Source organism: Kitasatospora sp. NPDC001132, from assembly GCF_053598415.1.
Map to the genome: position 1 here is coordinate 1 of NZ_JBSFKF010000035.1, position 56,288 is coordinate 56,288.

Sequence of the window (56,288 nt, forward strand, 5' to 3'; positions counted from 1 at the left end):
GTCCTTTCCGCCGGGCCGGTGGGTGTTGGGCGGCCGCCTGCGGGCGCCGGGGTGGGGGCACACAGCGCCCCCGCCCCCGCCGGTTCCCCCGGGGGCCGGGGGCCCCCCCCCGGCGCGGGGGGCCCCCCCCGCCGCGTCCGGCCCCTGACCCGCCGCCGCGTCCGCCCGGGGCCGCCGCCGCGTCCGGCCCGGCCGGTTCCGGCCGTCCTACACTGGCCCGCTGTGAGCGAAACACTCGGGGACGCCGCGCTCGTCCTCGTCTTCATCCTGCTGGGCGGGCTGTTCAACGTCGCCGAGATCTCGCTGATCTCGCTGCGCGAGGGCCAGATCCGGACGCTGGAAGCGCGCGGGACCCGGCGCGCGGCCCGCGCCGCGCACCTGGCGGCCGACCCCAACCGCTTCCTGGCCGCCGTCCAGGTCGGGGTGACCTGCATGGGCTTCCTGTCCGCCGCCTTCGGCGCGGACACCCTGTCCGGCAAGGTCGCCCCGCTGTTTGTCCGGGCCGGGCTGTCCGAGGGCGTGGCCGACGCGGTGGCCCTGGTCGGCCTCACCCTGGCGATCAGCTACGCCTCGCTGGTGCTGGGAGAGCTGACCCCCAAGCGGATCGGCCTGCAGCGCGCCGAGTCCATCTCGGTCGTCGCCGCCCCGGTGGTGGACGTGATGTCGGTGGTGCTGCGGCCGGTGATCTGGCTGCTCGGCCACTCCACCAACCTGATGGTCCGGCTGCTCGGCGGGGACCCGACGGCGGGCCGCGGTTCGATGAGCTCCGAGGAACTGCGCGGCCTGGTCGCCGCCAACACCGAACTCGGGAGCGACGAACGGGCGTTGATCGCCGACGTGTTCTCCGCCGGAGAGCGCCAGCTGCGCGAGGTGATGGTCCCGCGCACCGAGGTGACCTTCCTGGACGCCGAGCGCCCGCTGGCCGCCGTCCGGCACCAGGCCGACACCTCCCCGCACTCGCGCTACCCGGTGGTCGAGGGCAGCGCCGACGCGGTGGTCGGCTTCGTCCACGTCCGCGACCTGTACGGCGCGCGCGGCGAGCAGGCCGTCAAGGTCCGCGACCTGGCCCGCCCGGTCAAGCTGCTGCCCGGCACCAAGCTGGTGCTGGAGGCGATGGGCGAGATGCGCCGGGAGGGCCACCACCTGGCCATCGTGGTGGACGAGTACGGCGGCACCGCCGGGATCGTCACCCTGGAGGACCTGGTCGAGGAGGTGATCGGCGAGATCCGGGACGAGTACGACCGCCCGGAGTCCGCCCCCACCCGCCGGCTGGCCGGCGGCGGCATGGAGCTGGACGGCCTGCTCAACCTCGGCGACTTCGCCGAGGAGACCGGCGTCGTCCTGCCCGAGGGCCCGTACGAGACGGTGGCGGGCTGCCTGGTGGCCGCGCTCGGCCGGCTGCCCAGGGACGGCGACCAGGTGCGCGTCCCGGTCGAGGGCGGCGGCGGGGTGCTGCTGACGGTGGCCAAGGTCGAGGGCCGGCGGATCGCCCGGGTGGGGGTGAGTGCGGTCACACTGGCCGAGCCTCCGGGGTCGGAGGTTTCCTGAGCGAGCGGTGGAACTGGAACAATGGCGCGCATGGTCAACGCAGCGGTCACTGGTCCGGTCAAGGACCGTCCCCGGGTGCTCTCCGGCATCCAGCCCACCTCCGGCTCGTTCCACCTCGGCAACTACCTGGGCGCGGTGCGCCAGTGGGTGGACCTCCAGAAGGCCAACGACGCCTTCTACATGGTCGTCGACCTGCACGCGATCACGGTGCCGCAGGACCCGGTGACGCTGCGCGAGAATACCCGGGTCTCCGCCGCCCAGCTGCTCGGCGCGGGCCTGGACCCGGACAACTGCACCCTGTTCGTCCAGTCGCACGTGCCCGAGCACGCGCAGCTCGCCTGGGTGATGAACTGCCTCACCGGCTTCGGCGAGGCCTCCCGGATGACCCAGTTCAAGGACAAGTCCTCCCGCTACGGTGCCGAGGGCACCACGGTCGGCCTGTTCACCTACCCGATCCTCCAGATCGCGGACATCCTGCTCTACCAGGCGGACGCCGTCCCGGTCGGCGAGGACCAGCGCCAGCACGTGGAGATCACCCGCGACATCGCCGAGCGCTTCAACACCCGCTACAGCCCGACCTTCACGGTCCCGAAGCCGTACATCCTCAAGGAGACGGCGAAGATCCAGGACCTCCAGGACCCGGCCGTCAAGATGAGCAAGTCGGCCTCCTCGCCCAAGGGCCTGGTGAGCCTGCTGGACGAGCCGAAGGCCAGCGCCAAGAAGTTCAAGAGCGCCGTCACCGACACCGGCACCGTCGTCTCGTACGACGAGGAGGGCAAGCCGGGCGTCTCCAACCTGCTGCGCATCCACTCCGCGCTCAGCGGCCAGTCGGTGGACCAGCTGGTCGAGCACTTCGAGGGCAAGATGTACGGCGCCCTGAAGACCGAGCTGGCCGAGCTGTTCACCGAGTGGGTGACCCCGTTCCAGGAGCGCACCCGCAGCTTCCTGGACGACCCGGCGGAGCTGGACCGGGTGCTGGCGATCGGCGCCGAGAAGGCCCGTGAGGTGGCGTCGGTGACGCTGGAGACGGTGTACGACCGGATCGGCTTCCTCCCGGCCGCCAAGCGGTGACTCCCCTCACACGTCTGCCCGATGGTGGCGACCTCCCCGAGGTCGTCACCATCGGCGTGTCCGTGAGCGTCCCGGACCCGTACGGCACGGCGATCCAGGACGCCCGGGCCGGGCACGGCGACCCGCTGGCGCGGTCGATACCCACGCACGTCACCCTGCTGCCGCCGACCGAGGTGCCCGCCGAGCTGCTGCCGAAGATCGAGGAGCACCTGGCGGCGGTGGCGGCCGCGCACCGGCCGTTCCGGATGCTGCTGCACGGCAGCGGGACCTTCCGCCCGGTCTCCCCGGTGGTGTACGTCCGGGTCGAGGAGGGCGCGCAGGAGTGCCGGCTGCTGGAGGCGGACATCCGCTCCGGCCCGCTGGCCCGCGAGCTGGCCTTCCCGTACCACCCGCACGTGACGGTCGCCCACGGTCTGCCGGACGACGTGCTGGACCAGGCGTACGAGCAGGCGCGCGACTTCCGGGCGGACTTCCGGGTGCCGGGCTTCGGCCTCTCCCGCTTCGGTGCGGACGAGGTCTGGCGGCCCTGGCGGAGCTACCCGTTCGGGTGAACCGGGGCGTGCGCCGCAGCACGGACCGGAGTGTGGGCCGGCGGGTGAACCGGCCTCCCCGCCCGCCGAGTTCGACCGTCCGGCGGGCCGCGCCGCCGTAGTCCTGCGTACGGTGCCCGGCCCGACGCCCGGCACCGTCCGGTGCCGGGCGCCCGCCGGAGCGCACGCGGAGGACTACTCCTTGCGGAGCATCGCGTCGACCACCCGGGCGGCGGCCTTGCCGTCGTCCAGGTCGCAGTACGCCTCGCGGAACGCGGTGGCCCGGTCGGCGTACTCCGCCGCGACCTCGTCCAACCGGCCGAGCACGGAGACGAGCTCCTCGGAGGTGGCCGGCATCGGGCCGGGCGCCTCGGCCTCGAAGTTCAGGCTGAAGCCGCGCAGGTTGTCCCGGTAGTGCTCCAGGTCGTAGGTGAAGAGCACGATCGGCTTGCCGGTCGACGCGAAGTCGAAGATGCTCGCCGAGTAGTCGGTCACCAGGACGTCGGCGATCAGCAGCAGCTCCGCCATGTCGGGGTAGCTGCCGACGTCCCAGACGTAGCCGTTGCCGGCTCCCGGGATCTGGCCGCACATCAGGTGGTGCCGGCGCACCAGCAGCACCTGGTCGTCGCCGAGCGCGGCCCTGGCCGCCGCCAGGTCGATCCGCAGGTCGATCTGGTAGCCGTCGTCGGGCCGGCGCCGGTCCTCGCGCCAGGTCGGCGCGTAGAGCACGACCTTCTTGCCCTCGGGCAGGCCGAGCCGCTCCCGGACCTGCTCGGCGGTCTTCTCCCGGTCGGCCGCGAACAGCAGGTCGTTCCGGGGCAGACCGCTCTCCAGGATCTCGCCCTTGAAGTCGAAGGCGCGCCGCAGCACCGGGGCGGACCAGCGGTTGCCGGCCACCAGCAGGCTCCAGTTCGGGACCTCCCGGGCCAGGCTCTTCAGGTACTTGGAGTCGGTGAACCAGACCTTCTCGAAGTCGAAGCCGATCTGCTTCAGCGGGCTGCCGTGCCAGGTCTGGACGACCACCTGGTCGGGGCGGCGGACGAAGAAGTCGGGCAGGTGGGTGCCGGCCACGATGTACTTGGCGGTGGCCAGCGCCTCGTACCACTCCGGGCCGCGGTACCGCAGCGCGCTCGCGGTCCGCGGCAGCTCGGCCTGCATGTCGTCGGTGCCCCACAGGTGCTCCAGCGGCAGGCCGCGGCGGACCAGCTCCTCGTGGACGGCCCGGGGTGAGTCGGCGTACGCGCCGTACTTGCCGGTGTGGTACACCACCGCGTCGCGCAGCGGCAGCCGGCGGGCGGCCGGGTAGTCCACGCTCTGCAGCCGGCGCTGGCGGTAGCGGGCCCGCTCCTCGGGCAGCAGCACCGAGTCCGACAGCAGCGACAGGCCGTCGTGGCGGCGGCGCTCCAGCAGTATCCGCTTGCCGCGGGACTCCACCGCGACCGGCAGGGCGTCGAAGCAGTCCGGGGTGACCAGCGCGGCGGCGTCCGGCAGTTCGGGCACCGGGACCCCGACCGGACGGAACACGACGTGCCAGATGCCCCGGGAGAGCGGCACCCGGCCGGCGAAGGAGGCCGTCGGCACGGCGGGCAGCGCGGTGCGGAACCGGCCGTCCGAGATCTCCACCGGGTAGGTGTGCTCCTCCTCGCGCCACTTGTGACGGACCACCAGCTCCCAGCGGTGCGCGCCGGGCAGCGGGAACGAGCCGCTCAGCAGGAAGCCGTCGGCGCCGCGCGAGGAGACCTCGTCCACCAGCGGCTGGAGCACCTGGTCGGCGAACTGGAGGCGCCCCTCGGGGGAGGGCTTGGAGTAGAGGGCCCGGCGCTCGGCGACCGGGGCCTGCGGGTTCAGCGCCAGGTGCAGCCGCTCGGGGGCGTTGCGGTCGTCCCAGGCCAGCGGGACGGTGCTGCCGTCGGCCAGCAGCAGCGCGCCGGTCCAGTGGTCGCGGCTGCGCTCGGCGGCCACCGGGTCCAGCTCGGCCCAGGCCTCGCGGACGGCGGTCAGCTCGGCGACCGGGAAGACCGCGGTGAACGGCTGGAGCGAGCCGACCGGAGCGCCCAGCTCCAGCGGGAAGGTCAGCTGGCGGTCCGACTCGGCGTGGGTGAGCCGCAGCCGCGCCCCGGCGAAGCTCGGGCCGGAGCGGGCCGCGCCCGAGACCTCCACCCGGTCGCCCTGCGCGGCCAGGCCGGTCACCCGGGCCTTGACCGTCTCCACCCGGAGGTAGACGAAGTTGTCCCGGACCCACGGCACGATCCGCACGTCCGGTTCGACCCAGTGCCACGGCAGGAACAGCGCGCTGTCGTTCTCGCCCGCCGAGATGCGGCCCTTGTAGACCCCGCCCTTGCCCGCGCCGGCCACCAGGACGCGCCAGTTGCCGTCCTTCCACTGGCCGCGGTGCCGGAGCTTCCTCGGGTCGACGGACACGGTGAAGCCGGACCAGTCGCAGCTGTACAGGTCGTGCCGGCAGCTCGCGGTGGCCTGGGGGGCGTACGTGGTCTTCATCGGCACCGCGATGACCCGGCGGCCCTTGGCCTCGCGCAGCACCAGGGTGCGGACCATGTCGTGCTTGCCGGCCGCGCCCAGCTGCTCCGGGTACGCGTGCCCGGTCAGCCGGAGCTTGCCGTCCACCCAGGAGCTGTCGTACAGCCGGCTGCGGATGACCAGCGAGTTGTCCAGCTTGAGCACCCCGGCCGGTACGCTCTTGCGTCCGCCGCGCAGGAACGGGTAGTCGGCGTACGGGCGCAGCAGACCGCGGGCCTGGACGCCGCCGCCGCTCTCGCGCTCGTAGGTGATCTGCTCGACCAGCTCGTCCATCCGGCCCGAAAGGGTCAGGTGGTACTTCAGCCGCACCGGCGCGCGCAGCTTGGCGACCTGCTCGGCGCCGATCGCCCGGAGCAGCCGGCCGACGTGCTGGACGTAGGCGTCCCGGTACTCCTTGTCGCCCTCCACGAGGGACCAGAAGAACATCGGGATCTCCTCGACGAGGGTGTTCTCGTCGTAGGAGCGCAGGTACTCGGCGAAGCGCGGCTCGGTCTGCTTCAGCAGCCAGGCGCGGACCAGCTCGACCGAGGCGACCCGGTCGATCAGGCCCTTCGGGTTGGTGCGCATCTGCGTGATCGACATCTCGCCGACCTCGCGCTCGCGCCAGTGGTAGATCGGCTCGGAGAGCACGTCCACGCTCTTCGCCAGGTAGTGGTGCGGCACGCTGACCGGGGCGTCCTCGTACAGGATGCCCTCGGGGTAGAGCAGGCCGGCCGCGTCGAAGAACGAACGGCGGTACACCTTGTTCCACGCGGTGCGGTCGGTGACCAGCGCCGGGATCTCGGTGATGTGGGTCTTGAGCCTGGTCTCCTTGAACGGCTTCAGGTGGCCGGTGGACGGGTAGTAGCCGACGGCGCGGAAGCGCAGCACGTTGCCGGTGCAGAAGTCCGAGCCGGTCTCGTCCAGCGTGTTGATCATCAGCTCGTACGCGCTCGGCGGCATCGAGTCGTCGCTGTCCACGAAGCACAGGAACTCGGAGTCCGGGTCGATGTGCCGGATGCCGGTGTTGCGGGCCGCGCCGAGGCCCTTGTTCACCTGTCGGACCAGCCGGAACCGGGAGTCCTTGGCCGCGTACGCCTCGGCGAGCGCCGCGCTGCCGTCCTTCGAACCGTCGTCGACCATGACGCACTCGAAGTCCGTGAAGGTCTGGGCGGCGATCGAGTCGAGGCATTCCACGAGGTAGCGCTCGACGTTGTAGATCGGGACGACGATGGAGAGGCGGGGAGCCATCGGCTACGCAGGCCTTTCTCTGGAGGAGCGTGGCAGCCCGTACGGGGCCTGGCCGCACTTGGATCGGTGCGTACGTGCGCCCCCGATCCTACCTCCGGGGACCTCGCCCACCGGGGGACCACTACGCTGGGCCCGTGGCCCGTTTCAGCGTGATCGTCCCCGTGTACCAGGTGCAGGACTACCTCGGCGAATGCCTCGATTCGGTGCTCTCCCAGGACGGCCCGGACTTCGAACTGATCGCGGTGGACGACCGCTCCCCGGACCGCTGCGGCGCCATGCTGGACGAGGCGGCCGCCGCGGACGCCCGGATCCGGGTGCTGCACCTGCCGGAGAACGTCGGCCTCGGCCGGGCCCGCAACGCCGGCCTGGAGGTCGCCACCGGGGACTACGTGATCTTCCTCGACAGCGACGACACCCTGACCCCCGGACTGCTGAAGCACGTCGACGAGCGGCTCACCGCCACGGGTGACCCGGACGTCCTGGTCTACGACTACGCCCGCACCTACGCCGACGGCCGGATCACCCGGGCCGCCTCCGCCCACGTCTTCGGCGCCGCCTCCCCGGACGTCTTCGACCTCGACGCCCGCCCCGACCTGCTCGACCTGCTCCAGGTCGTCTGGAACAAGGCCTACCGCCGGGGCTTCGTCACCGAGCAGCGGCTGGTCTTCCCGGCCGGCTACTACGAGGACACCCCCTGGACGTACCCGGCGCTGCTCGCCGCCGCCCGGATCACCCTGCTCGACCGGGTCGGCGTGCACTACCGCCAGCGCCAGGAGGGCGGCAACATCCTGGCCACCGCCAGCCGCAAGCACTTCGACGTGTTCGACCAGTACGACCTGGTCTTCGCCTTCCTCGACGGCCGCCCCGACCTGGAGCGCTGGCGCCCGGTCGTCTACGGCCGGATGCTGCACCACCTCAACACCGTGGTCTCCAAGCCCGGCCGGGTCCCGTCCGGCGACCGCCGCGAGTACTTCCGCCGCGCCGCCGAGCACTGCGCCCGGCTGCGGCCGGCCGGCTACCGCCCTCCGTCCGGCGTGGACGGCGTGCGCACCGAGCTGCTCAGCCACGGCCGCTACGGCGCCTACCAGGCGGTCCGCGCCCTCGCCAAGGCCCGCCGACTCGTCAAGCGGTAGACCCGATCTGACGCCCGTTCGGGCGACATGCCGGTATAACCGGTGGGTGGACTTCCTGACCCGCCTGCCGGTCGTCGGCCCGCTCGTGGCCCGGGTGCTGCGCAGCCGCCCGTACCTGGTGTACGAGTACCTCACCGCCGCCCGGGGCAACCGGCTGGCCGGCGCCGTCACCTTCTTCGGCTTCCTCGCCCTCTTCCCGCTGCTCACGGTGGGTCTGGCGATCGCCGCCGCGGCGCTGAGCGACAGCCGGGTGCACGAGCTGCAGGAGCACGTCTCCGACCAGCTGCCGGGGATCTCCGACGCGGTCGACCTGCCCGCCCTGGTGTCCAACGCGGGCACCGTCGGCCTGGTCGGCGGGGCGCTGCTGCTGGTCTCCGGCCTCGGCTGGGTGGACACCATGCGCACCTCTATCCGGGACCTGTGGCAGCTGCCCCACGAGGACGGCAACCCGGTGCTGCGCAAGGCCTGGGACGTGGCGGTGCTGGCCGGCCTCGGCCTGGTCTCGCTGTTCTCGCTGGCCGCCTCCGCCGCCGGGACCACGCTGGCCGGCCGGATCGCCGACGCGCTCGGCCTCAACAGCGGGTACCTGCTGACCGCGGTCGGCGTGCTGATCGCCATAGCGTGCGACATGCTGCTCTTCGCCTACCTGCTGGCGCCCTTCCCCGGGATCACCGACCAGCGCCGCCGGGACCTGGTGCAGGGCGCGCTGATCGGCTCGGTCGGCTTCGAACTGCTGAAGCTCCTGCTCGCCTCCTACCTGGGCTCGGTCGCCGGACGGAGCGTGTACGGGGCGTTCGCCACGCCGGTGGCGCTGCTGCTGTGGATCAACTTCGTCTCCCGGCTGCTGATGTACTGCGTGGCCTGGACGGCGACGGCCGACCCGGTGGCGGCCCGGGAACGGACCAGGGCGCACGGGCGGGCACTGCTGGAGGCGGCCGACGAGGCACAGCGGGCGGCGGAGGCGGACGCGGCGGAGAAGGCCGCCCGGGCCGAGCGGCGGAAGAAGGGGAACGGGAAGGCGAACGGAGAGGTCCGGCCCCAGGACTGAGACCGGACCCTCTCGCGGCTCCGCGGATCAGCCGGCGGAGCGCCGCCACAGCACCACCGCGCCGTATCCGAGCGCGACCCCGGCCAGCACCACGGCCGTCCAGCCGCCGAGGGCGAGCCCGTCGCCGCCGCCCGTCGCCGCGGGGGCCGCGACCGCCGGGTCGGCTGCCGCGGTGGCGGGCGGCGGCGCGGGCGTTTCCTCGGCGCCACCGGCCTGGGCGGTCGGCGCGGCGCCGGCGGGCGGGACCTCGTCGACCAGCCGGCCGACCGGCTGGACCTTGCCGGCCGCGGCGAAGCCCCAGTCCAGCAGGGCCGCCGTCTCGTCGTAGACCTTCTGGTAGCTCGCCGGGTGCATCACCGTCACCAGCAGGGTGCGGCCGCCTCGCTCGGCGGCGCCGACGAAGGTCGAGCCGGCGTTGGTGGTGGTGCCGTTCTTCACGCCGATCAGGCCCGGGTACTTGCCCAGCAGCCGGTTGGTGTTGGCGATCCCGAAGCTGCCGCGCCGGCCGGTGGCGCGGTCGACGGCGCCCGGGAACATCGCGTCCCGGGTGGCGCAGTACATCCGGAAGTCCGCGTTGCGCAGGCCGGCCCGGGCGAACAGCGACAGGTCGTAGGCCGAGGAGACCTGGCCCTCCATGTCGTAGCCGTCCGGGGAGACCACCCTGGTGTCCCGCGCCTGGAGCGCGTCGGCGCGGGCCTGCATCTCGGCGACGGTCTGCCGGATGCCGCCGTTCATGTGCGCCAGGACGTGCACCGCGTCGTTGCCGGAGCTCAGGAACACCCCTCGCCACAGGTCCTCGACCCGGTAGTCCAGGTCCTCCTTGATGCCGACCAGGCTGCTGCCGGGGCCGATCCCCTGGATCTCCTCGTCGGCCACCCGGTGCACCGCGTTGCGGTCGAACTTGGGCAGCACGGTGTCCGCGAAGAGGATCTTCAGGGTGCTCGCCGGGGGCAGCCGCAGATGCGGGTTGCTGGCCGCCAGCACGTCCCCTGACGCCAGGTCGGAGACGATCCAGGACTGCCCGGTGAGATCGCCGGGCAGCGACGGGGCGCCCGCCATCGGGGCGACCTGCACCCCGGGGAGCCCCAGCCGCTCGCCGCCGATCGCGGCCGACGGGGGCGGCTGCTGCGGAGCCGCGCCCGCCGGGGCGGCGAGCAGTACCGGTAAGGCCGCGGTGACCGCGGCGCACAGGCGCGCGAGCGTCAGTCGGGGAGTGGACACCAGCTGACCGTACCCACTCCCGGCCTCCGGTGCCCGCCCCCCGGGGCCCGTCCTCCGCAGGAGGGGCCCGCCCTACGCCGATCGGCGGCCCGCGCATACTGGGGATGCACACCGCCTTCACACGCCGAGGACCGCCATGAAGCTCAGCCGCCGCACCTCCTGGTTCCTGACCGCCTTCGGGGTCTGGTCGATCATCATCTGGACGACCTTCGTGAAGAACCTCTGGAAGGACTCCGGCGGCCAGGCCTTCACCGGCGGCGACCACTCCCAGCCCACGGCGTTCTTCTGGATCCACCTCCTCCTCGCCGTCACCTCCTTCGCCCTCGGCATCGCCGTGGGCGGCATCGGCGTGCGCGGCCTGCGCGCCGCGCGCCGCACCCCGGCCACCGACTGATCCGGCGCGGGCGACGGTGACGGCCGAGCGGCACCCGGTGCGGTACGGCGGCCGGAGCGGCCCGACCGACCTCGGCGCCCTGCGCCGGGACGCGCGAAGGCCCCCGCCCGATCGGAGGATCGGGCGGGGGCCTTCGCGTCGTCAGGCCGGGATCAGAAGCGGCGGGTGACCAGCGCCCGCTTCACTTCCTGGATCGCCTTGGTGACCTCGATGCCACGCGGGCAGGCCTCGGAGCAGTTGAAGGTGGTGCGGCAGCGCCACACGCCCTCACGGTCGTTGAGGATCTCCAGGCGCTGCTCGGCACCCTCGTCGCGCGAGTCGAAGATGAAGCGGTGCGCGTTGACGATGGCGGCCGGGCCGAAGTACTGGCCGTCGTTCCAGAACACCGGGCAGGACGACGTGCACGCGGCGCACAGGATGCACTTGGTGGTGTCGTCGAAGCGCTCGCGGTCCTCGGCGGACTGCAGGCGCTCGCGGGTCGGCTCGTTCCCCTTGGTGATGAGGAACGGCATGACGTCCTTGTACGCCTGGAAGAACGGGTCCATGTCCACGACCAGGTCCTTGAGGACCGTCAGGCCCTTGATGGCCTCGATCGTGATCGGCTTCTCCGGGTTGACGTCCTTGATCAGGGTCTTGCACGCCAGCCGGTTGCGGCCGTTGATCCGCATGGCGTCGGAGCCGCAGATGCCGTGGGCGCAGGAACGGCGGTAGGTGAGGGTGCCGTCCTGCTCCCACTTGATCTTGTTGAGCGCGTCCAGGACGCGCTCCTTCGGGTCCATCGTCAGCTGGTAGTCCACCCACACCGGGTCCGGGTGCTCCTCCGGGTTGAACCGGCGGATCCGGAAGGTGACGGTGATCGGCTGGACGGCACCGGCTTCGACCGCGTCCAGAGCGGCCGAGTGCTTCTCCACGGTCGGAGTGCTCATCAGTACTTACGCTCCATCGGCTGGTAGCGGGTCGTGACGACCGGCTTGTAGTCGAGGCGGATGGAGGTGCTGCCGTCGGCGGCGACCTCCTGGTACGCCATGGTGTGCTGCATGAACTTCACGTCGTCACGGGTCGGGAAGTCCTCGCGGTAGTGGCCGCCGCGGGACTCCTCGCGGGCCAGCGCGGAGACGGCCAGCACCTCGGCCAGGTCGAGCAGGTTGCCCAGCTCGACGGCCTCCAGCAGGTCCGTGTTGTACCGGAAGCCCTTGTCCTGGATGGAGACGTTCTTGTAGCGCTCCTTCAGTGCGGCGATGTCCTCGATCGCCTGCTTCAGGGTGGCGCCGGTGCGGTAGACCATGGCGTTGGTGTCCATGGTCTCCTGCAGCTCCTTGCGGATCTGCCCCACGGACTCGGTGCCGGTGCCCTCGCGCAGGCCGTCGACCAGGGCCTGGACCTTCTCGGCCGGGTTCTCGGGCAGCTCGACGAAGTCGTGCTCGTTGGCGTAGTCGGCGGCGGCGATGCCCGCGCGACGGCCGAACACGTTGATGTCCAGCAGCGAGTTGGTGCCCAGGCGGTTGGCGCCGTGCACGGACACGCAGGCGACCTCGCCGGCCGCGTACAGGCCCGGGACGACGTCCGTGTTGTTGCGCAGGACCTCACCCTCGACGTTGGTCGGGATGCCGCCCATGGCGTAGTGCGCGGTGGGCTGGATCGGGATCGGGTCCGTGTAGGGCTCGATGCCGAGGTAGGTGCGCGCGAACTCGGTGATGTCCGGCAGCTTGGCGTCCAGCTGCTCCGGCGGCAGGTGGGTCAGGTCCAGGTAGACGTGGTCGCCCTCAGGACCGCAGCCGCGGCCCTCGCGGATCTCGGTGTAGATCGCGCGGGAGCAGACGTCACGGGACGCGAGGTCCTTCATGACGGGGGCGTAGCGCTCCATGAAGCGCTCGCCGTCCTTGTTGCGCAGGATGCCGCCCTCGCCGCGGGCGCCCTCGGTGAGCAGGATGCCCATGCGCCAGATGCCCGTCGGGTGGAACTGGAAGAACTCCATGTCCTCCAGCGGCAGGCCGCGGCGGTAGACCAGGGCCTGGCCGTCACCGGTGAGGGTGTGGGCGTTGGAGGAGACCTTGAAGAACTTGCCGGTGCCGCCGGAGGCGAACACGACCGACTTGGCCTGGAAGACGTGGATCTCGCCGGTGGCCAGCTCGTAGGCGACGACGCCGGCCGTCTTGCCCTCGTTGATCAGCAGGTCGAGGACGTAGAACTCGTTGAAGAACTCGACGCCGTGCTTGACGCAGTTCTGGAACAGCGTCTGGAGGATCATGTGGCCGGTGCGGTCGGCCGCGTAGCACGAGCGGCGGACCGGGGCCTCGCCGTGGTTGCGGGAGTGACCGCCGAAGCGGCGCTGGTCGATCCGGCCCTGCTCGGTGCGGGAGAAGGGCAGGCCCATCTTCTCCAGGTCGAGGACGGCGTCGATGGCCTCCTTGCACATGATCTCGGCGGCGTCCTGGTCGACCAGGTAGTCACCACCCTTGACCGTGTCGAAGGTGTGCCACTCCCAGTTGTCCTCCTCGACGTTGGCGAGGGCGGCGCACATGCCGCCCTGGGCCGCGCCGGTGTGGGACCGCGTGGGGTAGAGCTTGGTCAGGACGGCGGTGCGGCTGCGCTGCGTCGACTCGATGGCCGCGCGCATGCCGGCGCCGCCGGCGCCGACGATGACGGTGTCGTACTGGTGAATCTGCATGGGGGGTTAACTCGCCTCTGGCCTCTGTCGATTTCCGATTAGATGTTCGGGTCGAAGGTGAAGATCACCAGGGTGCCGAGCAGCACGGTGAAGACCGTGGCGGTACCCATGAGGCCCTTCAGCCAGAGCCGGGTCGAGTCCTTCTCGGCGTAGTCGTTGATGACCTGACGCATGCCGTTCGCGCCGTGCAGCATGGCGAGCCAGAGCATCAGGAGGTCCCAGCCCTGCCAGAACGGCGAGGCCCAGCGGCCGGCCACGAAGGCGAAGCCGATCTTGGAGACGCCGCCGTCGAGCACCAGCATGATCAGCAGGTGGCCGAGGATCAGCACGACCAGGACGATGCCGGACAGGCGCATGAAGAGCCAGGCCAGCATCTCGAAGTTGGTGCGGGTGCGGCGCGGGGTCTTCTTGCTCCGCTGGCGCGGAGGCTCGATGACGAACGCGTCGGCCGGGTTGCCGGTGCCCAGTCCCTTGCCGGTGTGCGCCTGCTTGGAGGGGACGACGATGGCGTCGGAGATTTCCGTGGACATGTCTCGGCTCACTTCCCGAACCAGGAGATCAGCGTGTGCTGGAGGATCCCGTAGAAGGAACCGGCCATCAGGACGACCCAGACTCCGACGACGGTCCAGAGCATCTGCTTCTGGTACTTCGGGCCCTTGGCCCAGAAGTCCACCGCGACGACCCGCAGGCCGTTCAGGGCGTGGAACAGGATGGCGGCCACCAGGCCGTACTCCATCAGGTTCACGAGCGGAGTCTTGTACGTCTGGATGACGGTGTCGTAGGACTCCGGCGACACTCGCACGAGGGCGGTGTCCAGGACGTGGGCGAACAGGAAGAAGAAGATGAGGACGCCGGTGACTCGATGAGCCACCCAGCTCCACATGCCTTCCCGGCCGCGGTACAGCGTTCCAGCCGGCACGGAAAAACCCTCCGGAAGCGATTGGGGGCTCGGCCGGCTTCGGTGTCGGTCAGCCCGGCCGGGTACGGTCCACCGGCCGCCAGCATCCTATCGACGCCTCGTTGTGAACCGCCTCCGGGGGCCCCAGATGTGATCAATCAGGCACTTCTGGCCTAGCGGGGCGGGAACCAAACCCGAGGTCGTCGCGATGGGTGACGGCATGCTCGCGCCCCGCACCGGGTGGTGCGGGGCGCGAGGAGGACCGGACTCACCCGTCCGGGTGGATTCGCGGGCGAAGCCCCCCGGGCGGGTGAGTCCTAGCGGGCCGCGGCCGCCGTGTGGGTGGCGACCAGGTGCTCCAGCCGGCTGAGGGCGATCCGGCGGAGTTCGTCGGCCGAGATCAGCCGCTCCTCGTCCGGGTCGTTGGCGAGGCGGGTGCGGATGGAGGAGAGCACGGTGTCGAGCATCTCCTCCGGGGCGACCCCTTCCAGGCAGACCACGAAGACGTGGCCGAACCTGGCCTCGTACGCGGCGTGCGCCGCCCGCAGCGCGGTGTGCGCGGCCTGGCTGCCGGGGGCCCGCATGCCGACCAGCGGCTGCGGCATCCAGCTCTCGTCCGCCAGCGCCTCGGCCAGGTCGGCCGGGCGGAGGTCGTAGGAGGCCTCGCTGGCGGCGGCCAGCAGGGACGCTATGTCGGGGTAGGGCCGGTGCGCGGTGAGCCGCAGGGCCCAGCGGTGGCTGCCGCAGCAGGCCAGCAGGGCCTCCTCGGCGGCGCCGGCGTCGGCTTCGTTGAAGCGGTGCAACCCGAGGAGTGTCGGCTCGGTTCTGACGTCGAGCCGCTGTGACGGGATCTCGCTGGCCAGCGGGTCCTCCTCGTGAGGGCGGGAAGGTGCCGGTGGAGTGGGGTGGTGAACAGGCGGAACGGGGGCTGGCGAGGGGCGCGCGGGCGTCGGTCGGTCAGCGCCTCAAAGGTAGTTGAGCGATCATCAGTTGGGGAGGGCGCGCGCCGAATTCATCCGGACGAGCTATCAAGTTGTGACGTTGACGCTCTTGCGTCAGCGCGCCCTCCCCCACCTGGCCCGGCTCAGCCGCAGCGGGTGCCCGGGGCCGGCATCGTGCCCGCGGTCAGGTAGGCCGCCAGGGCCTCGTCGATGCAGGAGTTGCCCCGGCCGAAGGCGCCGTGGCCCTCGCCGACGCGGGTGAGCAGGGTGGCGTTGGCGAAGCCCTTGGCCAGCGCCTCGGCCGAGGCGTACGGGGTGGCCGGGTCACCGGTGGTGCCGACCACCAGGATCGGCGCGCTGCCCTCGGCCCGGACGGTGTGCGGCGTCTCCGTGGTCTTGAACGGCCAGTAGGCGCAGCCGGCCTCGCTGTAGTCGTCCACCGTGACGCCCTTGGAGATCAGCGGCGCCTCGGCGAGCAGCCGGTCCACGGCGGCCTTGGCGTGCTCGGGGGTGGGCGCGGGGCGGGCGGCGTCGGCGCAGCTGATCGCGCTGTTGGCCTCGTCCACCGGGCTGTAGTGGCCGTTCTCGTCCCGGCCGTTGTAGTCGTCGGCGAAGGCCAGCAGGTAGTCGCCCTTGCCGCGCATCATCGCCCAGCCGAGGGAGTTGCGCAGGTACTCCCAGGAGGTCTTCTCGTCGCCGTAGAGCAGCGAGATGGTGCCCGTCCAGGCCTGGTCGCGGCCGAGCTTGCGGCCGTCCTTGGTGGTCAGCGGGTGGTTGTACAGTCCGTCGAGGAAGTCGGCGGCCTTCTTGGCGGCCTTGGTCCCGTCCTTGCCGAGCGGGCAGGTGTCGGCGTGGTTCTCCACGCAGTCGACGGCGAAGCGCTCGAAGGACTTCTCGAAGCCGACCTGCTGGTCGACCCCGTGGTCGAGCCGGTCCTGGCCCGGGTCGACGGCGCCGTCCAGGATCAGCCGGCCGGTGTTCTTCGGGAACTCCTCGGCGTAGAGCGCGCCGAGGTACGTCCCGTAGGAGATGCCGAGGTAGTTGAGCTGCTTGTCGCCGACCGCGGCGCGCAGCACGTCCAGGTCGCGGGCGGTGTTGCGGGTGCCGACGAAGGGCAGCAGCTTGCCGGCCTTGGCCTGGCAGGCGGCGGCGTGCTCGGTGGCCTGCCTGACGTGCTCGGCCCTGCGGGTGGCCGGGTCGAGCGGGGCGTCCGTCTGGTTGAGGGCGTCGTGCTGCTTGTCGTCGTAGCAGACGACCGGGGAGCTGTCGCCGGTGCCGCGGGGGTCGAAGCCGATCACGTCGAAGCGGTCGTGCACGGTGCCGGCGAACTGCTTGGCGCCGAACTTGACCATCCCGACGCCGGACTCGCCGGGGCCGCCGGGGTTGACCATCAGCGAGCCGATCCGCTGCTCCGGCTTGGCGGCCGGGTACTTGATCAGCGCGATGTCGAGCGCGTCGACGGCGGGGTCGGCGTAGTCGAGCGGGACGTGCAGCTTGCCGCACTGCATCCCGGATATGTCGATCTTGGCCTTCTGGGCCTGCGGGTCGGCCGGGCAGTCGGCCCAGGCGACCTGCTGGCCGTAGAAGGGCTTGAGCGCCGGGTCGGCCTCGCCGGTGGGCTTGGGCGTCGGCGTGGGGGCGGCCGCGGGGGTCGCGGCGGCGGGCGCGGTGGTGCCGGCGGCCTGCTCCCGGGCCGGCTTGGCGGCGTCGTCGCAGGCGGAGGTGAGGAGCAGGGTTCCTGCCGCCAGGGCGGTCAGCAGCACCCGTGGGCGGGCGGCCCGGAAGGTTCTCATCGCACGTGTGTACCACCGAGGGGTGACGTGTTCGATCTTGACCCCCCGGCCCGGGGCCGCCCGCCCGGTCCGGCTCAGCCGCGGTGCACCTTGTGGTTGGCGGCCTGCGCCCGGGGGCGGACCACCAGCAGGTCGATGTTCACGTGCGACGGCCGGGTGACGGCCCACGCCACGGTGTCCGCGATGTCCTCCGAGGTGAGCGGTTCGGCCACGCCCGCGTACACCGCGGCGGCCTTCTCCTCGTCGCCGCGGAACCGGGTGACCGCGAAGCCCTCGGACTTCACCATCCCGGGCGCGATCTCGATCACCCGGATCGGCTCCCCGCACAGCTCCAGCCGCAGCGTGGCCGCGACGGTGTGCGCGGCGTGCTTGGCGGCGACGTACCCGCCGCCGCCCTCGTACGCGGCCAGCGCGGCGGTCGAGGAGAGCACCAGCACCGTGCCGTCGCCGGTCGCCCGCAGGGCCGGCAGCAGGGCCTGCGTCACGTGCAGCACGCCGAGCACGTTCACCTCGTACATCGCCCGCCAGTCGGCCGGGTCGCCCTGCTCGACGGTCTCCGCGCCGATCGCGCCGCCGGCGTTGTTCACCAGGACGTCCACCCGGCCGACCGCGGCCGCGAAGGCGTCCACCGCGGCCCGGTCGGTGACGTCCAGGGTGACCGCCCGGGCGGACCCGCCCCGGTCGGCGATCTCCTTGGCCAGCGCCTCGATGCGGTCGGTGCGGCGGGCGGTCAGCACCACGTCGAAGCCCTCGGCGGCCAGCCGGCGGGCGGTCGCCGCGCCGATTCCGCTGCTGGCACCGGTGACCACGGCCACCTTCTGCTCGGTCATTGCCACTCCCTGGGGCTGGTCGGTCGTTCACCCGATCATCTCAACCGCGCCGCCGCCCCGGCGGGCCGGTCGCCCTCCGCGCCGCGGGGACCCCGATAGTGCGAGGACCCGATCCCCATCTCCGGAGGACCTCCATGGCAGCCGAACCGCGCCGCGCCGAGTCGGGCTTCGAGATCGAGCCGCTGTACGGCCCCGAGTCCCTGGCCGGCTGGGACGCCGGTGCCCGGCTGGGCCGGCCGGGGGAGTACCCCTACACCCGGGGCGTCTACCCGACGATGTACACCGGCCGCCCCTGGACGATGCGCCAGTACGCGGGCTTCGGCACCGCCGCCGAGTCCAACGCCCGCTACCGGCAGCTGATCGCGGGCGGCGGCACCGGCCTCTCGGTGGCCTTCGACCTGCCCACCCAGATGGGCTACGACTCGGACGCCCCGCTCGCCGCCGGGGAGGTGGGCAAGGTGGGAGTCGCCGTGGACGGCGTCGAGGACATGGCCGAGCTGTTCGACGGCATCCCGCTCGACGGGGTGTCCACCTCGATGACCATCAACGCGCCCGCCGCGCTGCTCCTGCTCCTCTACCAACTGGTCGGCGAGGCCCAGGGGGTGGCGCCGGCGGCGCTCACCGGCACGGTCCAGAACGACGTGTTGAAGGAGTACATCGCCCGCGGCACCTACATCTTCCCGCCGCAGCCCTCGCTGCGGCTGGTCGCCGACGTGTTCCGGTACTGCCGGGCCGAGATCCCGCGCTGGAACACCATCTCCATCTCCGGCTACCACATGGCCGAGGCCGGAGCCGATCCCGCGCAGGAGGTCGCCTTCACCCTGGCCAACGGCATCGCGTACGTCCGCACCGCGCTCGCCGCCGGGATGGCCGTGGACGACTTCGCCCCGCGGCTCTCGTTCTTCTTCGTGGCCCGTACGACCCTTCTTGAGGAAGTGGCCAAGTTCCGCGCCGCGCGCAGGATTTGGGCCAGAATCATGCGGGACGGATTCGGCGCCCGGGACCCGCGCTCGCAGATGCTGCGCTTCCACACCCAGACCGCGGGGGTGCAGCTCACCGCCCAGCAGCCCGAGGTCAACCTGGCCAGGGTCACCGTGCAGGCGCTCGCCGCGGTGCTCGGCGGCACCCAGTCGCTGCACACCAACAGCTTCGACGAGGCGATCGCGCTGCCCACCGAGAAGGCCGCCCGGCTCGCCCTGCGCACCCAGCAGGTGCTCGCGTACGAGACCGACGTGACCGCCACCGTCGACCCGTTCGCCGGCTCCTACGCCGTCGAGTCGCTCACCGACGAGCTGGAGGCCGCCGCCCGGGTGCTGATGGACCGGATCGAGGAGCAGGGCGGCGCGGTGGCCGCGATCGAACGCGGCTACCAGAAGGGCGAGATCGAGCGCACCGCCTACCGGCTCCAGCGGGAGACCGACTCCGGGGAGCGGACCGTGGTCGGCGTCAACCGCTTCCGGTCGGACACGGAGGAGCCGTACCGGCCGCTGCGGGTGGACCCGGCGATCGAGGAGCGGCAGGTGCGGCGGCTGGCCCGGCTGCGGGCCGAGCGCTCCGCCGGCGCCGTCACCCGGACGCTGGACGGGCTGCGCCGCACCGCCGAGGGGACGGGGAACGTGCTGTACCCGATGAAGGAGGCGCTGGCCGCCCGGGCCACCGTCGGCGAGGTGTGCGACGCGCTGCGCGGGGTGTGGGGGACGTACTCCCCGGTGGAGCGTTTCTGACGTCCCGTTGAACGGCCGTCAACCTGCCGGTTTCGCCCCGGGGGTGGTGGCCGTGACCGTCGGCGCGGGTGGTCGTTGCACAGGGCACGCAACTCGGGGAAGGCGGCTGAAACAAGATGTCATACCCACGTGTCCGGCCGGTATGCGCCCATCCGGGGACTAATTTTCCGGAAGTCGGGCCAAATCCCCCCAACAGGCCTACGATTGGGGAGATGAACCGTCCTGAGCCCGCTCAGCCGGGCGCCACTCTCGCCGTCGCACGTCCCGCCGCCGATCTGCGCGAGCGGGTCCGGGCGCTGGAGCCCGAGCTGATCGCCTTCCGCCGTGATCTGCACCGGCACCCGGAGCTGGGCCGCCAGGAGTTCCGTACCACCGGGCTGCTGCGCGACCGGCTGGTGGCCGCCGGCCTCGAACCCCGGGTGCTGCCCGGCGGCACCGGTCTGCTCGTCGACATCGTCCCGCCCGGCACCACCCCGGGGACGGAGTTCCTGGCCTTCCGCGCCGACATCGACGCGCTGCCGATCGACGACGCCAAGACCGACGTGCCGTACCGCTCCACCGTGCCCGGCCGGGCCCACGCCTGCGGCCACGACGTGCACACCTCGGTGGTGCTCGGCACCGGACTGGTGCTGGCCGAGGCCGTCCGCACCGGCGAACTGCGCCGCCCCGTCCGGCTGGTGTTCCAGCCCGCCGAGGAGGTCATGCCGGGCGGTGCGCTGGACGTGATCAAGGCCGGCGGGATGGCGGGGGTCGGGCGGATCTTCGCGGTGCACTGCGACCCGAAGGTGGAGGTCGGCCGGATCGCGCTGCGGGTCGGGGCGATCACCTCGGCCTGCGACCGCCTGGTGCTCCACCTGGACGGCCCCGGCGGGCACACCGCCCGTCCGCACCTGACCACCGACCTGGTCACCGCGGTCGCCAAGACGGCCGCCGACCTCCCGGGCGCGCTGGCCCGCCGGATGGACCCGCGCTGGGGCGTCAGCCTGGTCTGGGGGCGGATCGCCTCCGGCTCCGCACCCAACGTGATCCCGCAGCACGCCGAGCTGGAGGGCACCGTCCGCTGCCTGGAGCTGGACGGCTGGCGCGAGGCGCCGGACCTGCTGCACGAGCTGATCGCCAAGCTGGCCGAGACCTACCGGGCCAAGTGGACGCTGGACTACCACCGCGGGGTGCCGCCGGTGGTCAACGAGGCGGTCTCGGTGGCCCTGCTGGACGAGGCGATGAACGACCGCTTCGGCGGGGACGGCGCCGTGGTGGTGGAGGGCACCGAGCAGAGCCTGGGCGGCGAGGACTTCTCCTGGTACCTGGAGCACGCCCCGGGCGCGCTGGCCCGGCTCGGCGTCCGCGCCCCCGGCGACCCCACCGTCCGGGACCTGCACCAGGGGCGGTTCGACGTGGACGAACGGGCGATCGGAATCGGCGTGGAGCTGTTCTCGGCGCTGGCCCTGGAGGCGGACGGCAGCTGACGGCGGATCCGGGGTCGGCGCGGCCCGCGAGGGGGGCGGAAACGGCCGGATCCGGGGGTGCAGGAACGGTTCCGTAAACTGGGCGAACCGACCCCCCGGATCACCGTCCGCGCATGGGATAGAGCCTCAGGAAGAACATCAGACCACGGTTTGATAACAACCCGAATGCTCTGGCACCCCGTAACACAACCGTGTTCTACGCGCGTTACGGTGGCGTCCGACCACGCCAAACGGTTGCGTGTAGAAGGAGATATCCCCTTGCGCCGTTCAATGAAGCTCGCCGCGGTTGTGCTCTCGGGTTCCCTGGGCATGGCCTCGCTCGCCGCTTGCGGCGCAAAGAGCACCGACACCTCCTCCTCCGGCTCGGGCGACGGTTCGCTCAAGGTCGGCATGGCCTACGACATCGGCGGCCGTGGCGACCAGTCGTTCAACGACTCCGCCGCCCGTGGCCTCGACAAGGCCAAGTCCGAGCTGGGCGTCGCCGTGACCGAGGCCGAGGCCAAGCAGGGCGAGGCCGAGGCCGACAAGGAGACCCGCCTCAAGAACCTGATCGACTCGGGTTACAAGACGATCATCGCGGTCGGCTTCGTGTACCAGCCGGCGGTCAACAAGGTCGCCAAGGACAACCCGAACGTCAAGTTCGCGATCATCGACTCGAACGACAAGGACCAGCCGGCCAACGTCACCTCGCTGCTCTTCGCCGAGCAGGAGGGTTCGTACCTGGCCGGTGTCGCCGCCGCGAACAAGTCGAAGGCCAAGCACGTCGGCTTCATCGGCGGTGTGCAGTCCGAGCTGATCAAGAAGTTCGAGGCCGGCTTCAAGGCGGGTGTGAAGTCCGTCGACCCGAACATGGCGATCGAGACCACCTACCTGACCACCCCGCCGGACTTCACCGGCTTCTCCTCGCCCGACAAGGGCAAGGAGGCCGCCCAGGGCCAGCTCGACAAGGGCGCGGACGTCATCTACACCGCCGCCGGTTCCTCCGGCAACGGCGCCATCGAGGCCGTCGCCAACAAGCAGGGCGCCCTGGCCATCGGCGTCGACTCCGACCAGGCCAGCCAGCCGGCCCTGGCGAAGTACAAGGGCAGCATCCTGACCTCGATGGTCAAGAACGTCGACACCGCGGTGTTCTCGTACATCCAGTCGGTCAAGCAGGGCCAGAACCCGACCGGCGTCAAGCTGTTCGACCTGAAGGCCGACGGCGTCTCGCTCGCCACCACCGGCGGCAAGATCGACGACATCCAGGACAAGCTGAAGGCCGCCGCCGACGCGATCAAGTCCGGCGCCACCACGATCCCGACCGCGCCGGCCGCCCAGTAACGACCGCGCGTCCCGGACGCCGCAGCGCCTGCCGCCTGCCGGCAGCGCGGTGCAACCGCACAGTTCACGGGAGGGGCCCGGAAGGGTGCGCTCAACGCGTACCCCCGGGCCCCGTTCCGTCTCCACGTTCCCCCCTTGGCCCTCCGTGCGCAACGACGCGCCTCCAGACCACCAGGAGATCGCCATCACCGCATCCGACCCCGTCCCCCTGCGCAAGGACGGCACCCCCAGCGCGGGGACGGCGACACCGGCCGTCGAACTGCGCGGCATCACCAAGCGCTTCCCGGGTGTCGTGGCCAACCACGACATCAACCTCACCGTCCGCACCGGCACCGTGCACGCCCTGATGGGCGAGAACGGCGCCGGCAAGTCGACGCTGATGAAGATCCTCTACGGCATGCAGAAGCCGGACGAGGGCACCATCGCGATCAACGGCGAGCTGTGCGAGTTCAACACCCCCGGTGACGCCATCTCCCGCGGCGTCGGCATGGTGCACCAGCACTTCATGCTCGCCGACAACCTCACGGTGTGGGAGAACGTCGTCCTCGGCGGCGAGAAGCTCCACGGCATCGGCGCCAAGGCGAAGGCGAAGATCAAGGAGATCTCCGACCAGTACGGCCTGGGCGTGCGCCCGGACGCCCTGGTCGAGGACCTCGGCGTCGCCGACCGCCAGCGCGTCGAGATCCTCAAGGTGCTGTACCGCGGCGCCAAGATCCTGATCCTCGACGAGCCCACGGCCGTGCTCGTCCCGCAGGAGGTCGACGCGCTCTTCGACAACCTGCGCGACCTCAAGTCCGAGGGCGTCACCGTCATCTTCATCTCGCACAAGCTGCACGAGGTGCTGGCGGTGGCCGACGCGATCAGCGTCATCCGGCGCGGCACCACGGTCGGCGACGCCGACCCGAAGGCCGTCACCGCCCGCCAGCTCGCCGAGCTGATGGTCGGCGCCGAGCTGCCCTCCCCGGAGAGCCGCGAGTCGACCGTCACCGAGACCGTGATGCTCGACGTCGAGAACCTGCGGATCGCCAAGACCGACGCCGAGGGCATCGAGCGCGTCGTCCTGGACGACATCTCGCTGCGCATCCACAAGGGCGAGATCCTCGGCATCGCCGGTGTCGAGGGCAACGGCCAGGCCGAGCTGGTCGAGGCCGTCATGGGGATGCTGCCGCTGAACGCCGGCACCGTCACCCTGGACGGCAAGGACCTCTCGGGCAGCCTGACCCGGGCCCGCCGCGAGGCCGGCATCGGCTACATCCCCGAGGACCGCCACAAGCACGGCCTGCTGCTGGAGGCCCCGCTCTGGGAGAACCGCATCCTCGGCCACGTCACCGAGGAGCCCAACTCCAAGGGCGTGCTGCTGGACCCGGCCGCCGCCCGTACGGACACCTGGCGGATCGTCCAGGAGTACGACGTCCGCACCCCCGGCATCGAGGTCACCGCGGCCTCGCTCTCCGGCGGCAACCAGCAGAAGCTGATCATCGGCCGCGAGATGAGCCACCAGCCCAAGCTGCTGATCGCCGCCCACCCCACCCGCGGTGTGGACGTCGGCGCGCAGGCGCAGATCTGGGAGCACATCCGGGTCGCCCAGCGGGCCGGCCTGGCCGTCCTGCTGATCTCCGCGGACCTGGACGAGCTGATCGGCCTGTCCGACACCATCCGGGTGATCTACCGCGGCCGCCTGGTCGCCGACGCCGACCCGGCCACCGTCACCGCCGAGGACCTCGGCACCGCGATGACCGGTGCCGCCAGCGGCCACCTGGAGTCCGAGCCGGAGGCCGTCGCCGAGGCGCAGGCCGTCGCGGCCGAGGGCACCGAGGCCGAGGCCGGGCACCCGCACACCGACACCGCCGACGACCCGCAGGCGGGGGAGTAACCCATGACCAGTCCCAACCCCGCCGCGGCCAAGTCCGGCCTGGCGCAGCGGTTCAGCGGTGAGCGGATCGTGCTCGCACTGGCGGCGCCGGTGCTCGCGGTCGTGCTCTCCGTCGCGATCTGTTCCGTCCTGCTGGCGACCTCGGGCAAGAACCCGTTCGACGCCTGGGACGTGATGATCACGTACGCCACCAAGGCTGACGGCCAGGTGAACATCCTCAACCGCTCCACCACGTACTACCTGGCCGCGGCGGCCGCCGCGTTCGGGTTCCGGATGAACCTGTTCAACATCGGCGTCGAGGGCCAGTACAAGGTCGCGGCGCTGTTCGCGGCCTTCGTCGGCGCCCAGCTCGACCTGCCGGCCTTCCTCCAGATCCCGCTGCTGCTGGTCACCGCCATGCTGGTCGGCGGCCTGTACGCGAGCATCGCCGGTCTGCTGAAGGTCTACCGCGGCGTCAGCGAGGTCATCTCGACCATCATGCTGAACTCGATCGCGGTGGCGATCATCGGTCTGCTGCTCGTCCCCGGCATCTTCGCGCCGAAGGTCAGCGGCACCAGCAACTCGGTCCAGACCGAGCCGATCTCGCAGTCCAGCCACTTCTTCGCGTTCGAGACGAACGGTGGCACCCTCTGGGGCTTCATCTTCATCGCCGCCCTGGTCGGCGTGGTCTTCCAGGTCGTGCTGACCCGCACCCGCTTCGGCTTCGACCTGCGCGCCACCGGCCGCTCGGAGTCCGCCGCGACCGCCTCCGGCGTCAACGTCAAGAAGATGGTCATCATCTCGATGGCGGTCTCCGGTGCGATCGCCGGTCTGATCGGCCTGCCCGAGCTGATGCAGAACTCGTACTACTTCGGCCAGAGCTTCCAACCCGGCCTGGGCTTCCTGGGCATCTCGATCGCCCTGCTCGGCCGCAACAGCCCGATCGGCATGGCCTTCGCGGCGCTGCTGTTCGCCTTCCTGGACGCCGCCGGCTCCCAGCTGCCGCTCAAGGGCGGCTTCCCCTTCGAGATCGTCGACGTCATGAAGGGCACCATCGTCATCTGCGTCGTCGTCGCGTACGAGCTGGTGCGGCGCTACGGCCTGAAGCGCCAGCAGCAGAAGGTCGGCGCCCAGCTCGCCGCCCAGGCTGCCGCGGCCAACGAGAAGAAGGAGGTGTCCGCATGAGCACGGCAACGGCTGCCCGTCCGAAGGCGTCGGGCGCACCCGCGAAGAAGCGCAAGCTGTCCTGGCCGGTGGTGCTCCTGCTGATCGCGGGCGCCCTGGTGCTGTTCTCCGCCGTGGGCATGGCCACCGGCAACCACTCGCTGACCTCCTCCGGGCAGGTCACCGCGGCGCTCAGCGCCGCCGTGCCGATCGGCATGGCCGGTCTGGGCGGTCTCTGGTCCGAGCGGGCCGGTGTGGTCAACATCGGCCTCGAGGGCATGATGGTCGCCGGCACCTTCTGCGGTGCCTGGGCGGGCTACCTGGTCAACCCGTGGGTCGGCCTGCTGGCCGGCATGCTGGGCGGGGCGCTCGGCGGCCTGCTGCACGCGGTCGTCACCGTCACCTTCGGCGTCGACCACATCGTCTCCGGCGTCGGCATCAACCTGCTGATCCCCGGCATCTGCGCGTACGTCAACCGGATCTACTACAAGGACTACATCTCGGCCGGTGCCGGCCAGAACCAGTCCCCGCCGGCGGACCCGCTGCCGTACATCACCATCCCGGGCCTGTCCTCCTGGCTGAAGGACATCGAGGGCCACCACTGGTTCTTCGTCTCGGACGTCGCGGGCGTGCTCGGCGGCCTGGTCACCAACATCTCGGTGGTCGTGCTGCTGGCCGGCGCGCTGATCGTGGTCAGCTACTTCGCGCTCTGGCGCACGGTGTTCGGCCTGCGGCTGCGCTCCTGCGGTGAGAACCCGACCGCCGCCGAGTCGCTGGGCGTCAACGTCTACAAGTACAAGTACCTCGCGGTCATCGCCTCCGGCGCCTTCGCCGGCCTCGGCGGGGCGTACCTCTCGCTGGTCGCGGCGCACTTCTACAAGGACGGCCAGACCCTCGGGCGCGGCTTCATCGGCCTCGCGGCGATGATCTTCGGCAACTGGATGCCCGGCGGCCTCGCCATGGGCGCCGGCCTGTTCGGCTTCACCGACAGCCTCCAGCTGCGCGACCCGGAGTCGGTGCACGTGCTGATCCTGACCGTGGGCATCGCGATGATCCTGCTCGCGCTGTGGCAGCTGTACCGCCGCAAGTACACCGCGACGGTGATCTCCTTCGTGGTGGCCGGCGGTCTGATCGCCTGGTACTCGCTCACCGACGAGGTGCAGCGCCCGCTGATCGTCGCCACGCCGTACGTGATCACCCTGGTGGTGCTCTCGCTGGCCTCGCAGCGACTGCGGATGCCGAAGGCGGACGGCCAGATCTACCGCAAGGGCCAGGGCAAGTGACCGCCTCCGCGGCCGCGGCGCCGTCCGCGATCGACTGGGAGCTGCTGCGCTCGGCGGCGCGCGAGGCCATGGGCCACGCGTACGCGCCGTACAGCGGGTTCCCGGTCGGCGCGGCCGCGCTGGTGGACGACGGCCGGGTGGTCACCGGCTGCAACGTGGAGAACGCCTCGTACGGGCTCGCGCTGTGCGCCGAGTGCGGGCTGGTGTCCGCGCTGCACTCCTCCGGGGGCGGCCGGCTGGTCGCCTTCACCTGCGTGGACGGCGCCGGCGAACTGCTGATGCCGTGCGGGCGCTGCCGTCAGCTGCTGTACGAGCACGGCGGTCCTGGGCTGCTGATCGAACTGCCCTCGGGCATCAAGCCGATGAGCGAGGTCCTGCCCGACGCGTTCGGGCCGGAGCGGCTCTAGCTTCCCTTTCTGTTACGCGCGTAGAGTGTCGCGAGTGGGCCGGAACCCGGTCATCTCGCGACACTCTTCGCTTTTGAAACCCCTCTTGGAGCACGCATGGACGCCATCTCCGTCATCAGGACCAAGCGCGATCGCGGAGAACTGAGCGACGCTCAGATCGACTGGGTCATCGACGCCTACACCCGTGGTGAGGTCGCCGACGAGCAGATGTCCGCGCTGGCGATGGCGATCCTGCTGAACGGGATGCAGCCGCGCGAGATCAGCCGCTGGACCGACGCCATGATCCGCTCCGGCGTCCGGATGGACTTCTCCTCGCTGCCGCTGCCCACCAGCGACAAGCACTCCACCGGCGGCGTCGGCGACAAGATCACCCTGCCGCTCGCCCCGCTGGTCGCCGCCTGCGGCGCCGCCGTCCCGCAGCTCTCCGGGCGCGGCCTCGGCCACACCGGCGGCACCCTGGACAAGCTGGAGTCCATCCCCGGCTGGCGCGCCCTGCTCTCCAACGACGAGATGATGGGCGTACTGCGCGACGCCGGCGCGGTGATCTGCGCGGCGGGCGACGGCCTCGCGCCGGCCGACAAGAAGCTGTACGCGCTGCGCGACGTCACCGGCACCGTCGAGGCCATCCCGCTGATCGCCTCCTCGATCATGTCGAAGAAGATCGCCGAGGGCACCGGCGCGCTGGTCCTGGACGTCAAGGTCGGCTCCGGGGCGTTCATGAAGAACCTGGACGACGCCCGCGAACTCGCCCGCACCATGGTCGGCCTGGGCACCACCGCCGGGGTCAACACCGTCGCCCTGCTCACCGACATGTCCACCCCGCTCGGCCTCACCGCGGGCAACGCGCTGGAGGTCCGGGAGTCCCTGGAGGTGCTCGCCGGCGGCGGCCCGGCCGACGTCGTCGAGCTGACCCTCGCGCTCGCCCGCGAGATGCTCGCCGCGGCCGGCGTGCAGGGCAAGGACCCTGCGGACGCGCTGCGGGACGGCTCCGCGATGGACCACTGGCGCCGCATGATCGCAGCCCAGGGCGGCGACGTCGACGCCCCGCTCCCGGTCGCCCGCGAGCAGCACGTCATCCCGGCGCCCGCCTCCGGCGTGCTCACCACGCTGGACGCCTACGCCGTCGGCGTCTGCGCCTGGCGCCTGGGCGCCGGCCGGGCCCGCAAGGAGGACCCGGTCCAGGCCGGAGCCGGCGTCGAGATGCACGCCAAGCCCGGCGACACCGTGGTGGCCGGCCAGCCCCTGCTGACCCTGCACACCGACACCCCGGAGCGCTTCGACTACGCCGTCGAGGCCCTGGCCGGCGGCATCGAGGTCGCCCCGGCGGGCACGGCGTTCACCCCGAACCCGATCGTCCTCGACCGCATCGCGTAGTCGTGCGATGACGGCATGTGCGGCAGCGTGCTCTGCGCTGCCGCACATGGGAGTCACGCGCTCCACGGTCGAGATCGGACCCTGAGGTCCGGGAACGGCTCAGCGCGCTTGCGGACCGGCATTGCCGCAGGACGGAACGCGCCGTCGATCTCCTGGCCGAACGACCGACGACGCTCGGCGAGCCGTACTCGCGCCGTCCGGACGGCCTGGTGCGCGAGCTCCGCTTCGAGCTGGGGACCGCCGCCCCGTGGATCGCCTACCGGCTCGCGTTGCAGCGGTTGGCGGCTGTGCTGGAGTCGGAGCTCGACATCCACGTGGAGCCCGGCATCCAGGCCACTGTCCGCTTCCGGGCCCCGGCTGCCTGAGCGCACGTCGAGGAGCCCGTACCCGCCCGGCGGGTACGGGCTCCTTCGCGTACTCAGGCCCGGACGGCGGGTACCGCCCGCCGGGCCGCGTGGGCCCGGTGGGTGGCGTGGAGGGTGACGGCGGTGGCGAGGGCCATGGCGGCGAGGCCGACGGTGGCGGCGCCGGGCCAGCCGGTGGCGTGGTAGGCGTCGGCGCCGAGGGTGCCGCCGAGGCTGTTGCCGAGGTAGTAGGCGATCAGGTAGAGGGCGGAGGCCTGGGCGCGGCCCTCGGTGGCGGTGCGGCCGACCGCGGAGGAGGCGGTGGCGTGGCCGGCGAAGAAGCCGGCGGTGATCAGGACCAGGCCGAGCAGCGCGCAGAGCAGGGACCCGGCGAGGGAGAGCAGCAGGCCGGCCGTGGTGACGCCGATGGAGACGTAGAGGGCGCCTCTCCGGCCGAGCCGGCCGGAGAGCCGTCCGGCCGCGGCGGAGGTGCCGGTGCCGACCAGGTAGACCACGAAGATCGAGGCGGCGATCGACTCCGGCAGGTGGAACGGCGCGGCGATCAGCCGGTAGCCGACGGTGTTGTAGACCGCGCCGAACACCGCCATGAACAGCATCCCGAGCGCGTACAACCGCACCAGCAGCGGGTTGCGCAGGTGCCGTCCGACCGTCCGGGCGAGCGCGCGGGCGTCCACCGGGGCCGGGGTGAAGTGCCGGGCGGCGGGGATCAGCAGCCGGAAGGCGAGGGTGGCGAGCAGGGCGAGGACGGCGGAGGCGGCGAGGCCCCAGCGCCAGCCGAGTCCGGCGGCGGTCCAGCCGGAGAGCAGCCGGCCGCCCATCCCGCCGATGCTGTTGCCGGCCACGTACAGGCCCATCGCGGAGGGCAGCGCGCTGGGGTGGACCTCCTCGGCGAGGTAGGCCATGGCGGTGGCCGGGAGACCGGCGAGGACGACGCCCTGGAGGACCCTCAGGGTGACGAGGGTGGTGAGGTCCGGCGCGAAGGGCAGGGCGAGGGCGAACGCGGAGGCGGCGAGCGTGGAGGCCGTCATCACGGCGGTGCGGCCGTGGCGGTCGGAGAGCGCGCTGGCCGGGAGCAGCCCGAGGGCGAGGCCGAGGGTGGCCGCGGAGGCGGTCCAGCTGGCCTGGCCGGGGGTGAGGTCGAGGTCGGCCGAGAGGACCGGCAGCAGGCCCTGGGTGGAGTAGAGCAGGACGAAGGTCGCGACCCCGGCGGCGAACAGGGCGAGGTTGGCGCGGCGGAAGGCGCGCTGGCCTGGGCGGTGGCGGTCGTCCGCGGTGGCGGCGGGGGAGGGGGCGGTGGCGGGGGCGTCCGGGGAGGTCACGGACGCCCTGGTATCGGAGGGCTGCATGACGTCGACCGTAGGCCTGCCGTTGTTGATGCGTCCAATGCATGAAGCGTGGATGATCGATGCACTGGTGCATGAGTCGAGGTGGTGGCGGGATGTCCGGTCCGGAAGCGGTGGACGGTGGCGAGCAGCGGTACCGGGTGGCCGAGTTGGGACCGGAGGAGCCGGCCGTGCTGCTGGCGCCCCGGCTGGCGCAGTTCGCGGCGGTGGCCCGGTTGGAGCACGTGACCCAGGCGGCCGCGCTGCTCGGGGTGCCGCAGCCGACGCTGTCGCGCGCGGTGGCCCGGCTGGAGGAGGAGCTGGGGGTGGACCTGCTGGCCCGTCAGGGCCGTACCGTCCGGCTGACCAGGGCGGGTCGGTTGCTGCTGGCCTCGGTGGAACGGGCACTGGCGGAGGTCGAGCGGGGTGCGGCGGCGGCCCGGGCGGAGGCGGACCCGGAGGTGGGCTTGGTGGCCTTCGGCTTCCTGCACACGATGGGGCCGGACGCGGTGCCGGCGCTGCTGCGCGGCTTCCGCGCGGCGCACCCGCGGGTGCGGTTCCAGCTGGTGCAGGACTACGGCGCGGCGATGCTGGAGCGGCTGCGGGCCGGGGAGTTGGACCTCTGCCTGGTGGCGCCGCCGCCGGACGACCCGGCGTTCACCGCCCGCCCGCTGGACGAGCAGCTGCTGCACCTGGTCGTCCCGGCGGACCACCGGTTGGCCGGACGGCGGCGGATCCGGCTGGCGGAGGTGGCCGAGGAGCCGTTCGTCGGGCTGGAGCCGGGGTACGGGCTGCGCGTGCTCACGGACGGGTTCTGCGCGCAGGCCGGGTTCGTCCCCCGGCTGGCGTTCGAGGGGGAGGAGGCGGAGACGCTGCGCGGGCTGGTGGCGGCCGGGTTGGGGGTGGCGCTACTGCCGCCGGCCCTGGTGCCGCGGCCGGGGGTGGTGGAGCTGGAGGTGACGGCGCCGCGCCCCCGGCGGGCGGTCGGGCTGGCCTGGGCGGCGGGGCGGCCGCTGACCCCGCCGGCCAGGGCGTTCCGGGACTTCGTGCTGTCCCGGCGCGGGCGGTTGCTGCAGCACGACTGAGGCCGTCGCCGCGGTGGCGTGGCGCTTTGGTGGATCGTATGGACCGGCCGGTGGAATTCCGGATGGAGTTTGGACCATCCGGCGGTGTTCGCGGTGGTCGGTCTACGCGCGTAGGGGCTATATTTCCGCAATGGAACAGCAGATCCCCGTCACCACCGCGGGCACCGGCCCGCGCATCCCCACCGCCGACCAGATCCGCCGCGCGCCGAAGGTCCTCCTGCACGACCACCTGGACGGCGGGCTGCGCCCGGAGACGGTGGTCGAACTGGCCGCCGCCTGCGGCTACCAGGGCCTGCCCACCACCGACCCCAAGGAGCTCGGCGAGTGGTTCCGCGAGGCCGCCGACTCCGGCTCGCTGGTCCGCTACCTGGAGACCTTCGCGCACACCTGCGCCGTGATGCAGACCCGTGAGGCGCTGGTCAAGGTCGCCGCGGACTGCGCCGAGGACCTGGCCGCCGACGGTGTCGTGTACGCCGAGGTCCGCTACGCCCCGGAGCAGCACCTGGAGGCCGGACTGAGCCTGGACGAGGTCGTCGAGGCCGTCCAGGAGGGCTTCCGCCTCGGCGAGGCCAACGCCCGTGCGGCCGGCCACCGGATCCGCGTCGGCACCCTGCTGACCGCGATGCGGCACGCCGCGCGCTCCACCGAGATCGCCGAACTGGCCAACCGACACCGGGACGGGGGCGTGGTCGGCTTCGACATCGCCGGTGCCGAGGCCGGCTACCCGCCCACCCGCCACCAGGCCGCCTTCGACTACCTCAAGGGCGAGAACAACCACTTCACCATCCACGCGGGCGAGGCCTTCGGCCTGCCGTCGATCTGGGAGGCCCTGCAGTGCTGCGGCGCCGACCGGCTCGGCCACGGCGTGCGGATCGTCGACGACATCACGGTGGGCGAGGACGGCACGGTCGAGCTCGGCCGGCTGGCCGCGTACGTGCGCGACAAGCGCATTCCGCTGGAGATGTGCCCGACCTCCAACATCCAGACCGGTGCCGCCACTTCGTACACCGAGCACCCGATCGGGCTGCTCAGCCGGCTGAAGTTCCGGGTCACCGTGAACACCGACAACCGGCTGATGAGCGGTACCAGCATGAGCCGGGAGTTCGGCCACGTGGTGGAGGCCTTCGGCTACACCCTGGGTGACCTGGAGTGGTTCACGGTGAACGCGATGAAGTCCGCGTTCCTGCCTTTCGACGAGCGGCTGGCGATGATCAACGACGTGATCAAGCCGGGCTACGCCGAGCTGAAGGCGGAGTGGCTGTTCAGCGCGGGCACCGGCGGCAACTGAGCCGTCGGGGCGACGCTCCGGCGCGAGTCGGTCGGATGAACGGCCAGCTCTCTCAAGGGAATTGGCGTTCATCCGACTACTCACTCGGGTGAGTGAACGCCCTTTGGTTCCCACGCGACCGGCTCACTACCGTGTGCCCGTCATTGCCGACACGTCACGGCGGCGGTCGTCCGTTCGCCGGTTCCGAGCGTGCAGTCGGCCACCGAGGACCCAAAGGGGACCAACCATGAAGCAGGCTCTCAAGGCCGCGGGCACCGCGGCGCTCGGCATCGCCATCGCGGCGGTCGGCGCCGGTACCGCCTCCGCGGCCGACGGCCAGGCGGCCGGCGGCCTCGGGCTGCCCACCGGCGTGTTGACGAACCCGGCCGTGAGCAGTGCGGTCGCCGACACCGCCGCCAAGCTGCCCGCCACCGGCAAGGTGACCGAGACGCTCGGCACCCTCGCCCCGAGCGTCGGCCAGGCCGTCCCCGCCGGCGACACCACGCTGGCCGGCGTCACCCAGCAGCGCGCGGCCCTTCCGACCGTCCCGGGCCTGGACAAGACCCCGCTCGGCGGGCTGACCGGCGCCCTCCCGGCCCTCCCCGGCCTGGCCGGCTGAACCACCGCACGGCGACGGGCCGCCCGCCCCGGGAACTCCGGGGCGGGCGGCCCGTCGCCGTGTGTCACGGTTCCTGGGGGAGCAGCACCCAGAGGGCCAGGTAGAGCAGGAACTGGGGGCCGGGCAGCAGGCAGGAGAGCAGGAAGATCAGCCGGACGGTCCACGGGGTCAGGCCGAAGCGTTCGGCGATCCCGGCGCAGACGCCGGCGATGACACGGTTGTGGCGGGGACGGGCGAGGCGGGCACTCATGACGGTCTCCCTACGGTGGCGGCCCGGTCCGGCCGGTCCGGTGGGCTGTTTCCATGCTCCGCCGCCGGCGGCCCCCGGTCCTCCGCCCGGCAGGTGATTCCCCACCCCGAAGGGTCACCGGGGAGTCGTAGCCGGAAGTCGGGGTCGTCCTCAGGGTCACCCCGGGGGGCGGGCCGAATATCCGGCCGGGCCCGTCCGGACCCCCGGACGGGGCTCGGTAGGATGCTGCCGATCGCGGTCGGCCGGGGGGCGGACGAAAAGCCCGACTTTGTTGTGGAAAAACCTCTCCTGCAAGCGATTTCACGTCCTGTTGGGTTCTGTCCGAATTCTCTCGTGAGGTTGGATTTCGCATGCGGCATCGCAGATTCCTGGCCGCGGCCGCCGCCGTCTCGCTGGCCTCCGGCCTGGCCGTCGTCGAGGCCCCGGCCGCCTTCGCCGCCTCGGAGGCCGTCGCGCTCGTGCGGGGCACCCGGATCCAGCCCTCGCCGGTCACGGTCGTGCTCGGCGGCGCGCCCGCCACCGTCAAGGCGGGTGGCGCGCCGGTGGAGTTCACCGCGAGGCTCGGGAACACCGCCGACCACCAGGTGGACGTGCTGTCCTCCGCCTTCGTCGTCGGCGACACCGGCGCCGGCACCAGGCAGAGCCACTTCAAGCTGGAGTACCAGCCGCCCGGCGGTGCGCAGTGGCAGGACGCCACGGTGAACGCCGCGAGCGTCGGCGCCTTCTGGGAGATCGACCGGTCGGCCACGCTGCACCTGGCGGCGGGCGCCGAGGCGGTCTACCGGCTGCGGCTCACCGTCGCCGCCGAGGCCCCGGCCGGCCGGGTGAGCCTGGGCTTCAACGCCAACGTCGATGACCCCACCGTGCCGCGGGAGCAGCGGAGCGGCTTCGCCCAGAGCGAGCGGACGAACACGGTGATCGCTCCGGCGGTCACGCCGACCACGCCGGCGGCCACACCCGCCGCCGCGGCCGACATCAGGCTCGTCGGGGTGCCCACCACCTTCACGGCGGGCGGCGAGGCGAAGCCGTTCAAGCTGGTCTTCACCAACACCAGCGGCAAGGACCTCCGGGTCATGCCCACGGTCGTGTTCCAGGGGGTGACCGAACTCCCCTTCGAGACGGTCAGGTTCGAGTACCAGGGGCCGGACGGGGCCTGGCTGCCGGGCGGCCCCGGCGGCAACTCGGAGCACCCGACCTGGCTCTACATGAACCTCCGGCCGGGCGACATGAGCTCGGACGAGTTCGCCCTGCCGAAGGGCGGTACCCACACGATCAACGTCCGGCTGTCCTTCACCAAGGACGCGTCGGCCCGTCTCGAGTCGCTGGTGGCCATGGCGGGCAGCCTGCCCGGCCCCGGCGAGAGCGCGACCGTGGTGTCCAGCCAGAAGGCCGACTTCACGATCGTGACCGCGGCGGCTCCCAGTGCCACCCGGACGCCGGGGCCCACCTCCGCGGCCCCGGTCGCCCCGGTGTCGACCGAGTCCGAGACCGCCGGCGCCCCGGTCCTCCCGGTCGCCCAGGCCACCGCCGTGGCGCCGAGCCCGGCGGCGGTCGGCGCGCCGGTGGTCGCCGCCGCGGCCCCGGCCGCGGACCCCCGGCTGGCCTCCACCGGCGGTGGCTCGACGGAGCCGATGGCGATCACCGGTGCGACCGCGATCGCCCTCGGCCTCGGCATCCTGGTGGTGGCGTGGCGCCGCAACCGCGTGCGGAGCGGCACCGGGAACTGACCCGAAGACGCCGGAAGGCCCGTCCGTCACCGCTCGGCGGCGGGTGACGGACGGGCCTTCCGGCGTTCGTACGGAGGGTGCGGCGCGTCAGCCGACCGGGTTCTGCGGCGGCTGCGGCTGGGCGTACGGGTTGTCCGCCACCGGCTGCGGCGGGACGCCCGGCTGGTAGGGCGAGCCGCCCTGCGGCTGCGCGGGCGGAGCGGCCTGCGGCGCGACCGGCGGGGCGGCCTGCGGGGTGGCCTGCGGTGCGACCGGCGGGACGATCGCACCCGGCTGCTGGGCGTACGGCGCCTGCGGGGCGCCCGGGTTGAACGGCGCCTGCGGGGCGTTGGGGTTGAACGGCGCGCCCGGGTTGAACGCCCCCTGCGGCGCGTTGGGGTCGAACGGGGCCGCCGCCCGGGCGGGCTGCTGCTTGGCGTTGCTGCGCTCGACGATCGCCTTCACCGAGGCGACGATCATGCCGATCGGCAGGATGAACACCTTGAAGAAGATGGTGTACGTGCCGCCCTCGAAGACGAACGCCAGGTAGTAGGCGTACCCCAGGAGCCCGAGGCCGATGACCACGTTGAGGATGCGCAGGCCGACCTTCAGTCCGCCGGAGGCGGCCCCGAGGGCCACCATGATGACGCCGCTGAGCGCCAGCAGCACGACGTACCAGGAGAAGAGCGGTTCGGCGCTGAAGTCGAGATTGTTCAAGGGGGTTTCCTGGGAGGGGAAGACGGAAAACGGCGGGCACCGTTCGGGGACGAGAGCGCACAGTACTGGAGGCGGCCGACATTCGCCTCCGCCTTTGTGTCACGGTGTCATTGCGCTGTGCCGGAACGGGAGTGGGTGAGGTGGGAAATGACGGAGTTTGAGGTGCTGCGGGTCTTTTGCGGGCCGGACGGGAGTCACGGGAACGCGCTCGGAGTGGTGCGCGACGGCGCCGCCGTGCCGGAGCGCGCGGACCGGCAGCGGATCGCACACGAACTCGGCTTCAGCGAGACGGTGTTCGTCGACGACCCGGAGCGCGGGGAGATCGACATCTACGCCCCGTCGGTGCGGCTGCCGTTCGCCGGCCACCCGTGCGTGGGCGCCGCCTGGCTGCTCGGGGTGGACCGGCTGGTCACGGCGGCCGGCGAGGTGGCGGTGCGGCGCGAGGGCGGGCTGACCCGGATCGAGGCCCGCCCGGAGTGGGCCCCGCCGCGCACGCTGCGGCAGTACGGCTTGGCGGCCGAGGTGGAGGCCCTGGAGGTGCCGCCGCCGGGGGAGTGGGTCTACGCCTGGGCCTGGCAGGACGAGACGGCCGGTACCGTGCGGGCCCGGGCCTTCCCCGGGCGGGGGGACGGGATCGACGAGGACGAGGCGACGGGTGCGGCCGCCCTGCTGCTGGCCGCGCGCCTCGGCCGGGCGCTGACCGTCACCCAGGGGCGGGGCTCGCAGTTGCTGGCCGGACCGCGTCCGGGCGGGCTGGTCGAGGTCGGCGGCCGGGTGGTCCGCGCCCCGCGCCCGGCTCAGCCGACCGGCGGGGTCGGCTCCGCGTAGGCGCGGCGGCGGGCGGCGGGCGCGACGGCCGCGAGCGGGGCCACGGCCACGGCCGACGCGGCGGCCACCGGCGGCACGGAGAGCACCGTCAGCCGGGGCGCCCGCGGCCGCCGGTCCCGCAGCAGGTGCCGCAGGCCGGGGACGAGCGCGAGGTGGACGACGGCCACGCCGACCACGGCGAGCAGGATGTGGTCCACGTTGAGGACGTGCCCGGGCGCCCAGGAGGAGAGGAACTCCAGCGCGGTCGCCAGCAGCGCGGAGACGCCGGTGGTGCGCAGGAAGGACGGCAGCCAGGGGGCCCGGAGCCGGCCGCCGGCCAGTGGCAGCAGGACGCCGAGCGGGGCCAGCAGCAGGAGCTCGCCGACCACCTGCCAGCCGCTGGAGGAGCGGAGCGAGGCGAGCGGCGTCAGGTTGGCGTCGTACACCCAGGCCACCGGCAGCGGTCTCAGCACCAGCCAGAGGACCAGCGCCAGATGGCCGGTGAGGCCCGCCAGCCCGGCCCACCGGAGGGGACGGTGGACGGCCGCCGCCGGGCTCTTCTCGTTCCCCGCGCCGGAACGCTCTTCGCGTGTCCTGGTGCCATCTCGCTGCACGGGGGGAAGGACGTGGTCCGACGCCACGTCGGTTCCACACCCGGCGTGAACATTCCCAAACGCGCCCTTGAGCTCGTTCCCCGCCCCTCTCCGCGCCCTTCCCGGCGGCCTACTTGCAGGGCGAGGCCGTCGGCACCGCGCCGAACACGTTGTCCGGCGGCGGGCTGCCCGGCGTCACCGCGGTGGGCGACGGGCTCGGGCTCGCGGACGCCTTGCCGCCGCGGGCCGGGGTCATGGTCGGGGCCGGTCCCGGCGGGGTGGCCAGGGCCGCCGGTATGTGCGGGGTGGTCGGGCAGGCCGTCCGGCTGGCGGGCGCGCCGGCGTCGACCGGTACGGCGGTCGGCCGGATGCCGCAGCCGGAGGCCAGGGCGATCAGCAGCAGCACGCCGGCGCCGCGGCGCAGGACGGTACGGGGGGAAGCGGTGTCGGGGGGGGTGGTCACGTGGCGTCCTTGTCCTGGGCGGCGTCGCCGGCGGGGCCGTCCTCGGCCTCGTCCGCGGACGGCGGAGGCGGCGGGGCCGACGGCAGGGTCAGGGTGAACACCGCACCGACCTCCCCGTTCGCCGCCGTGATCGTTCCCCCGTGTATCTGCGCGTTGGCCATCGCGATCGACAGCCCGAGGCCGCTGCCCTCCGAGCGCGCCCGCCCCCGGTCCGCCTTGTAGAAGCGGTCGAAGACGTGCGGCAGCACGTCCTCCGGGATGCCCGGGCCGCTGTCGGAGACCTCGACCACGACCGACTCCCCGTCCTGGCGGACCTTCACCCGTACCGGCGAGCCGCCGTGCTTCAGCGCGTTGCCGATCAGGTTGGCGAAGACCACGTCGAGCCGGCGCGGGTCGACCACGGCCAGGATGCCGCGCGGGGCGTCCACCTCGACCGCGTCGTACCAGGCCCGCCCGTCGATGCAGGACATGATCAGGTCGGCGATGTCCACCTCGTCGGCGACCAGCTTGGCGGTGCCGGCGTCGAAGCGGGTCACCTCCATCAGGTTCTCCACCAGGTCGGACAGCCGGCGGGTCTCGCTGACCACGAGCCGGACGGCCGGCTCGATCATCGGGTCCAGCGACTCGGCCTCGTCCTCCAGGATGTCCGTCACGGCGGTCATCGCGGTCAGCGGGGTGCGCAGCTCGTGCGACATGTCGGCGACGAACCGCCGGCTCTGCGCCTCGCGCGCGCTCAGCTCCTCGACCTGCTCGTGCAGCGACTCCGCGGCCCGGTTGAAGGTCCGCGCCAGGTCGGCGAGTTCGTCCGAGCCCTCGACCTCCAGCCGGGTGTCCAGGTGCCCCTCGCCGAGCCGCCGGGCGGCGTCCCCGAGCCGCTTGACCGGCCGCAGCACCGTCGCCGAGGCGGCCTGGGCGAGCAGCGCCGAGCCGATCAGCGCGAGCAGCGTCGCGATGGCCAGCGACCAGCCCAGGGTGTTGAGGTCGGCCCGCTCGTTCTCCAGCGACTTGAACATGTACGCCGTCGGGCCGTTCGGCACCACCTTGGTGCCGCCGATCACGAACGGCCGGCCCTCCAGGTTCTGCCGCTGCCAGTACAGGTGGTACGGGTACGGGTTGTTCTCGGTGACCTCGCGCGGCTTGGCGACGGTGGACTGCAGCGCGGCCGGGACGTCCGCCAGCGTGAAGTTCGCCGGGTCGGAGGAGGCCGGGCACTCCGGGTGCGCCGGGTCGACGACCACCACGTCGTACGTCAGCCCCGAGCTGGCCACGTTGGACGCCAGCGTCGCCAGCTCCGGGCAGCTCGCGTTCAGCGGCAGCTCGGAGACGTTGCGGGTGAGCGAGACCCTGAAGTCGTTCAGCGCCGTGTCCTGGGCGCGCTTGAGCACCGCGTCGCGGTTCAGCCAGTACGCGATGCCGGAGGCCGAGACGGCGGCGAGCAGCGCGACGGCCGCGAACACCGCGATCAGCCGCACCCGCAGGGAGCGCAGCCGACGCCACCGGCCCGTCGAGAACCGCCGGGCAGTCGTCTGATGGTCAGTCACAAGAGCCTGTCGTGGTACGGGAGTTCAGAGGTCGGGGAGGGGCGGGGCGAGGGCGCCCCTGGTCAGGCCGGCGGGTCCAGCCGGTAGCCCACCCCGCGGACGGTGCGGATCAGCGTCGGCGCGGACGGCACGTCCTCGACCTTGGCCCGCAGCCGCTGCACGCACGCGTCCACCAGGCGGGAGTCGCCGAGGTAGTCGTGCTCCCAGACCAGCCGCAGCAGCTGCTGGCGGGAGAGCGCCTGGCCGGGGCGGCGGCTGAGCTCCAGCAGCAGCCGCAGCTCGGTCGGGGTGAGCTGGAGGTCCTGTCCGTCCTTGGTGACGGTCATCGCCGCGCGGTCGATCACCACGCTGCCGTAGGCCGAGGAGTCCGAGCTCTCCCGTTCGCCGCGCCGCAGCACGGCCCGGATCCGCGCGTCCAGCACCCGGGGCTGCACCGGCTTCACCACGTAGTCGTCCGCGCCGGACTCCAGGCCCACCACCACGTCGATGTCGTCCGAGCGGGCGGTCAGCAGGATGATCGGCAGCTGGTCGGTGCGGCGGATCCGGCGGCACACCTCGAAGCCGTCGATCCCGGGCAGCATCACGTCCAGCACGATCAGGTCGGGCCGCTGCTCCTTGAAGAGCCTCAGGCCGTCCTCGCCGGAGGCGGCGGTGGCCACGCGGTGGCCCTGGCGGGTGAGGGCGAGTTCGAGGCCGGTGCGGATGGCGTCGTCGTCCTCGATCAGTAGGAGGAAAGGCACGGCCCCATTTTGGCCCACCGGCAGCCCCGAATCACCCCCCGGAGGGCCTGCCGTCCCCTCGGGAACCGGAACGCGCGCCACCGGCGTCCGGTACGGAGGGAGGCGGACCGGGACGTTCGACCCGCTCCTGTGACACCCCTGTGACAGTCGGCGGACAGCGCCATCACAACCGGCGGGCAGGATTTTCCGTGTCGCCGCAGGACAGCGGGCCGCAAGGCCGGCTGAAGGGCGGCTACCGGAACCGCTCGTACCGACCCAGGGGGCGCACGATGAACGCCATGCTTCAGACCCGGACCAACCCGGCTGTCCGCACCGCGCGTTCGTCAGCCACGTCCCACCGGACCCGGTACGAGGTCAGGACCGACGAGAACTCCGGTGCCGTGACCGTGCGGGGGTGCGCGCACAGCACCGGTGGAAACCCTGGCGCCCGTCGGGTGAGCGGCGGCGGCAGGACGGGGGAGCTGTACGGGATCGGCCGTCTGGGGAGTTCGGCCGACTCCTCCAACACCCTCACGCTGCGGGGCATCCTCCCCGTCCGCGTCGAGGGCAAGGACGTCCCGGGTAACAACCGGGGTACCGGGGGGAACGGTCTGCGGACGGTCGGTTCGGGGGAGCCGACCGGTCGCGAGGCCGCCGGTGCGACGCTGCTGCGGCTGAACCCCGCCGCGGCCCGCACCACCGAGGCCGGGCAGGGAGGCGCGCAGGGGGAGCACCCGGCCGTCGCGGAGGACCACATCAAGGAGTTCACCGCGTACGTGCGCGAGCGCCGCGCCTCCCTGTACGCCACGGCGTACCACCTGACCGGTGACCGCTACGAGGCCGAGGACCTGCTGCAGAGCGCGCTCTTCAGCACCTACCGGGCCTGGGGCCGGATCACCGACAAGGCCGCGGTCGGCGGGTACCTCCGCCGCACCATGACCAACCTGCACATCTCCGCCTGGCGGCGCCGCAAGGTCAACGAGTACCCGACCGAGGAGCTGCCGGAGACGGCCGGCGACACCGACGCGATGGGCGGCACCGAGCTGCGCACCGTGCTCTGGCAGGCGTTGGCGAAGCTGCCGGAGAACCAGCGCACCATGCTGGTGCTGCGGTACTACGAGGGCAAGACCGACCCGGAGATCGCCGACGTGCTGGGGATCAGCGTCGGTACGGTCAAGAGCAGCATCTGGCGCGCCCTGCGCCGGCTGCGCGAGGACGAGCACCTGAACAAGTCGGGCGACACCGTCCGGGCGTTCGGCGAGCTGGTCGCGTAACGAGGACTCCCGTCGGGGGACGGGAAGCGGACGGTCACGGTCCGGGGGCGGCAGCTCGGGGGAGCACGCCCGTGGGGGAGCCGAGGATCGTTCGGGGAAGGCGCGGGCCCGGTGCGGGGGAGACGCACCGGGCCCCGCGTCGTGTCCGGGGCCGGGGCGTACCGGGGGTCAGGCGGCGGAGAGCTCCGTCGTCCTGGCCGCGGCGCGGATCCGCCGTTCGGCCTCGGGGCCGGCGCACGCGTACGAGCCGAGGGCGACCTGCCGGCCGACGATGGACCGCTCGGCCCGCATCAGCCGCAGGCCCCGGCGCAGCAGCACCGGCAGCGACTTGCGGCCCTCCCGGACGTCCCGGCGCAGTCGGCGCCAGGCCGTGGTCAGCGCGCCGTTGCGCAGGCACAGGGCGTCGCCGAGCAGGCCCTGGTCGGCGCAGTCGGCGGTGATCTCGGCGGCGAATATGCCCTCCGCGATGAACGCGGCCGCCCCGCCCAGCTCCAGGCCGCGGGTGCCGGTGCGGCCGTTGTCCGGGATCGAGTACACCGGGACGTCCGCGCGGCCCCGCTCGTGCAGGGCGCGGATCGCGGCGAGCGCCTGGTCGCGGTGCCAGGCCAGCGGGGAGTCCCAGTCGACGGCGCCGTCCGGCAGCCGCGGCAGGGTCGGGTCGTCCCCGTCCTTGTAGAAGTCGTCGAGCTGGAGCACCGGCAGGCCGCTGCGCTCGGCGAGCGAGGACTTCCCCGACCCGGAGGGCCCGGAGAGCAGGATCACCCGGGCATGCCCGGTCGGTGCGGGGTTCATGGGGGAGTCACTCACGGGACACCAGTCTGACGCATCCCGGCCGGTTGCCGAAACCGGTCGGTCCGCAACTCCCGCGGCGGGAACCGCCGGAACGCCGACGGACCCGCGCCAGGGGGGGGAGAGGCGCGGGTCCGTCCTGTGACCGTCCGGGCCCTGGGGGGTGAGGGCACTGGGGACGGCCAGTCTGTGGAGTTGTTACTCGGAGCGGGGAGGTCAGATCCCCATCGGGTGCCAGACCGTCTTCGTCTCCAGGAACGAGAGTAGCCGGTCGGTACCGGGTGCATCGGTCCAGTCCTGGGCGAACGGGTCCAGTACCGGACGGACCACCCGCTTCAGGGTATCCGCGGCGGCGGCTTCCAGCGCCTGCGCCGCGCCGGGACCGTCGACGGCGATGGCTCCGGTGAGGTCCACCGCGTTGACGTCCTGGTGCGAGGCCAGGGTGGGGGCGATGTCCGCGGTCCGGCCCGAGATGATGTTGACCACGCCGCCCGGGACGTCCGAGGTGGCCAGCACCTCGCCCAGCGACAGCGCGGGCAGCGGGGCGTCCGCGGCGGCCGCGACCACGACCGTGTTCCCGGTGGCGATCGCCGGGGCGATCACCGAGACCAGGCCGAGCAGCGAGTGCCCGTACCCGGCCTGCGGGGCGACGATCCCGACCACGCCGGTCGGCTCCGGGGTGGAGAGGTTGAAGTACGGCCCGGCGACCGGGTTGGCGCCGCCCGCGATCTGGGCGACCTTGTCGGTCCAGCCCGCGTACCAGACCCAGCGGTCGATCGCGGCGTCCACCAGCGCGGCGGCCTTCTTCGGGCCGATGCCCTCGGAGACGGACACCTCGGCGGCGAACTGCTCGCGCCGGCCCTGGAGCATCTCGGCCACCCGGTACAGCACCTGGCCGCGGTTGTACGCGGTGGTGCCGGACCAGCCCTTGACCGCCTTGCGGGCGGCCACGACGGCGTCGCGGGCGTCCTTGCGGGTGCCCAGCGGGACGTTGGCGAGCCACTCGCCCTTTGCGTCGGTCACCTCGTACACCCGCCCGCTCTCGGAGCGCGGGAACTTCCCGCCGACGTACAGCTTGTAGGTCTTGAGGACGTCAAGACGCGTTGCGACATCAGACATCTCGGGCCTCGACATTCAGGTAGGGCTCCAGACCGTGGCGGCCACCCTCGCGGCCGTAGCCCGACTCCTTGTAGCCGCCGAACGGCGAGGTCGGGTCGAACTTGTTGAAGGTGTTGGCCCAGACCACGCCGGCCCGGAGCCGGTTCGCCATCCACAGGATGCGCGAGCCCTTCTCCGTCCAGATGCCGGCGGAGAGGCCGTACGGGGTGTTGTTGGCCTTCTCGACCGCCTCGGCGGGGGTGCGGAAGGTCAGCACCGACAGGACCGGACCGAAGATCTCCTCCTGGGCGATCCGGTGGGCCTGGCTCACGCCGGTGAACAGGGTCGGCTTGAACCAGAAGCCGGTGCCGGGGAGTTCGCAGGCCGGCGACCAGCGCTCGGCGCCCTCGGCCTCGCCGGCCTCGGTCAGCGCGGTGATCCGGGCCAGCTGCTCGGCCGAGTTGATGGCGCCGATGTCGGTGTTCTTGTCCAGCGGGTCGCCGACCCGCAGGGTGGCCATCCGGCGCTTGAGGGCGTCCAGCAGCTCGTCCTGGACCGACTCCTGGACCAGCAGGCGCGAGCCCGCGCAGCAGACGTGGCCCTGGTTGAAGAAGATGCCGTTGACGATGCCCTCGACCGCCTGGTCGATCGGCGCGTCGTCGAAGACGATGTTCGCGGCCTTGCCGCCCAGCTCCAGCGAGAGCTTCTTGCGGGTGCCGGCCAGCTGCTTGGCGATGGCGCGGCCGACCGGGGTGGAGCCGGTGAACGCGACCTTGTTGACGTCCGGGTGGGAGGTCAGCGCGGCGCCGGTGCGGCCGTCACCGGTGACGATGTTGACGACGCCCTTCGGCAGACCGGCCTGGCGGCAGATCTCGGCGAAGCGCAGCGCGGTCAGCGGGGTGGTCTCGGCCGGCTTCAGCACGACCGTGTTGCCGGTCGCCAGCGCGGGCGCGATCTTCCACGCCAGCATCAGCAGCGGGAAGTTCCACGGGATGACTTGGCCGGCGACGCCCAGCGGCTTCGGGTCGGCGCCGAAGCCGGCGTAGTCCAGCTTGTCGGCCCAGCCCGCGTAGTAGAAGAAGTGCGCGGCGACCAGCGGCAGGTCGACGTCGCGGGTCTCGCGGATCGGCTTGCCGTTGTCGATCGACTCCAGCACGGCCAGCTCGCGACTGCGCTCCTGGATGATCCGGGCGATCCGGAACAGGTACTTGGCGCGCTCGCTGCCGGGCAGCGCCGACCAGTCGGCGAAGGCCTTGCGGGCGGCGGCGACCGCGCGGTCCACGTCCTCCTCGGTGCCCTGGGCGAACTCGGCGAGCACCTGCTCGGTGGCCGGGTTGACCGTCTTCAGGGCCTCGTTGCCGGAGGAGTCGACGAACTCGCCGCCGATGAAGTGGCCGTAGGAGGTGGCGATGTCGCCGGCGGCGGCCGGGGACTCCGGGGCCGGGGCGTAGGCGAAGAGGCCGCCGGCGGGCTTGGCCGCGGGCTCCTCGGTGTTCTTCTTCTTGGCCATGGTGATCAGTCCACCGTCACGTAGTCGGGGCCGGAGTAGCGGCCGGTGGCCAGCTTCTGGCGCTGCATCAGCAGGTCGTTGAGCAGGCTGGAGGCGCCGAAGCGGAACCAGTGCGGGGTCAGCCAGTCGTCCCCGAGGGTCTCGTTGACCATCACCAGGTACTTCATGGCGTCCTTGGTGGTGCGGATGCCGCCGGCGGGCTTGACCCCGACCTGGACGCCGGTGGCGGCGCGGAAGTCGCGGACCGCCTCCAGCATCAGCAGGGTGACCGGCGGGGTCGCGTTGACGGCGACCTTGCCGGTGGAGGTCTTGATGAAGTCGGCGCCGGCCAGCATCGCCAGCCAGGAGACCCGGCGGACGTTGTCGTAGGTCTGCAGCTCGCCGGTCTCGAAGATCACCTTGAGGTGGGCGGAGGTGCCGTCCGGGCGCTTGCACGCCTCCTTGACGGCCGCGATCTCGTTGTGGACGTCGAGGTAGCGGCCGGAGAGGAAGGCGCCGCGGTCGATCACCATGTCGATCTCGTCGGCGCCCGCGGCCACCGCGTCGGCGGTGTCGGCCAGCTTGACCGGGAGGGCGGCGCGGCCCGCCGGGAAGGCGGTGGCCACCGAGGCGACCTGGATGTCGGTGCCCTGCAGGGCGGCCTTCGCGGTGGCGACCATGTCCGGGTAGACGCAGATGGCGGCGACGCGGGGGGTGGTCGGGTCGGTCGGGTCGGGGGTCCTGCCCTTGGCGCACAGCGCGCGCACCTTGCCGACCGTGTCCGCGCCCTCCAGCGTGGTCAGGTCGATCATCGAGATCGCCAGGTCGATGGCGTACGCCTTCGCCGTGGTCTTGATCGAGCGGGTACCGAGAGCGGCGGCACGCGCCTCCAGGCCGACCTGGTCGACGCCGGGCAGGCCGTGCAGGAACCGGCGGAGCGAGGCCTCGGACGCCGCAACGTCCTGAAGGCCGCTGCCCGCAACGCCGAGGGCATTGGCTGCAACAGTGGACATAGTCACCAGACCAGCATATCTACGCGCGTAGTGAGCCGCCAGAGCGCCTGCCATTCGTGGCCGGACCGAGACCTCGGCGCGAGGGGCATGGGGCAGAATCGACGCCATGACCGATTCCGACGGCAAGCCCCACCAGGGCCCGGCCGCCCCCGACGGGGAGCCCGCGTACACGGACCGCGTGTACCGCTCTGTCCCCGGTGTGATCTCCGGAGTGCTGCTGCTGCTCGTCGCGGCCTGGCTGATCGGCGACGCGGTGGTGAGCGGGACGGGGAAGACCCCGTACGTCGCGCTCGCGGCGGTGCCGGTGTTCGCCTTCCCGGTGATCGCGTACACGCTGCGCCCGGTCGTGACGGCCGGCTGCGACAGGCTGGTCGTGCGCAACCCGTGGCGGACCGTCGTGGCGCCGTGGGCCTCGGTGGACGCGCTGCGCGCCGGGTACTCGGTCGAACTGCTCGCCGGCGGGAAGAAGTACCAGGTCTGGGCGGTGCCGGTGTCGCTGCGCCAGCGCAAGCGGGCCACCCGGGCGCAGCGCTCGGGTGCCGCCGAGCACGCCGCCAGGACCGGCCTGGGGCTGGGCATGGCCAAGCGGACCAACCCGGTCGTCCAGGGTTCGCCCGACGCCACCCGCGCCTGGTCCGACCAGGTCACTGCCGTGCTCCAGGAGATGGCCGAGCGCAACGCCGCCCGGCCCACGGCGGCCGGCCCGGTCGAGGTTCGCTGGTGCTGGTGGGGCATCGCCCCCACCCTGCTCGGCCTGGTCGCGCTGGTCACCGTCATCGCGGTCTGACGCCGCGGCACGTACGCCAAGGGCCCGCCGGTCGTGACCGGCGGGCCCTTCGGGTGCGCGGGCTCAGGCGGTGATGCCGGCGGCCTCGGCGAGGTCCCGCTTGACGGTGGCGAGGAGCTCGGCGGCGCGCTCGCGGGTGGCGGTGAGGTCGGCGGCCGAGGCGACCGGGAGGACGACCTCCAGGTAGCACTTGAGCTTGGGCTCGGTGCCGGAGGGGCGGACCACGATGCGGGCGGAGCGGACGCCGTCGCCGGCCAGGTAGTAACGCAGGCCGTCGGTGGGCGGCAGGTCGGCGGAGCCGGCCGACAGGTCGTCGGCGCGGGTGACCTGCAGACCGGCCAGGACGGTCGGCGGCTGCTCGCGCAGGCGGCGCATGGCGTCGGCGATCAGCGAGAGGTCCTGGACCCGCACGGAGAGCTGGTCGGTGGCGTGCAGGCCGTGCTCCAGCGCCAGGTCGTCCAGCAGGTCGGACAGGGTGCGGCCGGACTTCTTGAGGGTGGCGGCGAGTTCGGCGACCAGCAGGGCGGCGGTGATGCCGTCCTTGTCCCGCACGCCCTGCGGGTCGACGCAGTAGCCGAGCGCCTCCTCGTAGCCGTAGCGCAGGCCCTCGGCGCGGGAGATCCACTTGAAGCCGGTCAGCGTCTCGGCGTAGTCCAGGCCCGCGGCCTCGGCGATCCGGCCGAGCAGGGTGGCGGAGACGATGGTGGTGGCGAAGGTGCCCTCGGCCTTCTTCGCGACCAGGGCCGAGCCGAGCAGCGCGCCGACCTCGTCGCCGCGCAGCATCCGCCAGCCGGCCGCGCCCCGGCCGCCGCCGGCCGCGTTGCCGTTGGTGGGGACGGCCACCGCGCAGCGGTCGGCGTCCGGGTCGTTGGCGATCACGATGTCCGGGCCGACGGTGGCGGCGGTGCGGAAGGCGAGGTCCATCGCCCCCGGCTCCTCCGGGTTGGGGAAGGCCACGGTCGGGAAGTCCGGGTCGGGCTCGGCCTGTTCGGCGACCACGGTGGGCGCGGGGAAGCCGGCCCGGCGGAAGGCGGCGACCAGGGTGTCGCGGCCGACGCCGTGCATCGGGGTGTAGACGACGTCCAGGTCGCGCGGGCTGTGCGGGTCCACGATGGAGACGGCCCGGGCCAGGTACGCCTCGACGACGTCCTCGCCGAGCACCTCCCAGCCCTCCTCGGCGCGCGGGACCTCGTCCAGCGAGCCGATCGCGTCGATCTCGGCGGCGATCCCGGCGTCGGCCGGCGGGACGATCTGCGAGCCGTCGCCCAGGTAGACCTTGTAGCCGTTGTCCTGCGGCGGGTTGTGGCTGGCGGTCACGGTGACGCCGGCGGCCGCGCCCAGGTGGCGGACGGCGAAGGCGAGCACCGGGGTCGGCAGCGGGCGCGGCAGCAGCGCGGCGCGCAGGCCGGCGCCGACCACCACGGCGGCGGTGTCGCGGGCGAAGTCGTACGACTTGTGGCGGGCGTCGTAGCCGATGACGACCAGGTCGCCCAGGCCCTGCTGCCTGACGTACGCGACCAGGCCGGCGGCGGCCCGGATCACCACGGCGCGGTTCATCCGCATCGGGCCGGCGCCGAGTTCACCGCGCAGGCCGGCGGTGCCGAACTGGAGGCGGTCGGAGAAGCGCTCGGCGATCTCCGCCCAGGCGAGCTTGCTGTCGGTCTCGGCCTCCGGGTCCTCGGCCCGGGCCAGCAGGGCGGTGAGCTCCTCGCGGGTCTGCGGGTCGGGGTCCTCGGCCAGCCAGGTCCGGGCCCGGGCGAGGAGGTCGGGGTTGAGTGCCTGCGTCATGCCAGCTCCATCGGGGTTTCAGCTGTGACCGGGGGGTTCCGTACGGAAGGGGGTCGCACATGCGGACGGGGCCCACGGGAGGGCGTGATCAGCGGATCACGCCGCCCGTGGGCCCCGTCAGCCATGATTCTGCGCCTCGCGGGCGTCAGATCCGCTCAAGGACCTTCGCCAGCAGCTCGCCCATGCGCTCGGCGGAGGCCTTGCCGGCCTCCAGCACCTCGGCGTGGTTGAGCGGCTCGCCGGTCATGCCGGCGGCCAGGTTGGTGACCAGGGAGATGCCGAGCACCTCGGCGCCGGCCTCGCGGGCGGCGATGGCCTCCAGGGTGGTGGACATGCCGACCAGCTCGCCGCCGAGCACCCGGGCCATGTTGACCTCGGCCGGGGTCTCGTAGTGCGGGCCGCGGAACTGGACGTAGACGGCCTCGTCCAGCGACGGGTCGACCTCGCGGCACAGCGCGCGCAGGCGCTTGGAGTACAGGTCGGTGAGGTCGACGAAGTTGGCGCCGACGATCGGGGAGTCGGCGGTCAGGTTGATGTGGTCGCTGATCAGGACCGGCTGACCCGGGGTCCAGCCGTGGCGCAGGCCGCCGCAGCCGTTGGTCAGCACGATGATGCCGCAGCCGGCCGCGGCGGCGGTGCGCACGCCGTGGACGACGGTGGCCACGCCGTGGCCCTCGTAGTAGTGGTTGCGGCCGAGGAAGATCAGGGCGCGCTTGTCGCCGATCTTCACCGAGCGGATCTTGCCGGCGTGGCCGGCGACGGCGGGGGCGGGGAAGCCAGGGAGCTCGGTGACCGGGAACTCGGCCACGGTCTCGCCCAGGGCGTCGGCGGCCGGCACCCAGCCGGAGCCCATCACCAGGGCGACGTCGTGCCGCTCGGCACCGGTCAGCTCGCGCAGGCGCTCGGCGGCGGCCTGGGCGGCGGCGTAGGGGTCGGCGGAGACGACCGACTGAGGAGAAGCGTTCACGGGTCCGAGGATAGACGGGAATCGGCTACGCGCGTAGAAATTCGGCCGCGGCATGCCGGATCGTTACCCGGTCGGCCCGAAAACACAGCTCGGCGGTGGTTCCGGGCCGGCCGGTCCTTCGGTTTCCCCACGGACGGTGTTGCGCACCCCCGGTACCCGCACTCCCTCAGCAGGGGCGGCGGCGCAGGTCCATCACGTAGTCGTGCGGGGCGCCGGCGCTCTCCGCGGCATCGGCGATCAGGCCGAGGTAGCGGGCCGCGGGCAGGCCGCCCTCGTAGTCGTTGAGCACGTACGTCCAGACCGGGATGTCCCCGTCCAGGGTCTGCGCGCGCAGCTTGATCTTGCGGTAGATGCCGAGCTGGACGCCCTCCCAGCGGTCCAGGCCCTCCTCGTCCATCGGCGCGACGTCGTACAGCGAGACGAAGACCTGGTCCTTCTCGTCCTCGACGACGGTGGCCAGCGAGCCCTCCCAACCGAGCTGCTCGCCGCCGAAGGTGAGCCGCCAGCCGGCTAGCCACCCCGTGCCGCGCAGCGGGGAGTGCGGGGCTCGGCGGGTCATCTGCCGGGCATCGAGGTTGGTGGCATACGCGGCGTAAAGGGGCATGGGGGCCAGCGTAGCCCGGGCGGCGGGCGGGCCGCGGCTGGTGGACGAAGGTGCGCAAGCCCGGACCCCGGCGTGGCGGCGGTCCCGGCGTGCGGGACAATGGGGAACGTGACTCGGATCGTGATCATCGGTGGCGGACCCGGCGGCTACGAGGCGGCCCTGGTCGCCGCACAGCTCGGCGCGGAGGTGACCGTCGTCGACACCGACGGTCTGGGCGGATCGGCGGTGCTCACGGACTGCGTTCCGTCGAAGACCCTGATCGCGACCGCGGAGGTGATGACCACCTTCGACAGCTCGTACGAGGAACTGGGCATCCTGGTCGCGGACGACACCCCGCCCGTCGAGCAGGCCGCCCGGGTGATCGGCGTGGACCTGGGCAAGGTCAACCGACGGGTGAAGCGGCTGGCCATCGCCCAGTCCCACGACATCACCCAGTCCGTCACCCGGGCCGGCGTCACCGTGCTGCGCGGCCGCGGCCGGCTCGGCGGCGGCGGGCAGGCCGTGGACGGCTCCCGCGAGGTGCTGGTGGACGCCCCCGACGGCAGCGTGCAGTCGCTGCGCGCCGACGCGGTGCTGATCGCCACCGGCGCCCACCCGCGCGAGCTGCCGGACGCCCAGCCGGACGGCGAGCGGATCCTCACCTGGACCCAGGTGTACGACCTGGAGGAGCTGCCCCGCGAGCTGATCGTGGTCGGCTCCGGTGTGACCGGCGCCGAGTTCGCCGGCGCCTACCAGGCGCTCGGCTCCAAGGTGACCCTGGTGTCCAGCCGCGACCGGGTGCTGCCGGGCGAGGACCCGGACGCCGCCGAGGTGCTGGAGGACGTCTTCCGCCGCCGCGGCATGAACGTGATGGGCCGCTCGCGCGCCGAGAGCGTCAAGCGGATCGGCGACCGGGTCGAGGTCATGCTGGCCGACGGCAAGGTGATCGAGGGCACCCACTGCCTGATGGCGGTCGGCTCGATCCCCAACACCTCCGACATGGGTCTGGAGGAGGCCGGGGTCAAGCTCAACGACTGGGGCCAGATCCAGGTCGACCGGGTCTCCCGCACCACCGCCCCCGGCGTGTACGCGGCGGGCGACTGCACCGGCGTCTTCATGCTCGCCTCGGTGGCGGCCATGCAGGGCCGGATCGCGATGTACCACGCGCTCGGCGACGCGGTGCAGCCGCTGAACCTCAAGACCGTGGCCTCCAACGTCTTCACCGACCCGGAGATCGCCACCGTCGGCTACACGGCGGCCGACGTGGAGTGCGGCAAGATGGACGCCGTCGTGGTCAAGCTCCCGCTGCGCGGCAACCCGCGGGCGAAGATGCAGGGCATCCGCGACGGCTTCGTGAAGCTGTTCTGCCGCCCGGGCACCGGCATCGTGGTCGGCGGCGTCGTCGTCGCCCCGCGGGCCAGCGAGCTGATCCACCCGATCGCGCTCGCGGTGGACGCCAATCTGACGGTCGAACAGGTGGCCAGCGCCTTCACCGTCTACCCGTCCGTCTCCGGCTCGACCGCCGAGGCCGCCCGGCAGCTGCACGTCCGCAAGCGGGCCGACGGCGAATCCTGAGCGTTCGGCGCACAGTTGAGGGCGGCTGCCGATCGGCGGCCGCCCTTCGCGTGGGCACGGCCGTCACCCGGACGGCGGGCGCAGTTCCGGGGGCGTCGACGGCGCGTATTGTACGGTCACGCGCCGCTCGTGCGTGAGCAATTCCCGCTACCAGCTGCAAACGCCTGAAAGCAGACGGTCACGCAGGTTACCGTCGGTTCTGTGTTTGCTGCAGAACGTCGCCAGTTGATCCTCGAAATGGTGCGCGCCAACGGAGCCGTCTCGCTCCGGGAGTTGGCCCGCGTCGTCCAGACCTCCGAAGTGACCGTGCGCCGTGACGTGCGGGCGCTGGAGGCAGAAGGGCTCCTCGACCGCCGGCACGGCGGCGCGGTGCTCCCCGGCGGCTTCAGCCGCGAACCCGGATATCCGCAGAAGACCCATCTGTCCGCGGCGGAGAAGAGCGCCATCGCGGACTTCGCCGCCGGCCTGGTGGAGGAGGGCGACGCCGTGGTGGTGGGCGCCGGCACCACCACCCAGGAGCTGGCCCGCCGGCTGGCCCGCGTGCCCGGGCTGACGGTGGTCACCAACTCGCTGCTCGTCGCCCAGGCGCTGGCGCACGCCAACCGGGTCGAGGTGGTGATGACCGGAGGCACCCTGCGCGGCTCCAACTACGCGTTGGTGGGCAGCGGCGCGGAGCAGTCGCTGCAGGGGCTGAGGGTCACCAAGGCCTTCATCTCCGGCAGCGGGCTGACGGCCGAGCGCGGGCTGTCGACGGCGAACATGCTGTCCGCGAGCGTGGACCGGGCAATGGTGCTGGCGGCCGCCGAGGTGATCGTCCTCGCCGACCACACCAAGCTCGGCGCGGCCGGCATGTTCCAGACCGTCGCCACCGAGACCATCACCCGGCTGGTCACCGACGAGCAGGCCACCGCGGACGACGACACCGTCCGCGAACTGGACGCGCTCGCCGACTGCGGGGTGCAGGTCGACCTGGCCCCGCTGGGCGCGGGCCCGAGCGGCGACGCCCCGGTGCACGGCACCGGCAGCGGCCCGGTGCACCAGACCCAGCCGGGCCCGATGGCCCGCCGCGGCGGCCCGCCCCCCGGCGGCGCCCCGCTGCCCGGCCAGCGCCGCCCCGGCGCGCAGGGCGGTCCGGCCGGCCCGGGCGGCATGCCGGCCCGGCTGGCCGAGATGGGCCTGCCGCGCGGGCGCTGAGCCCGTACGGTCCTCGCAGGACGGCCTCGGAAACGCGGACCGGTTCGCACGCCCCCGAAGGGCGTACGGACCGGTCCGAGGGTCAGGGCTGGTGTCAGTCCTTGATCTCGCAGAGCGCGGCGCCGCTGCTGACGCTCGCGCCGACCTCGGCCTTGAGACCGGAGACGGTGCCGGCCTTGTGGGCGTTCAGCGGCTGCTCCATCTTCATCGCCTCCAGGACCACGATCAGCTCGCCCTCGGCGACGACCTGGCCCTCCTCCACGGCGACCTTGACGATGGTGCCCTGCATCGGCGAGGCCAGGGTGTCACCGCTGACGGCCGAGCCGGCCTTCTTGGCGCCGACCCGGCGCTTGGCCTTGGCGGCACCCGCCGCACCGGCGGCCGGGGCGGCCGCGACGCCGAGCGAGGACGGCAGGGAGACCTCGATGCGCTTGCCGCCGACCTCGACGACCACGGTCTCCCGGGTCTCGGCCTCCTCGCCGTCACCGGCCGTGCCGACGAAGGGCGGGATGGTGTTGTCGAACTCGGTCTCGATCCACCGGGTGTAGACCGAGAACGGCTCGTCGCTGCCGTGGACCTCGGGCGCGAACGCCGGGTCGGTGACGACGGCCTGGTGGAACGGGATGGCGGTGGCCATGCCCTCCACCTTGAACTCGCTCAGCGCGCGGCGGGCCCGCTCCAGGGCCTGCTTGCGGTCGCGGCCGGAGACGATCAGCTTGGCCAGCAGGGAGTCCCAGGCCGGGCCGATGACCGAACCCGACTCCACACCGGAGTCCAGGCGCACGCCCGGGCCGGACGGCGGGGCGAACAGCGTCACGGTGCCGGGGGCGGGCAGGAAGTTGCGGCCCGGGTCCTCGCCGTTGATGCGGAACTCGAAGGAGTGGCCGCGCACCTCGGGGTCGTCGTAGCCGAGCTCCTCGCCGTCGGCGATGCGGAACATCTCGCGGACCAGGTCGATGCCGGTGACCTCCTCGGTGACCGGGTGCTCCACCTGCAGACGGGTGTTGACCTCCAGGAAGGAGATCGTGCCGTCGACGGCGACCAGGAACTCGCAGGTCCCGGCGCCCTGGTAGCCGGCCTCCTTGAGGATGGCCTTGGACGCGCGGTACAGCTCGGCGTTCTGCTCGGCGGTCAGGAACGGCGCGGGCGCCTCCTCGACCAGCTTCTGGTGGCGGCGCTGCAGCGAGCAGTCACGGGTGGAGACGACGACCACGTTGCCGTGCTTGTCGGCCAGGCACTGGGTCTCCACGTGCCGCGGGTTGTCGAGGTAGCGCTCGACGAAGCACTCGCCGCGGCCGAACGCGGCGACGGCCTCGCGCACCGCGGACTCGTACAGCTCGGGGATCTCCTCGAGCGTGCGGGCGACCTTGAGGCCGCGGCCGCCGCCGCCGAAGGCCGCCTTGATGGCGACCGGCAGGCCGTGCTCCTGCGCGAAGACGACGACCTCGTCGGCGCCCGAGACCGGGTCCGGGGTGCCGGCGACCAGCGGGGCGCCGGCGCGCTGGGCGACGTGCCGGGCGGTCACCTTGTCGCCGAGGTCGCGGATGGCCTGCGGCGGCGGGCCGATCCAGATCAGACCCGCGTCGATGACGGCCTGGGCGAAGTCGGCGTTCTCCGACAGGAACCCGTAGCCGGGGTGGACGGCGTCGGCGCCGGAGTCGGCGGCCGCCTTCAGGACCTTGGCGATGTCCAGGTAGCTGGTAGCGGGGGTGTCACCGCCCAGCGCGTAAGCCTCGTCGGCCGCGCGGACGTGCAGCGCATCCCGGTCCGGCTCGGCGTAGACGGCGACGCTGGCGATACCGGCGTCCGAGCAGGCCCTGGCGACGCGGACGGCGATTTCCCCGCGGTTGGCGATGAGCACCTTGCGCACTGTGGCTCCCTTCTTGAACCTCGTTGAGTTTATGGATTCCCGGGCAGTACCGGCGAGTAGCCCCAGGTTGTGAACTATCCCACACGCTCGGTGATGGCTACCGAGGCCCGGCGGGCGGCCCTGCGGACGACGCCGCAGGTCGGCGCCGGTCCGGCCGGGGCGGCGGGGGCCACGGCGGGTGACCGGGCGGCGGCGTGGCGGGAAGTGGCATGGGACACAGTTTCGCGCGGACCGCTCAAGCGGCGCCGGAACGGGCGACCGGCCGCCGCAGCGCCTCGGCCGTCACGTCCGCCGCCACCTCGACCATGTCCGGCCCGTACGCCTCCGGGTTGACCACCCGTAGGACGAGCGCGAAGGTGCCGTCCTGCCCGTACTTCCGGGCGAGTTCGCGGTGGTGGGTGACCAGGTAGCGCACCCCCGCCTGGTTGGCGATGCCGGTCTGGCCGGCGACCAGGAACACCGGGCGGCCGCCGTCCGGGGTGGCGAGCCGGGCGAGCAGGGTGTGCGTCTGGTCGCGGCCGGCGGTGAAGTCCCGTTCGCCGACCACGATCACGTTGCTGCCCCGCTCGGGACCGGAGGTGATCAGCACACCGGGCAGACCCCAGGCCACGTGCGCGGCCATCCGCTCGTTGCTGACAGGACCGCCCAGGCACAGCTCGGTCTTGGCACCCAGGCCGCGGTGCGCGGCGTCGTGGGCGACCAGTTCGGGCCGCGCCCCGCACTCCTCGACCAGCCCGGCCAGCCACATCAGCGCGTAGGCGTCGCGCCGGGTGACGGTGTGTTCGTGCGAGCCCGTCCCGATGCTGCGCGGCACCACGATCAGGCACTCGCTGCCGCCCGGCAGCCCGAAGAACTCCCGAACCCGCTCGGTCCTGCGGCGGCGCCGCAGCACCTGGGCCAGCCAGCCGAGGGCGGCGCTGATCGCGCTGGCCACCAGGCCGAGCACCACGTTGAGCACGCTGTCGGTCATCGCCGTCCTCCTCCCTGTCCGAGACCTCGGCCAGCTTATGGGGGAGGGATACGGCTGTCGTCGGTCGGTTGACCCAGGTCTGCCGCGCGGATTTTGTCGGATCCGGACCGTCCGGTCAGCTCCCGGTACGGGTCCAGAGGTCGGTGATGCGGACGTCGAGGTCGGCGAGCAGCCGGCGCAGCAGCGGCAGGGAGAGGCCGATGACGTTGCCCGGGTCGCCGTCGATGCCGTCGACGAACGGCGCCGAGCGACCGTCCAGGGTGAAGGCCCCGGCCACGTACAGCGGTTCGCCGGAGGCCACGTACGCGGCGATCTCGACGTCGTCCGGGGTGCCGAAACGGACGGTGGTGGAGGCGGTGGCCGAGGACTGCCGGCCGGTCGCGGTGTCGATCACGCAGTGGCCGGTGCGCAGCACCCCGGCGCGTCCGCGCATCGACTGCCAGCGGGCCAGCGCCTCGGCGGCGTCGGCGGGCTTGCCGAGGGCCAGGCCGTCCAGCTCCAGGACGGAGTCGCAGCCGATCACCAGCTCGCCGTCGGCGAGTTCGGCGGCGACGGCCTTCGCCTTGGCCTCGGCCAGGACGAGCGCGAGCTCGGCGGGGGTGGCGGCGGTGATCGCGTCCTCGTCGACGCCGCTGACCACCACGCGCGGGTCGAGGCCCGCCTGGCGCAGCAGCCCGAGGCGGGCGGGGGAGGCGGAGGCGAGGACGAGGGCGCGCTGGTCGGTCATGCCCACCAGCCTAGGGGGTGCCGCTATCCGCCGTTCGGGTGAACGGTTCAGCTGAACGGGCGGGAGAGCATCATCAGCACGGCGCCGACGAGCACCAGCGCGGCGAGCACCTTGCCGGCCCGTTGCATCCGCGCCTGCATCCGACGGGCCTCGGGCGAGGGCTCGTCACGGGGATCTGACCAGAGCACCCGTCCAGGGTGCGTCGCACGGGGGTGCGGGCGCCTGAGTATCCGTACTCAGGTTCCGGGCGAAGCGGGCGCCGGACAGCGTGCGGGGC

General features: G+C 72.6%; 51 protein-coding genes. 24 read left to right on the forward strand and 27 right to left on the reverse strand.

Annotation, left to right across the window (positions count from 1 at the left end):
- Positions 1-222: 222 nt before the first annotated feature.
- From ACWDBE_RS32435 to ACWDBE_RS32445, 3 genes are all read left to right on the forward strand, one after another.
- On the forward strand, positions 223-1,548 hold the full coding sequence (locus ACWDBE_RS32435) for a hemolysin family protein (RefSeq protein WP_449788222.1): 1,326 nt from the start codon (positions 223-225) through the stop codon (positions 1,546-1,548).
- Between the two features lie 75 nt (positions 1,549-1,623).
- Complete coding sequence (trpS, locus tag ACWDBE_RS32440) at positions 1,624-2,619, forward strand: tryptophan--tRNA ligase (RefSeq protein ID WP_392914445.1); 996 nt, start codon at positions 1,624-1,626, stop codon at positions 2,617-2,619.
- Positions 2,620-2,681: 62 nt separating this feature from the next.
- Complete coding sequence (locus tag ACWDBE_RS32445) at positions 2,682-3,170, forward strand: 2'-5' RNA ligase family protein (protein ID WP_449809713.1); 489 nt, start codon at positions 2,682-2,684, stop codon at positions 3,168-3,170.
- A 174-nt stretch (positions 3,171-3,344) separates the two neighbouring features.
- On the opposite strand, the gene ACWDBE_RS32450 is transcribed toward ACWDBE_RS32445, so the two are convergent.
- Positions 3,345-6,917 (reverse strand): bifunctional glycosyltransferase/CDP-glycerol:glycerophosphate glycerophosphotransferase, encoded by a 3,573-nt coding sequence (locus tag ACWDBE_RS32450; RefSeq protein WP_449809714.1) that lies wholly within the window; start codon positions 6,915-6,917, stop codon positions 3,345-3,347.
- Between the two features lie 134 nt (positions 6,918-7,051).
- Between ACWDBE_RS32450 and ACWDBE_RS32455 the strand changes: the two genes are divergently transcribed.
- Positions 7,052-8,050, forward strand: a complete 999-nt coding sequence (locus ACWDBE_RS32455; RefSeq protein WP_449788225.1) for a glycosyltransferase family 2 protein — start codon at positions 7,052-7,054, stop codon at positions 8,048-8,050.
- A 46-nt stretch (positions 8,051-8,096) separates the two neighbouring features.
- A complete protein-coding gene (locus ACWDBE_RS32460; protein WP_449788226.1) occupies positions 8,097-9,098 on the forward strand; it encodes a YihY/virulence factor BrkB family protein in 1,002 nt (333 codons plus the stop codon).
- A 27-nt stretch (positions 9,099-9,125) separates the two neighbouring features.
- On the opposite strand, the gene ACWDBE_RS32465 is transcribed toward ACWDBE_RS32460, so the two are convergent.
- Positions 9,126-10,319, reverse strand: a complete 1,194-nt coding sequence (locus tag ACWDBE_RS32465; protein ID WP_449788227.1) for a D-alanyl-D-alanine carboxypeptidase family protein — start codon at positions 10,317-10,319, stop codon at positions 9,126-9,128.
- Between the two features lie 136 nt (positions 10,320-10,455).
- On the opposite strand from ACWDBE_RS32465, the gene ACWDBE_RS32470 reads away from it, so the two are divergent.
- Entirely contained in the window at positions 10,456-10,713 is a 258-nt protein-coding gene (locus ACWDBE_RS32470; protein ID WP_449788228.1) for an SCO4848 family membrane protein, read from the forward strand.
- Between the two features lie 152 nt (positions 10,714-10,865).
- Here the strand turns inward: ACWDBE_RS32470 and ACWDBE_RS32475 are convergent, their stop codons facing one another.
- From ACWDBE_RS32475 to ACWDBE_RS32505, 7 genes are all read right to left on the reverse strand, one after another.
- On the reverse strand, positions 10,866-11,639 hold the full coding sequence (locus tag ACWDBE_RS32475) for a succinate dehydrogenase iron-sulfur subunit (RefSeq protein ID WP_224277932.1): 774 nt from the start codon (positions 11,637-11,639) through the stop codon (positions 10,866-10,868).
- Complete coding sequence (gene sdhA, locus ACWDBE_RS32480) at positions 11,639-13,381, reverse strand: succinate dehydrogenase flavoprotein subunit (protein ID WP_449788229.1); 1,743 nt, start codon at positions 13,379-13,381, stop codon at positions 11,639-11,641. Before sdhA ends, ACWDBE_RS32475 begins: the two co-directional genes overlap by 1 nt.
- Positions 13,382-13,419: 38 nt before the next feature.
- Entirely contained in the window at positions 13,420-13,911 is a 492-nt protein-coding gene (gene sdhD, locus ACWDBE_RS32485; protein ID WP_392914415.1) for a succinate dehydrogenase, hydrophobic membrane anchor protein, read from the reverse strand.
- An 8-nt stretch (positions 13,912-13,919) separates the two neighbouring features.
- On the reverse strand, positions 13,920-14,300 hold the full coding sequence (sdhC, locus tag ACWDBE_RS32490; RefSeq protein WP_316523755.1) for a succinate dehydrogenase, cytochrome b556 subunit: 381 nt from the start codon (positions 14,298-14,300) through the stop codon (positions 13,920-13,922).
- Positions 14,301-14,596: 296 nt separating this feature from the next.
- Positions 14,597-15,082: a 2-oxo-4-hydroxy-4-carboxy-5-ureidoimidazoline decarboxylase gene (locus tag ACWDBE_RS32495; protein ID WP_449788230.1), complete on the reverse strand. Its 486-nt coding sequence runs from the start codon at positions 15,080-15,082 to the stop codon at positions 14,597-14,599.
- A 281-nt stretch (positions 15,083-15,363) separates the two neighbouring features.
- Complete coding sequence (locus tag ACWDBE_RS32500) at positions 15,364-17,013, reverse strand: alpha/beta hydrolase (RefSeq protein ID WP_449809715.1); 1,650 nt, start codon at positions 17,011-17,013, stop codon at positions 15,364-15,366.
- Between the two features lie 74 nt (positions 17,014-17,087).
- Entirely contained in the window at positions 17,088-17,843 is a 756-nt protein-coding gene (locus tag ACWDBE_RS32505; protein WP_449788232.1) for an SDR family oxidoreductase, read from the reverse strand.
- A gap of 134 nt (positions 17,844-17,977) precedes the next feature.
- Here ACWDBE_RS32505 and ACWDBE_RS32510 point away from each other — a divergent pair, with 134 nt between their 5' ends.
- The 9 genes from ACWDBE_RS32510 to ACWDBE_RS32550 all read left to right on the forward strand — a co-directional run bounded on the left by ACWDBE_RS32510 (position 17,978) and on the right by ACWDBE_RS32550 (position 28,798).
- On the forward strand, positions 17,978-19,567 hold the full coding sequence (locus tag ACWDBE_RS32510) for an acyl-CoA mutase large subunit family protein (protein ID WP_449788233.1): 1,590 nt from the start codon (positions 17,978-17,980) through the stop codon (positions 19,565-19,567).
- A gap of 212 nt (positions 19,568-19,779) precedes the next feature.
- Positions 19,780-21,033: an amidohydrolase gene (locus ACWDBE_RS32515; RefSeq protein WP_392867138.1), complete on the forward strand. Its 1,254-nt coding sequence runs from the start codon at positions 19,780-19,782 to the stop codon at positions 21,031-21,033.
- Positions 21,034-21,291: 258 nt separating this feature from the next.
- A complete protein-coding gene (locus ACWDBE_RS32520; protein WP_449788234.1) occupies positions 21,292-22,353 on the forward strand; it encodes a BMP family lipoprotein in 1,062 nt (353 codons plus the stop codon).
- A 346-nt stretch (positions 22,354-22,699) separates the two neighbouring features.
- Positions 22,700-24,226 carry an ABC transporter ATP-binding protein gene (locus tag ACWDBE_RS32525; RefSeq protein ID WP_449788304.1) on the forward strand — a complete coding sequence of 509 codons (1,527 nt, stop codon included), beginning with the start codon at positions 22,700-22,702 and terminating at the stop codon, positions 24,224-24,226.
- Positions 24,227-24,229: 3 nt separating this feature from the next.
- Positions 24,230-25,390 (forward strand): ABC transporter permease, encoded by a 1,161-nt coding sequence (locus tag ACWDBE_RS32530; RefSeq protein ID WP_449788235.1) that lies wholly within the window; start codon positions 24,230-24,232, stop codon positions 25,388-25,390.
- A complete protein-coding gene (locus ACWDBE_RS32535; protein WP_449788236.1) occupies positions 25,387-26,652 on the forward strand; it encodes an ABC transporter permease in 1,266 nt (421 codons plus the stop codon). Before ACWDBE_RS32530 ends, ACWDBE_RS32535 begins: the two co-directional genes overlap by 4 nt.
- Positions 26,649-27,059: a cytidine deaminase gene (locus ACWDBE_RS32540; protein ID WP_449788237.1), complete on the forward strand. Its 411-nt coding sequence runs from the start codon at positions 26,649-26,651 to the stop codon at positions 27,057-27,059. Before ACWDBE_RS32535 ends, ACWDBE_RS32540 begins: the two co-directional genes overlap by 4 nt.
- A gap of 96 nt (positions 27,060-27,155) precedes the next feature.
- A complete protein-coding gene (locus tag ACWDBE_RS32545; protein ID WP_449788238.1) occupies positions 27,156-28,433 on the forward strand; it encodes a thymidine phosphorylase in 1,278 nt (425 codons plus the stop codon).
- A gap of 209 nt (positions 28,434-28,642) precedes the next feature.
- The gene (locus tag ACWDBE_RS32550; protein WP_449788239.1) at positions 28,643-28,798 is read left to right on the forward strand and encodes a hypothetical protein; all 156 of its coding nucleotides are present in this window, start codon (positions 28,643-28,645) and stop codon (positions 28,796-28,798) included.
- 53 nt (positions 28,799-28,851) lie between these two features.
- Here ACWDBE_RS32550 and ACWDBE_RS32555 read toward each other — a convergent pair whose 3' ends face one another.
- Positions 28,852-30,144 (reverse strand): MFS transporter, encoded by a 1,293-nt coding sequence (locus ACWDBE_RS32555; protein WP_449809716.1) that lies wholly within the window; start codon positions 30,142-30,144, stop codon positions 28,852-28,854.
- 92 nt (positions 30,145-30,236) lie between these two features.
- On the opposite strand from ACWDBE_RS32555, the gene ACWDBE_RS32560 reads away from it, so the two are divergent.
- From ACWDBE_RS32560 to ACWDBE_RS32570, 3 genes are all read left to right on the forward strand, one after another.
- Positions 30,237-31,205 carry a LysR family transcriptional regulator gene (locus ACWDBE_RS32560; protein WP_449788241.1) on the forward strand — a complete coding sequence of 323 codons (969 nt, stop codon included), beginning with the start codon at positions 30,237-30,239 and terminating at the stop codon, positions 31,203-31,205.
- 130 nt (positions 31,206-31,335) lie between these two features.
- Positions 31,336-32,493 carry an adenosine deaminase gene (locus tag ACWDBE_RS32565; protein ID WP_449788242.1) on the forward strand — a complete coding sequence of 386 codons (1,158 nt, stop codon included), beginning with the start codon at positions 31,336-31,338 and terminating at the stop codon, positions 32,491-32,493.
- Between the two features lie 226 nt (positions 32,494-32,719).
- Positions 32,720-33,091, forward strand: coding sequence for an ATP-binding protein (locus ACWDBE_RS32570; RefSeq protein WP_449788243.1), 372 nt, complete (start codon positions 32,720-32,722; stop codon positions 33,089-33,091).
- A 64-nt stretch (positions 33,092-33,155) separates the two neighbouring features.
- On the opposite strand, the gene ACWDBE_RS32575 is transcribed toward ACWDBE_RS32570, so the two are convergent.
- Positions 33,156-33,341 carry a PspC domain-containing protein gene (locus tag ACWDBE_RS32575; RefSeq protein ID WP_350735952.1) on the reverse strand — a complete coding sequence of 62 codons (186 nt, stop codon included), beginning with the start codon at positions 33,339-33,341 and terminating at the stop codon, positions 33,156-33,158.
- Between the two features lie 350 nt (positions 33,342-33,691).
- Here ACWDBE_RS32575 and ACWDBE_RS32580 point away from each other — a divergent pair, with 350 nt between their 5' ends.
- Positions 33,692-35,068 (forward strand): hypothetical protein, encoded by a 1,377-nt coding sequence (locus tag ACWDBE_RS32580; RefSeq protein WP_449809717.1) that lies wholly within the window; start codon positions 33,692-33,694, stop codon positions 35,066-35,068.
- Between the two features lie 87 nt (positions 35,069-35,155).
- Here the strand turns inward: ACWDBE_RS32580 and ACWDBE_RS32585 are convergent, their stop codons facing one another.
- Entirely contained in the window at positions 35,156-35,764 is a 609-nt protein-coding gene (locus ACWDBE_RS32585) for a hypothetical protein (RefSeq protein WP_449809718.1), read from the reverse strand.
- Positions 35,765-35,911: 147 nt separating this feature from the next.
- Between ACWDBE_RS32585 and ACWDBE_RS32590 the strand changes: the two genes are divergently transcribed.
- Positions 35,912-36,592 carry a PhzF family phenazine biosynthesis protein gene (locus ACWDBE_RS32590; RefSeq protein WP_449809719.1) on the forward strand — a complete coding sequence of 227 codons (681 nt, stop codon included), beginning with the start codon at positions 35,912-35,914 and terminating at the stop codon, positions 36,590-36,592.
- On the opposite strand, the gene ACWDBE_RS32595 is transcribed toward ACWDBE_RS32590, so the two are convergent.
- The 4 genes from ACWDBE_RS32595 to ACWDBE_RS32610 all read right to left on the reverse strand — a co-directional run bounded on the left by ACWDBE_RS32595 (position 36,562) and on the right by ACWDBE_RS32610 (position 39,908).
- Positions 36,562-37,185: a VanZ family protein gene (locus tag ACWDBE_RS32595; RefSeq protein WP_449788247.1), complete on the reverse strand. Its 624-nt coding sequence runs from the start codon at positions 37,183-37,185 to the stop codon at positions 36,562-36,564. The two genes, ACWDBE_RS32590 and ACWDBE_RS32595, sit on opposite strands and share 31 nt — an antisense overlap.
- A gap of 109 nt (positions 37,186-37,294) precedes the next feature.
- On the reverse strand, positions 37,295-37,627 hold the full coding sequence (locus ACWDBE_RS32600) for a hypothetical protein (protein ID WP_449788248.1): 333 nt from the start codon (positions 37,625-37,627) through the stop codon (positions 37,295-37,297).
- The gene (locus ACWDBE_RS32605) at positions 37,624-39,168 is read right to left on the reverse strand and encodes an ATP-binding protein (protein ID WP_449788249.1); all 1,545 of its coding nucleotides are present in this window, start codon (positions 39,166-39,168) and stop codon (positions 37,624-37,626) included. The genes ACWDBE_RS32600 and ACWDBE_RS32605 overlap by 4 nt, the downstream gene beginning before the upstream one ends.
- A 62-nt stretch (positions 39,169-39,230) precedes the next feature.
- On the reverse strand, positions 39,231-39,908 hold the full coding sequence (locus ACWDBE_RS32610) for a response regulator transcription factor (protein ID WP_030257458.1): 678 nt from the start codon (positions 39,906-39,908) through the stop codon (positions 39,231-39,233).
- 278 nt (positions 39,909-40,186) lie between these two features.
- Here ACWDBE_RS32610 and ACWDBE_RS32615 point away from each other — a divergent pair, with 278 nt between their 5' ends.
- Entirely contained in the window at positions 40,187-41,161 is a 975-nt protein-coding gene (locus ACWDBE_RS32615; RefSeq protein WP_392867090.1) for a SigE family RNA polymerase sigma factor, read from the forward strand.
- A gap of 168 nt (positions 41,162-41,329) precedes the next feature.
- Here ACWDBE_RS32615 and ACWDBE_RS32620 read toward each other — a convergent pair whose 3' ends face one another.
- The 4 genes from ACWDBE_RS32620 to deoC all read right to left on the reverse strand — a co-directional run bounded on the left by ACWDBE_RS32620 (position 41,330) and on the right by deoC (position 45,550).
- Entirely contained in the window at positions 41,330-41,968 is a 639-nt protein-coding gene (locus ACWDBE_RS32620) for an ATP-binding protein (protein WP_449788250.1), read from the reverse strand.
- 198 nt (positions 41,969-42,166) lie between these two features.
- Entirely contained in the window at positions 42,167-43,069 is a 903-nt protein-coding gene (locus tag ACWDBE_RS32625) for an aldehyde dehydrogenase family protein (protein WP_449788251.1), read from the reverse strand.
- Entirely contained in the window at positions 43,062-44,558 is a 1,497-nt protein-coding gene (locus ACWDBE_RS32630; RefSeq protein WP_449788252.1) for an aldehyde dehydrogenase family protein, read from the reverse strand. Before ACWDBE_RS32630 ends, ACWDBE_RS32625 begins: the two co-directional genes overlap by 8 nt.
- A 5-nt stretch (positions 44,559-44,563) precedes the next feature.
- Entirely contained in the window at positions 44,564-45,550 is a 987-nt protein-coding gene (gene deoC / locus ACWDBE_RS32635) for a deoxyribose-phosphate aldolase (RefSeq protein WP_449788253.1), read from the reverse strand.
- 106 nt (positions 45,551-45,656) lie between these two features.
- Between deoC and ACWDBE_RS32640 the strand changes: the two genes are divergently transcribed.
- Positions 45,657-46,337, forward strand: a complete 681-nt coding sequence (locus ACWDBE_RS32640; protein WP_449809720.1) for a PH domain-containing protein — start codon at positions 45,657-45,659, stop codon at positions 46,335-46,337.
- A gap of 63 nt (positions 46,338-46,400) precedes the next feature.
- On the opposite strand, the gene ACWDBE_RS32645 is transcribed toward ACWDBE_RS32640, so the two are convergent.
- The 3 genes from ACWDBE_RS32645 to ACWDBE_RS32655 all read right to left on the reverse strand — a co-directional run bounded on the left by ACWDBE_RS32645 (position 46,401) and on the right by ACWDBE_RS32655 (position 49,696).
- Positions 46,401-48,125, reverse strand: coding sequence for a phospho-sugar mutase (locus tag ACWDBE_RS32645; protein WP_449809721.1), 1,725 nt, complete (start codon positions 48,123-48,125; stop codon positions 46,401-46,403).
- A 145-nt stretch (positions 48,126-48,270) separates the two neighbouring features.
- Positions 48,271-49,092 (reverse strand): purine-nucleoside phosphorylase, encoded by an 822-nt coding sequence (locus ACWDBE_RS32650; RefSeq protein ID WP_449788256.1) that lies wholly within the window; start codon positions 49,090-49,092, stop codon positions 48,271-48,273.
- Positions 49,093-49,258: 166 nt separating this feature from the next.
- Positions 49,259-49,696, reverse strand: coding sequence for a gamma-glutamylcyclotransferase (locus tag ACWDBE_RS32655; protein ID WP_224284955.1), 438 nt, complete (start codon positions 49,694-49,696; stop codon positions 49,259-49,261).
- Between the two features lie 99 nt (positions 49,697-49,795).
- On the opposite strand from ACWDBE_RS32655, the gene ACWDBE_RS32660 reads away from it, so the two are divergent.
- Together ACWDBE_RS32660 and ACWDBE_RS32665 are read left to right on the forward strand one after the other, a co-directional pair.
- The gene (locus ACWDBE_RS32660; protein ID WP_449788257.1) at positions 49,796-51,250 is read left to right on the forward strand and encodes an NAD(P)H-quinone dehydrogenase; all 1,455 of its coding nucleotides are present in this window, start codon (positions 49,796-49,798) and stop codon (positions 51,248-51,250) included.
- A 237-nt stretch (positions 51,251-51,487) separates the two neighbouring features.
- Positions 51,488-52,444: a DeoR/GlpR family DNA-binding transcription regulator gene (locus tag ACWDBE_RS32665; protein WP_449788305.1), complete on the forward strand. Its 957-nt coding sequence runs from the start codon at positions 51,488-51,490 to the stop codon at positions 52,442-52,444.
- A 94-nt stretch (positions 52,445-52,538) separates the two neighbouring features.
- On the opposite strand, the gene ACWDBE_RS32670 is transcribed toward ACWDBE_RS32665, so the two are convergent.
- The 4 genes from ACWDBE_RS32670 to mmpB all read right to left on the reverse strand — a co-directional run bounded on the left by ACWDBE_RS32670 (position 52,539) and on the right by mmpB (position 56,199).
- Complete coding sequence (locus tag ACWDBE_RS32670; protein ID WP_449788258.1) at positions 52,539-54,314, reverse strand: acetyl/propionyl/methylcrotonyl-CoA carboxylase subunit alpha; 1,776 nt, start codon at positions 54,312-54,314, stop codon at positions 52,539-52,541.
- 235 nt (positions 54,315-54,549) lie between these two features.
- Positions 54,550-55,284, reverse strand: a complete 735-nt coding sequence (locus tag ACWDBE_RS32675; protein WP_449788259.1) for a hypothetical protein — start codon at positions 55,282-55,284, stop codon at positions 54,550-54,552.
- Between the two features lie 115 nt (positions 55,285-55,399).
- The gene (locus ACWDBE_RS32680) at positions 55,400-56,011 is read right to left on the reverse strand and encodes a nucleoside triphosphate pyrophosphatase (protein WP_449809722.1); all 612 of its coding nucleotides are present in this window, start codon (positions 56,009-56,011) and stop codon (positions 55,400-55,402) included.
- 47 nt (positions 56,012-56,058) lie between these two features.
- Positions 56,059-56,199, reverse strand: coding sequence for a morphogenic membrane protein MmpB (gene mmpB, locus ACWDBE_RS32685; protein ID WP_449788261.1), 141 nt, complete (start codon positions 56,197-56,199; stop codon positions 56,059-56,061).
- Between the last annotated feature and the right edge of the window lie 89 nt (positions 56,200-56,288).

Bases quoted from the DNA above. Each gene is read 5' to 3' on its own strand.
- ACWDBE_RS32450 (WP_449809714.1), bottom strand. From the start codon at position 6,917: ATGGCTCCCCGCCTCTCCATCGTCGTCCCGATCTACAACGTCGAGCGC.
- ACWDBE_RS32470 (WP_449788228.1), top strand. From the start codon at position 10,456: ATGAAGCTCAGCCGCCGCACCTCCTGGTTCCTGACCGCCTTCGGGGTC.
- ACWDBE_RS32475 (WP_224277932.1), bottom strand. From the start codon at position 11,639: ATGAGCACTCCGACCGTGGAGAAGCACTCGGCCGCTCTGGACGCGGTC.
- sdhA (WP_449788229.1), bottom strand. From the start codon at position 13,381: ATGCAGATTCACCAGTACGACACCGTCATCGTCGGCGCCGGCGGCGCC.
- sdhD (WP_392914415.1), bottom strand. From the start codon at position 13,911: ATGTCCACGGAAATCTCCGACGCCATCGTCGTCCCCTCCAAGCAGGCG.
- ACWDBE_RS32500 (WP_449809715.1), bottom strand. From the start codon at position 17,013: ATGAGAACCTTCCGGGCCGCCCGCCCACGGGTGCTGCTGACCGCCCTG.
- ACWDBE_RS32505 (WP_449788232.1), bottom strand. From the start codon at position 17,843: ATGACCGAGCAGAAGGTGGCCGTGGTCACCGGTGCCAGCAGCGGAATC.
- ACWDBE_RS32510 (WP_449788233.1), top strand. From the start codon at position 17,978: ATGGCAGCCGAACCGCGCCGCGCCGAGTCGGGCTTCGAGATCGAGCCG.
- ACWDBE_RS32515 (WP_392867138.1), top strand. From the start codon at position 19,780: ATGAACCGTCCTGAGCCCGCTCAGCCGGGCGCCACTCTCGCCGTCGCA.
- ACWDBE_RS32525 (WP_449788304.1), top strand. From the start codon at position 22,700: ATGGGCGAGAACGGCGCCGGCAAGTCGACGCTGATGAAGATCCTCTAC.
- ACWDBE_RS32530 (WP_449788235.1), top strand. From the start codon at position 24,230: ATGACCAGTCCCAACCCCGCCGCGGCCAAGTCCGGCCTGGCGCAGCGG.
- ACWDBE_RS32535 (WP_449788236.1), top strand. From the start codon at position 25,387: ATGAGCACGGCAACGGCTGCCCGTCCGAAGGCGTCGGGCGCACCCGCG.
- ACWDBE_RS32545 (WP_449788238.1), top strand. From the start codon at position 27,156: ATGGACGCCATCTCCGTCATCAGGACCAAGCGCGATCGCGGAGAACTG.
- ACWDBE_RS32555 (WP_449809716.1), bottom strand. From the start codon at position 30,144: ATGCAGCCCTCCGATACCAGGGCGTCCGTGACCTCCCCGGACGCCCCC.
- ACWDBE_RS32560 (WP_449788241.1), top strand. From the start codon at position 30,237: ATGTCCGGTCCGGAAGCGGTGGACGGTGGCGAGCAGCGGTACCGGGTG.
- ACWDBE_RS32565 (WP_449788242.1), top strand. From the start codon at position 31,336: ATGGAACAGCAGATCCCCGTCACCACCGCGGGCACCGGCCCGCGCATC.
- ACWDBE_RS32570 (WP_449788243.1), top strand. From the start codon at position 32,720: ATGAAGCAGGCTCTCAAGGCCGCGGGCACCGCGGCGCTCGGCATCGCC.
- ACWDBE_RS32575 (WP_350735952.1), bottom strand. From the start codon at position 33,341: ATGAGTGCCCGCCTCGCCCGTCCCCGCCACAACCGTGTCATCGCCGGC.
- ACWDBE_RS32580 (WP_449809717.1), top strand. From the start codon at position 33,692: ATGCGGCATCGCAGATTCCTGGCCGCGGCCGCCGCCGTCTCGCTGGCC.
- ACWDBE_RS32590 (WP_449809719.1), top strand. From the start codon at position 35,912: ATGACGGAGTTTGAGGTGCTGCGGGTCTTTTGCGGGCCGGACGGGAGT.
- ACWDBE_RS32615 (WP_392867090.1), top strand. From the start codon at position 40,187: ATGCTTCAGACCCGGACCAACCCGGCTGTCCGCACCGCGCGTTCGTCA.
- ACWDBE_RS32625 (WP_449788251.1), bottom strand. From the start codon at position 43,069: ATGTCTGATGTCGCAACGCGTCTTGACGTCCTCAAGACCTACAAGCTG.
- ACWDBE_RS32630 (WP_449788252.1), bottom strand. From the start codon at position 44,558: ATGGCCAAGAAGAAGAACACCGAGGAGCCCGCGGCCAAGCCCGCCGGC.
- deoC (WP_449788253.1), bottom strand. From the start codon at position 45,550: ATGTCCACTGTTGCAGCCAATGCCCTCGGCGTTGCGGGCAGCGGCCTT.
- ACWDBE_RS32640 (WP_449809720.1), top strand. From the start codon at position 45,657: ATGACCGATTCCGACGGCAAGCCCCACCAGGGCCCGGCCGCCCCCGAC.
- ACWDBE_RS32645 (WP_449809721.1), bottom strand. From the start codon at position 48,125: ATGACGCAGGCACTCAACCCCGACCTCCTCGCCCGGGCCCGGACCTGG.
- ACWDBE_RS32655 (WP_224284955.1), bottom strand. From the start codon at position 49,696: ATGCCCCTTTACGCCGCGTATGCCACCAACCTCGATGCCCGGCAGATG.
- ACWDBE_RS32660 (WP_449788257.1), top strand. From the start codon at position 49,796: ATGGGGAACGTGACTCGGATCGTGATCATCGGTGGCGGACCCGGCGGC.
- ACWDBE_RS32665 (WP_449788305.1), top strand. From the start codon at position 51,488: ATGGTGCGCGCCAACGGAGCCGTCTCGCTCCGGGAGTTGGCCCGCGTC.
- ACWDBE_RS32675 (WP_449788259.1), bottom strand. From the start codon at position 55,284: ATGACCGACAGCGTGCTCAACGTGGTGCTCGGCCTGGTGGCCAGCGCG.
- ACWDBE_RS32680 (WP_449809722.1), bottom strand. From the start codon at position 56,011: ATGACCGACCAGCGCGCCCTCGTCCTCGCCTCCGCCTCCCCCGCCCGC.